General features: G+C 70.2%; 54 protein-coding genes and 1 pseudogene (2 of these 55 cut by a window edge). 26 read left to right on the top strand and 29 right to left on the bottom strand.

Translation table 11 applies throughout. The features are described from left to right. The 5 genes from DFR74_RS29985 to DFR74_RS29965 form a co-directional block, all read right to left on the bottom strand. A protein-coding gene (locus tag DFR74_RS29985) for a RidA family protein (RefSeq protein ID WP_067513330.1) crosses the window boundary here: on the bottom strand, positions 1-161 show its beginning. Its footprint begins 238 nt before the window's first position; 161 of the gene's 399 nt are visible here — the first part of the coding sequence; it begins with the start codon at positions 159-161; its stop codon lies off the left edge, out of view. Positions 162-296: 135 nt separating this feature from the next. Then, positions 297-2,297, bottom strand: coding sequence for a 5-oxoprolinase/urea amidolyase family protein (locus DFR74_RS29980; RefSeq protein ID WP_084538090.1), 2,001 nt, complete (start codon positions 2,295-2,297; stop codon positions 297-299). After that, positions 2,294-2,914, bottom strand: coding sequence for an urea amidolyase associated protein UAAP2 (locus DFR74_RS29975; protein ID WP_067513332.1), 621 nt, complete (start codon positions 2,912-2,914; stop codon positions 2,294-2,296). The genes DFR74_RS29980 and DFR74_RS29975 overlap by 4 nt, the downstream gene beginning before the upstream one ends. Next, the gene (locus DFR74_RS29970; protein WP_067513334.1) at positions 2,911-3,666 is read right to left on the bottom strand and encodes a DUF1989 domain-containing protein; all 756 of its coding nucleotides are present in this window, start codon (positions 3,664-3,666) and stop codon (positions 2,911-2,913) included. The genes DFR74_RS29975 and DFR74_RS29970 overlap by 4 nt, the downstream gene beginning before the upstream one ends. A 70-nt stretch (positions 3,667-3,736) precedes the next feature. Further along, positions 3,737-5,260, bottom strand: coding sequence for an amino acid permease (locus DFR74_RS29965; protein ID WP_067513336.1), 1,524 nt, complete (start codon positions 5,258-5,260; stop codon positions 3,737-3,739). Between the two features lie 210 nt (positions 5,261-5,470). Between DFR74_RS29965 and DFR74_RS29960 the strand changes: the two genes are divergently transcribed. After that, positions 5,471-6,136: a TetR/AcrR family transcriptional regulator gene (locus tag DFR74_RS29960; protein ID WP_067513381.1), complete on the top strand. Its 666-nt coding sequence runs from the start codon at positions 5,471-5,473 to the stop codon at positions 6,134-6,136. 130 nt (positions 6,137-6,266) lie between these two features. On the opposite strand, the gene DFR74_RS29955 is transcribed toward DFR74_RS29960, so the two are convergent. The 4 genes from DFR74_RS29955 to DFR74_RS29940 all read right to left on the bottom strand — a co-directional run bounded on the left by DFR74_RS29955 (position 6,267) and on the right by DFR74_RS29940 (position 10,182). Further along, the gene (locus DFR74_RS29955) at positions 6,267-7,715 is read right to left on the bottom strand and encodes a TerD family protein (RefSeq protein ID WP_170160824.1); all 1,449 of its coding nucleotides are present in this window, start codon (positions 7,713-7,715) and stop codon (positions 6,267-6,269) included. 53 nt (positions 7,716-7,768) lie between these two features. After that, on the bottom strand, positions 7,769-8,299 hold the full coding sequence (locus tag DFR74_RS29950; RefSeq protein WP_067513383.1) for a hypothetical protein: 531 nt from the start codon (positions 8,297-8,299) through the stop codon (positions 7,769-7,771). A gap of 75 nt (positions 8,300-8,374) precedes the next feature. Further along, positions 8,375-9,175 carry a family 1 encapsulin nanocompartment shell protein gene (locus DFR74_RS29945; RefSeq protein WP_067513338.1) on the bottom strand — a complete coding sequence of 267 codons (801 nt, stop codon included), beginning with the start codon at positions 9,173-9,175 and terminating at the stop codon, positions 8,375-8,377. Then, positions 9,172-10,182, bottom strand: a complete 1,011-nt coding sequence (locus tag DFR74_RS29940) for a Dyp-type peroxidase (RefSeq protein WP_067513340.1) — start codon at positions 10,180-10,182, stop codon at positions 9,172-9,174. The genes DFR74_RS29945 and DFR74_RS29940 overlap by 4 nt, the downstream gene beginning before the upstream one ends. A 156-nt stretch (positions 10,183-10,338) precedes the next feature. Here DFR74_RS29940 and DFR74_RS29935 point away from each other — a divergent pair, with 156 nt between their 5' ends. The 3 genes from DFR74_RS29935 to DFR74_RS29925 are packed head-to-tail and all read left to right on the top strand — an operon-like array spanning position 10,339 to position 13,527. After that, positions 10,339-10,584 carry a DUF2630 family protein gene (locus DFR74_RS29935; RefSeq protein ID WP_067513384.1) on the top strand — a complete coding sequence of 82 codons (246 nt, stop codon included), beginning with the start codon at positions 10,339-10,341 and terminating at the stop codon, positions 10,582-10,584. Beyond that, complete coding sequence (locus DFR74_RS29930; protein WP_067513342.1) at positions 10,581-12,002, top strand: dihydrolipoyl dehydrogenase family protein; 1,422 nt, start codon at positions 10,581-10,583, stop codon at positions 12,000-12,002. The genes DFR74_RS29935 and DFR74_RS29930 overlap by 4 nt, the downstream gene beginning before the upstream one ends. Before the next feature lie 13 nt (positions 12,003-12,015). After that, complete coding sequence (locus DFR74_RS29925) at positions 12,016-13,527, top strand: carboxylesterase/lipase family protein (RefSeq protein ID WP_067513344.1); 1,512 nt, start codon at positions 12,016-12,018, stop codon at positions 13,525-13,527. A gap of 36 nt (positions 13,528-13,563) precedes the next feature. Here DFR74_RS29925 and DFR74_RS29920 read toward each other — a convergent pair whose 3' ends face one another. Beyond that, the gene (locus tag DFR74_RS29920) at positions 13,564-14,031 is read right to left on the bottom strand and encodes a nuclear transport factor 2 family protein (RefSeq protein ID WP_170160822.1); all 468 of its coding nucleotides are present in this window, start codon (positions 14,029-14,031) and stop codon (positions 13,564-13,566) included. Positions 14,032-14,187: 156 nt separating this feature from the next. Between DFR74_RS29920 and DFR74_RS29915 the strand changes: the two genes are divergently transcribed. Further along, the gene (locus tag DFR74_RS29915) at positions 14,188-14,778 is read left to right on the top strand and encodes a TetR family transcriptional regulator (RefSeq protein ID WP_067513348.1); all 591 of its coding nucleotides are present in this window, start codon (positions 14,188-14,190) and stop codon (positions 14,776-14,778) included. Between the two features lie 31 nt (positions 14,779-14,809). Here DFR74_RS29915 and DFR74_RS29910 read toward each other — a convergent pair whose 3' ends face one another. Further along, the gene (locus DFR74_RS29910; RefSeq protein ID WP_067513386.1) at positions 14,810-15,679 is read right to left on the bottom strand and encodes an Fpg/Nei family DNA glycosylase; all 870 of its coding nucleotides are present in this window, start codon (positions 15,677-15,679) and stop codon (positions 14,810-14,812) included. Between the two features lie 10 nt (positions 15,680-15,689). Beyond that, positions 15,690-16,442 carry a precorrin-6A synthase (deacetylating) gene (gene cobF / locus DFR74_RS29905; RefSeq protein ID WP_067513388.1) on the bottom strand — a complete coding sequence of 251 codons (753 nt, stop codon included), beginning with the start codon at positions 16,440-16,442 and terminating at the stop codon, positions 15,690-15,692. 192 nt (positions 16,443-16,634) lie between these two features. Between cobF and DFR74_RS29900 the strand changes: the two genes are divergently transcribed. From DFR74_RS29900 to DFR74_RS29890, 3 genes are all read left to right on the top strand, one after another. After that, complete coding sequence (locus DFR74_RS29900; RefSeq protein WP_067513349.1) at positions 16,635-17,438, top strand: thymidylate synthase; 804 nt, start codon at positions 16,635-16,637, stop codon at positions 17,436-17,438. Then, positions 17,435-17,950, top strand: coding sequence for a dihydrofolate reductase (locus DFR74_RS29895; protein WP_067513351.1), 516 nt, complete (start codon positions 17,435-17,437; stop codon positions 17,948-17,950). Before DFR74_RS29900 ends, DFR74_RS29895 begins: the two co-directional genes overlap by 4 nt. Positions 17,951-18,098: 148 nt before the next feature. Continuing rightward, positions 18,099-18,425, top strand: coding sequence for a cupin domain-containing protein (locus DFR74_RS29890; RefSeq protein ID WP_067513353.1), 327 nt, complete (start codon positions 18,099-18,101; stop codon positions 18,423-18,425). A 24-nt stretch (positions 18,426-18,449) separates the two neighbouring features. Here DFR74_RS29890 and pdxR read toward each other — a convergent pair whose 3' ends face one another. Next, positions 18,450-19,832, bottom strand: coding sequence for a MocR-like pyridoxine biosynthesis transcription factor PdxR (gene pdxR, locus DFR74_RS29885; RefSeq protein WP_067513354.1), 1,383 nt, complete (start codon positions 19,830-19,832; stop codon positions 18,450-18,452). Between the two features lie 81 nt (positions 19,833-19,913). Between pdxR and DFR74_RS29880 the strand changes: the two genes are divergently transcribed. Continuing rightward, positions 19,914-20,597 (top strand): pyridoxamine 5'-phosphate oxidase family protein, encoded by a 684-nt coding sequence (locus DFR74_RS29880; protein ID WP_067513356.1) that lies wholly within the window; start codon positions 19,914-19,916, stop codon positions 20,595-20,597. Between the two features lie 153 nt (positions 20,598-20,750). Here the strand turns inward: DFR74_RS29880 and DFR74_RS37425 are convergent, their stop codons facing one another. Further along, the gene (locus tag DFR74_RS37425; protein ID WP_232331886.1) at positions 20,751-22,109 is read right to left on the bottom strand and encodes a hypothetical protein; all 1,359 of its coding nucleotides are present in this window, start codon (positions 22,107-22,109) and stop codon (positions 20,751-20,753) included. Between the two features lie 424 nt (positions 22,110-22,533). Between DFR74_RS37425 and DFR74_RS29865 the strand changes: the two genes are divergently transcribed. From DFR74_RS29865 to DFR74_RS29850, 4 genes are all read left to right on the top strand, one after another. Continuing rightward, positions 22,534-23,166 carry a TetR/AcrR family transcriptional regulator gene (locus tag DFR74_RS29865; RefSeq protein WP_067513358.1) on the top strand — a complete coding sequence of 211 codons (633 nt, stop codon included), beginning with the start codon at positions 22,534-22,536 and terminating at the stop codon, positions 23,164-23,166. Next, positions 23,153-24,775, top strand: coding sequence for an acyl-CoA dehydrogenase family protein (locus tag DFR74_RS29860; protein WP_067513360.1), 1,623 nt, complete (start codon positions 23,153-23,155; stop codon positions 24,773-24,775). The genes DFR74_RS29865 and DFR74_RS29860 overlap by 14 nt, the downstream gene beginning before the upstream one ends. 174 nt (positions 24,776-24,949) lie before the next feature. Beyond that, positions 24,950-25,609, top strand: a complete 660-nt coding sequence (locus tag DFR74_RS29855; RefSeq protein WP_324192245.1) for a nucleoside/nucleotide kinase family protein — start codon at positions 24,950-24,952, stop codon at positions 25,607-25,609. Positions 25,610-26,154: 545 nt separating this feature from the next. Beyond that, positions 26,155-26,727, top strand: a complete 573-nt coding sequence (locus DFR74_RS29850) for a potassium channel family protein (RefSeq protein WP_084538093.1) — start codon at positions 26,155-26,157, stop codon at positions 26,725-26,727. A gap of 348 nt (positions 26,728-27,075) precedes the next feature. On the opposite strand, the gene pgi is transcribed toward DFR74_RS29850, so the two are convergent. Next, a complete protein-coding gene (gene pgi / locus DFR74_RS29845) occupies positions 27,076-28,713 on the bottom strand; it encodes a glucose-6-phosphate isomerase (protein ID WP_067513365.1) in 1,638 nt (545 codons plus the stop codon). Between the two features lie 108 nt (positions 28,714-28,821). On the opposite strand from pgi, the gene DFR74_RS29840 reads away from it, so the two are divergent. Further along, positions 28,822-30,276 (top strand): NAD-dependent succinate-semialdehyde dehydrogenase, encoded by a 1,455-nt coding sequence (locus DFR74_RS29840; protein ID WP_195124691.1) that lies wholly within the window; start codon positions 28,822-28,824, stop codon positions 30,274-30,276. 123 nt (positions 30,277-30,399) lie between these two features. Here the strand turns inward: DFR74_RS29840 and DFR74_RS29835 are convergent, their stop codons facing one another. Further along, positions 30,400-30,699, bottom strand: a complete 300-nt coding sequence (locus DFR74_RS29835; RefSeq protein ID WP_067513367.1) for a chorismate mutase — start codon at positions 30,697-30,699, stop codon at positions 30,400-30,402. Between the two features lie 366 nt (positions 30,700-31,065). On the opposite strand from DFR74_RS29835, the gene pcrA reads away from it, so the two are divergent. Both pcrA and DFR74_RS29825 read left to right on the top strand, forming a co-directional pair. Further along, positions 31,066-33,639, top strand: coding sequence for a DNA helicase PcrA (gene pcrA, locus DFR74_RS29830; RefSeq protein WP_067513369.1), 2,574 nt, complete (start codon positions 31,066-31,068; stop codon positions 33,637-33,639). Between the two features lie 55 nt (positions 33,640-33,694). Continuing rightward, complete coding sequence (locus DFR74_RS29825) at positions 33,695-34,120, top strand: hypothetical protein (protein ID WP_195124693.1); 426 nt, start codon at positions 33,695-33,697, stop codon at positions 34,118-34,120. A gap of 484 nt (positions 34,121-34,604) precedes the next feature. On the opposite strand, the gene DFR74_RS29820 is transcribed toward DFR74_RS29825, so the two are convergent. Both DFR74_RS29820 and DFR74_RS38230 read right to left on the bottom strand, forming a co-directional pair. Further along, on the bottom strand, positions 34,605-35,987 hold the full coding sequence (locus DFR74_RS29820) for a DUF1731 domain-containing protein (RefSeq protein ID WP_084538094.1): 1,383 nt from the start codon (positions 35,985-35,987) through the stop codon (positions 34,605-34,607). A gap of 667 nt (positions 35,988-36,654) precedes the next feature. Continuing rightward, positions 36,655-37,446: pseudogene (locus DFR74_RS38230) on the bottom strand (M23 family metallopeptidase); the annotation flags it as partial. A 1,104-nt stretch (positions 37,447-38,550) separates the two neighbouring features. Between DFR74_RS38230 and sucC the strand changes: the two are divergent. From sucC to DFR74_RS29780, 7 genes are all read left to right on the top strand, one after another. Next, positions 38,551-39,717, top strand: a complete 1,167-nt coding sequence (gene sucC, locus DFR74_RS29810; protein WP_067510708.1) for an ADP-forming succinate--CoA ligase subunit beta — start codon at positions 38,551-38,553, stop codon at positions 39,715-39,717. 25 nt (positions 39,718-39,742) lie between these two features. After that, entirely contained in the window at positions 39,743-40,657 is a 915-nt protein-coding gene (gene sucD / locus DFR74_RS29805) for a succinate--CoA ligase subunit alpha (protein WP_067510709.1), read from the top strand. A gap of 185 nt (positions 40,658-40,842) precedes the next feature. Then, positions 40,843-41,892, top strand: a complete 1,050-nt coding sequence (locus DFR74_RS29800; RefSeq protein WP_067510710.1) for a DUF5336 domain-containing protein — start codon at positions 40,843-40,845, stop codon at positions 41,890-41,892. A gap of 98 nt (positions 41,893-41,990) precedes the next feature. Then, positions 41,991-43,559 carry a cell division protein PerM gene (locus DFR74_RS36790; protein WP_067510711.1) on the top strand — a complete coding sequence of 523 codons (1,569 nt, stop codon included), beginning with the start codon at positions 41,991-41,993 and terminating at the stop codon, positions 43,557-43,559. A gap of 132 nt (positions 43,560-43,691) precedes the next feature. Further along, entirely contained in the window at positions 43,692-44,324 is a 633-nt protein-coding gene (gene purN / locus DFR74_RS29790) for a phosphoribosylglycinamide formyltransferase (protein ID WP_067510712.1), read from the top strand. Next, positions 44,321-45,904, top strand: a complete 1,584-nt coding sequence (gene purH, locus DFR74_RS29785; RefSeq protein ID WP_067510713.1) for a bifunctional phosphoribosylaminoimidazolecarboxamide formyltransferase/IMP cyclohydrolase — start codon at positions 44,321-44,323, stop codon at positions 45,902-45,904. The genes purN and purH overlap by 4 nt, the downstream gene beginning before the upstream one ends. A 199-nt stretch (positions 45,905-46,103) precedes the next feature. Beyond that, positions 46,104-46,991 carry a TIGR01777 family oxidoreductase gene (locus tag DFR74_RS29780; protein WP_067510714.1) on the top strand — a complete coding sequence of 296 codons (888 nt, stop codon included), beginning with the start codon at positions 46,104-46,106 and terminating at the stop codon, positions 46,989-46,991. On the opposite strand, the gene DFR74_RS29775 is transcribed toward DFR74_RS29780, so the two are convergent. Beyond that, the gene (locus tag DFR74_RS29775; protein ID WP_228815559.1) at positions 46,988-47,458 is read right to left on the bottom strand and encodes a hypothetical protein; all 471 of its coding nucleotides are present in this window, start codon (positions 47,456-47,458) and stop codon (positions 46,988-46,990) included. The two genes, DFR74_RS29780 and DFR74_RS29775, sit on opposite strands and share 4 nt — an antisense overlap. Before the next feature lie 226 nt (positions 47,459-47,684). On the opposite strand from DFR74_RS29775, the gene DFR74_RS29770 reads away from it, so the two are divergent. Then, a complete protein-coding gene (locus tag DFR74_RS29770) occupies positions 47,685-48,251 on the top strand; it encodes a LysM peptidoglycan-binding domain-containing protein (RefSeq protein ID WP_067510715.1) in 567 nt (188 codons plus the stop codon). Positions 48,252-48,338: 87 nt separating this feature from the next. Here the strand turns inward: DFR74_RS29770 and DFR74_RS29765 are convergent, their stop codons facing one another. The 4 genes from DFR74_RS29765 to DFR74_RS29750 are packed head-to-tail and all read right to left on the bottom strand — an operon-like array spanning position 48,339 to position 52,090. Next, complete coding sequence (locus DFR74_RS29765; RefSeq protein WP_067510716.1) at positions 48,339-49,127, bottom strand: AAA family ATPase; 789 nt, start codon at positions 49,125-49,127, stop codon at positions 48,339-48,341. 15 nt (positions 49,128-49,142) lie between these two features. After that, complete coding sequence (locus DFR74_RS29760) at positions 49,143-49,814, bottom strand: HAD family hydrolase (protein WP_170160821.1); 672 nt, start codon at positions 49,812-49,814, stop codon at positions 49,143-49,145. 2 nt (positions 49,815-49,816) lie between these two features. Next, entirely contained in the window at positions 49,817-51,427 is a 1,611-nt protein-coding gene (locus tag DFR74_RS29755) for an MFS transporter (protein WP_084537804.1), read from the bottom strand. A gap of 36 nt (positions 51,428-51,463) precedes the next feature. Next, positions 51,464-52,090 carry an AAA family ATPase gene (locus tag DFR74_RS29750; RefSeq protein WP_228789019.1) on the bottom strand — a complete coding sequence of 209 codons (627 nt, stop codon included), beginning with the start codon at positions 52,088-52,090 and terminating at the stop codon, positions 51,464-51,466. 129 nt (positions 52,091-52,219) lie between these two features. On the opposite strand from DFR74_RS29750, the gene DFR74_RS29745 reads away from it, so the two are divergent. After that, on the top strand, positions 52,220-52,819 hold the full coding sequence (locus DFR74_RS29745) for a TetR/AcrR family transcriptional regulator (protein WP_067510719.1): 600 nt from the start codon (positions 52,220-52,222) through the stop codon (positions 52,817-52,819). A gap of 9 nt (positions 52,820-52,828) precedes the next feature. Here DFR74_RS29745 and DFR74_RS29740 read toward each other — a convergent pair whose 3' ends face one another. The 6 genes from DFR74_RS29740 to rpmB form a co-directional block, all read right to left on the bottom strand. Beyond that, positions 52,829-53,821: an AvrD family protein gene (locus tag DFR74_RS29740; RefSeq protein ID WP_067510720.1), complete on the bottom strand. Its 993-nt coding sequence runs from the start codon at positions 53,819-53,821 to the stop codon at positions 52,829-52,831. A gap of 38 nt (positions 53,822-53,859) precedes the next feature. After that, a complete protein-coding gene (locus DFR74_RS29735) occupies positions 53,860-54,849 on the bottom strand; it encodes a beta-ketoacyl-ACP synthase 3 (protein ID WP_067510721.1) in 990 nt (329 codons plus the stop codon). A 372-nt stretch (positions 54,850-55,221) separates the two neighbouring features. Continuing rightward, a complete protein-coding gene (rpsR, locus tag DFR74_RS29730; protein WP_040695439.1) occupies positions 55,222-55,476 on the bottom strand; it encodes a 30S ribosomal protein S18 in 255 nt (84 codons plus the stop codon). Between the two features lie 33 nt (positions 55,477-55,509). Further along, positions 55,510-55,815 carry a 30S ribosomal protein S14 gene (rpsN, locus tag DFR74_RS29725; RefSeq protein WP_067510722.1) on the bottom strand — a complete coding sequence of 102 codons (306 nt, stop codon included), beginning with the start codon at positions 55,813-55,815 and terminating at the stop codon, positions 55,510-55,512. Position 55,816: 1 nt separating this feature from the next. Next, positions 55,817-55,987, bottom strand: coding sequence for a 50S ribosomal protein L33 (rpmG, locus tag DFR74_RS29720; protein ID WP_067510723.1), 171 nt, complete (start codon positions 55,985-55,987; stop codon positions 55,817-55,819). Between the two features lie 8 nt (positions 55,988-55,995). Continuing rightward, positions 55,996-56,232, bottom strand: coding sequence for a 50S ribosomal protein L28 (gene rpmB, locus DFR74_RS29715; RefSeq protein WP_067510724.1), 237 nt, complete (start codon positions 56,230-56,232; stop codon positions 55,996-55,998). Positions 56,233-56,351: 119 nt separating this feature from the next. Here rpmB and mrf point away from each other — a divergent pair, with 119 nt between their 5' ends. Beyond that, a protein-coding gene (gene mrf / locus DFR74_RS29710) for a ribosome hibernation factor-recruiting GTPase MRF (RefSeq protein ID WP_411720311.1) crosses the window boundary here: on the top strand, positions 56,352-56,429 show its start. It continues 1,242 nt past the right edge of the window; only the first 78 of its 1,320 coding nucleotides appear in the window; its start codon is at positions 56,352-56,354; its stop codon lies beyond the right edge, outside the window.

Raw genomic sequence — 56,429 nt, 5'->3', positions numbered from 1 at the left:
TGCGTGAGGAAATCGTCGGAGACGGTGCGGCCGTGCTCGTCGATGCCCGCCTGACCGGACACGTGCAGCAGTCCGTAGGCCCGGATCGCCTGCGAGATCTTGTACGGCGCGTACCAGTCGGGGGTGGTGGCGATCTTCTCGAGGCGCTGGGTGGTCGTCATTGTCCCGCTCTTTCTTGTATGTACTTGCAATCAATGTATGTGCATACAGATACTGACACGGCGGAGAGGCCGGTGTCAACACGGAGGGGTGCGCCCGGCGAGCGAGCCGAGCCGAGCGCCCCGGCCGGTATCGGCTCAGCCGAGTTCGCCTGCCAAACGCCATGATTCGCGCTCGGCGCCGAATGCCTCGGACTGCGCAGCGCGGAACTCGGCGATGGCGGTGGCGTTCTCGTCCAGGAACGCCCGGTAGTCGGCGAGGCGGAACTCACCGTCCTCGGCGCGGACGTCCACCTTGCCCGCCGCGAAATCGGCGCGCAGGTCGAGCAATTCCTCCGCGCTCACCGGGTACCAGCTGATGCGGTCGAAATAGCGCAGCAGCCACGGTGTTTCGGTGGCGCGGTGGTTCCACACCTGGGTGGTGCGGCCGACGAACTGGTAGCCGCCCGGACCTTCCATCCCGTAGATGCACAGGTACGCGCCGCCGATGCCGACGGCGTTCTCGGGCGTCCAGGTGCGCGCCGGGTTGTACTTCGTGGTGACGAGCCGGTGGCGCGGATCGATCGGAGTGGCGACGGGCGCGCCGAGGTAGACATCGCCCAGGCCGAGCACCAGGTACTGCGCGCCGAACACGGTGTCGTACACCTCCTCCACGCTCGCCAATCCGTTGACGCGGCGGATGAATTCGATGTTCCACGGGCACCAGGGCGCGTCGGCCCGCACCCCGTGCATGTACCGGGTGATGGCCTCCCTGGTGGACGGGTCGTCCCAGGAGAGCGGCAGGTGCACGGTGCGGCTCGGCACGACCAGGCGGTCGGCGCCGGGCAGTTCGCCCTCGGCTTCGGCGAGGAGCGCGAGCAGGCGGGGCACGGGGAGCACGTGCGGGTCGACCCGGATCTGCAACGAGCGCACACCCGGCGTCAGCTCCACGACGCCGCGCGGGGCGGCGGCCAGCAGATGCTGATGCAGGGCGTGCACGCGGGCGCGCAGGCCCAGATCCAGGGTCATCGTGCCGTATTCGACCAGGATGCCGTCGTCGCCCTGGCGGCGATAGGTCACGCCGACTTCGTCGTCCACGTCCGCCCGGCGCAGGACGCCGTCGTCACCGTCGCCGCCGGGTGACAGCACGGTGGACCACGCCGCGCGCCGGCCCGAGCCGAGTTCCCTGGGGGAGGCGGCGTGTTCGCGGCGCACCGGCACGAACCGCACGGCGTCGCCCGGCGCGAGCTGGCCGAGTTTCCACCGGTCGGCGGAGACCACGGTGACCGGGCAGACGAATCCGCCCAGACTCGGCCCGTCGGGGCCGAGCAGGATCGGGGTGTCGCCGGTGAAATCCAGCGCGCCAACGGAATACGGGGTGTCGTGGATGTTCGACGGGTGCAGCCCCGCTTCGCCGCCGTCGGTGCGCGCCCACTCGGGTTTCGGCCCGATCAACCGCACGCCCGTGCGGTCGGAGTTGAAATGCACCTCGTAGTCGGTGCCGACGATGGTGTCGAAGTCCTTGCGGGTGAAGAACTCCGGCGCGCCGTGCGGACCTTCGGTGACCGCCACCTCCCAGCGCCGGGCCAGCACGGGTTGATCGCCCATCGGCACGGCGGCCGCGATAGGTGTGCGAGCCAAGCCCAGAGGTAGCTCCATCCCGGCACGCAACGGTCCGCCGTCGACGCCGCCGAAGCGGCCGAGCGTGAAAGTGGCGGCGCTGCCCAAGTATTCAGGGAGAGTGAAGCCGCCCGAGACGAGAACGTAAGTGCGCATGCCGGGCCCGCGGATCGCGCCGACCTCGAGCAGGCCGCCCGCTGGAACGCGCACGGTCCGCCACTGTTCGACGGGCTGGCCGTCCACGGTGACCGGCGCGGGCGCACCCGTCACGCAGACCCAGGTCTCGGTGGTGAACCGCAGCGCCGGTCCGGCCAGCGTGCACTCCAATCCCGGTGCGCCCTCGTCGTTTCCGAGGACGCGGTTGCCGAGCCGGAACGACAGATCGTCCATCGGGCCCGACGGCGGCACCCCCACGTGCCAGTACCCGACCCGCCCCGGCCAGTCCTGCACCGTGACGAGCGTGCCCGGCCGGACAACCTCGGCGCACGCGACGACCGGCGCGAGTTCTGGTGCGGCGACGTATTCCTCGACCGTGGTCATCGCGTGACCACCATGCGCACGGGCGTCGGATCGAAACCGTTGCAGGGGTTATTGATCTGCGGGCAGTTCGACACCAGTACGAGCGTGTCGATCTCGGCGCGCAGCGTCACCGTCTTGCCCGGCGCGGAGAGTCCGTCCACGATGCCGAGCGTGCCGTCGCGCTCCACGGGAACGTTCATGAACCAGTTGATATTCGACACCAGATCCCGTTTGCCCAGCCCCCATTTCCGGGCCTCGGTGAGGAAGTTCTCCACGCAGGCGTGCTGGTGGCGGGTGTGGTGGCCGTAGCGCAGGGTGTTCGACTCCTGCGAGCACGCGCCGGCGATCGTGTCGTGGTTGCCGACCTCGTCGGCGACGACCGTCATCAGCGGCGCGCCGGAATCGGTGCGCAGCACGCTGCCGGTGGTCAGGAAGATGTTGCGCTGCGCGACGATCGTGGCCTGCGCGCTGTAGCGCTGGGTGTGGTCGGCGGCGGAGTAGAGCAGGCAGTCCACGGCTTGGTTGCCGTGCAGATCGATGATCGTGAGCTGCTCGCCCGCCCGCACGATCGCCGACCACGGCGCGCGGGCGGGGACGGTCTCGTCGAGCACGGTGGTGAGGGTCGATGCCGAGGTCATGCCGTCGCCTCCACGGTCAGGGCGGTCCAGGCCGCCTCGGTGTTCTCCACGGCCCGTAGGTATTCCGGGTCGGCGCCGGGGCTGGTCGTCAGGTCGGCGGGCGCCGCCCAGGCGACCACGTCCAGGTCGGTGGTGGGGCGCTCGTCCAGCGGATGCGGGGCGTTGGCCACCAGCAGGATCGCGGGCAGGTGCAGCAGCAGGTCGATCGACGCGCTCGCCTCGGCGCTGCCCGTGGCGGTGAGCGCGCCGTCGGATTCCACGCGGACGCCGCGGAAGAACGACACCGTCGGTGCGATGTCACGCGGCGCCAGCCCCTGTTTCGCGCCGGCCGAATGCAGGAGGTCGCGCGCCACGGCGGAGGGGCCGCACAGCGTGTCGTGCCGGCCGGAGGTGTCGGCCACCACCGTGGCGAGCACGCGTCCCTGATCGGTGAGCAACGGGTGGCCCGGCGAAAGGTAAGCCTGCCAAGGAACTTTCACCGTGTCTGCGACATTCAGCCGCTCCCACGGCGCGTCGGCGCGCAGCAGCAGCACGTGCGCGCAGGCCGCCGCGGCGGGATCGGCGAACCGCACCCGCGTGCCGCGCCCGAGGACGACGTTGGCGTAGCCGGCCGGCGGAATCCGCTGGGACCACGTGATTCTCGCCGGATCGACGCCCGAGGGCAGATCGGGTGTCGCGAGGAGCGCGGCGGCGGCCTGAGCCCTGGCATGCTCCCGGGCGCCCCCGGTCGACGCGGTGCTGGTTTCAGTCATCGGTTCCCTTTCGAGAGGGGCCGTGCGCGGCGGCGGTGACCACCGCGCACGGCCGCGTGGAACGGATCGGTCAGACGGTGGCGGGAGCGGTGTCCGCGGCGGGACGCGACACCACGAACCAGCGCACGAGCGCGCCGATCGACACCACGGTGAGCACGAAAAGCGGTGCGGCCCAGAGCACCCACCCGCCGCCGCCGTCGGGCGCGTACACCTCGGGGCGCGGCCAGGCCAGGTTGATCACCATCGCGATGCCCCACACCACGGCGACGGCGTTCACCGGGATGCCGAAGCGGCCGAGCGCGAACAGCGACGGATCGGTCACGTCGTCGCCGCGGCCCCAGCCCTTCAGGCGCTGCCGCAGCAGCGGGACCGTCACCAGCAGGTACGCCAGGTACAGCGAGACGATGCACACGCTGGCCAGGGTGGCGAAGATGGCGGCGTTGCCCAGGTTCACCACGAGCAGCACGATGCCGAGCGCGCCGATCACGATCGCGGGCAGCACGGGGGTGCCGAAGCGCGGATGCACGGCGGCCAGTTGCCGCGCGAACGGCAGCTTGCCGTCGCGGGCCATCGAGAACAGCAGGCGCGAGCCGGCGGTCTGGATGGCCAGCGTGCAGACGAACACCGCCACCGCGACGCAGCCGAGCAGCACCGTGCCCGCCGGGCTGTTCAGCTTCGCGGTGATCACGTAGGCCAGGCCGTCGGTGGCCAGCGCGCCGTCGGACAGGCTCGGCGCGGCCATGAGCGCGCCCAGCATCATCAGGCCGCCGCCCAGCGCGGAGACCGACAGCGCCGACAGGATGGTGCGCGGCGCGACCCGGCGCGGGTTCTTCGTCTCCTCGGAAAGCTCACCGGCGGAATCGAATCCGACCATCACGTAGGCCGCCATCAGGCCCGAGACCAGGAACGCCGCCCAGTACGGGCCGGGCACGGCGTGCTCGGTGCTGAGCACCACGTCGGGGCCGCGCTCGGCGTCGACGAAGAACAGGCCGATGACGGCGGCCACGCCCACGATCTCGATGGTGACGCCGATGGAGTTGATCCGCGCCATCAGGTCGATGCCGATGACATTGATCGTGGTGGTGATCACCAGCAGGATGCTGCCCAGCAGCACCGCGTTGGTCGCGCCCGACGGCGAGGTGAGCGCGGTGTCCTCGCCGATGAGCTGGAAACCGCTCCAGATCGAGGGCAGCACCACTTGCAGCGCGATGGCGGCCGCGGCGGCGGTGACGATCTGGGCGATGATCATCATCCAGCCCGCGAACCAGCCGACGATCTCGCCGCCGAGGCGGCGCGACCACTGGTAGATGCAGCCCGAGATCGGGTAGCGCGCGGCGAGCTCGGCGAAGTTCAGCGCCACCAGAAACTGGCCGGCGAACACGATCGGCCAGGTCCAGAAGAACGCGGCGCCGCCGAACGAATAGCCGAAGCCGAAGAACTGGAAGATGGTGGTGAGGATGGAGACGAACGAGAAACCCGCCGCGAACGAGGCGTAGCGGCCCAGTTTGCGGTGCAGGACGGGTCGGTAGCCGAAGCGGGCCAGATCGGCGCTGTCGGTCTCGGCGGTGGGTGGTGATGCGACTGTCGTGGCCATGATGATCCTTCGGCGTGCGGCCAAATACCTATCGCATGACAGTTTTGCCGCCGCGATCGCGATTCCGGTGTCGCCCGTGTATCGCTTCCGGGAACGTGGGTAACTTCTGCGTTGCCCAGGTTTCTGTCGAGTGACAGAAACCTCTCCGCGCGGTGGCGGTGTCCGGCCGGGCGAGCCGCGGGCGACTTGGGCGATGCCAGAATGGATGATGTGGCAAACCCCGGTCCCGGTCGTCCCCGGCTAGAGCAGCAGCGACCCCGGCGCGGTCGCACACCGCGCGACGAGATCCTCGACGCGGCGGGCGAACTGTTCACCACCAAGGGGTACGCCAACACCTCCACGCGGGCGGTCGCCGACGCGGTCGGCATCCGGCAGGCCTCGCTCTACCATCATTTCGCCGCCAAGGACGACATCCTCGACGCCCTGCTGGCCGAAACCGTCGCCAGCCCTCTGGAACTCGCGCACACACTGCGCTCTGCGCCGGAACCCGCCCCCGTTCGCCTCTACGCCCTGGCCCGGTTCGACGTGCGCCAGCTCTGCGCCGCCCGCTGGAATCTGGGCGCGCTGTACCTGCTGCCCGAGCTGCGTACCGAACGGTTCGCCACCTTCCGCCTGCGCCGCGACGAATTGCGCGTCCACTACGAGACTTTCGCCGCCGCGGTACTGGAAGGCGCCGGGCACGACGCGATCCCGGGCGCGGAAGTGCTGCCGTTCCGCCTGGTGGAAACGGTCATCAACATTCGCTCCGACGAGGGCACGGCCCCCGCGTACGCCGAACGCACCATCCCCGACGCCGCCCTGCGCCTCCTCGGCTGGTCCGGCGACCTGAGCGACACCCGCACCGCCGCCGACGCCCTGCTGGCCCGCTCGCACTGACTCGGAGCGTCGAGCCCCACGCGCTCGCCGACTATTTCGCCCCGCATCCACGGCAGGTCGCGGCGGGCGCGCGACGGTGCGGACACCGCCGCGCGCACCCGGGTCGCGGACCGCGCTCTGGAGCCGTAGCTCAGTCCTTGCCGCGCCCAGCCTTGAAACCGAAGTCCCAGTTGTAGATTCGCGCGATCTCCATGACACCGGCGCCCGGGCGGCCCGCGGGCGGGCGGATGAAGGTGCCCTCGCGGCGGACCACCATTTCGCCGTTGATGTTTTCGATGTGGGCGAGCACGGCGTCGCGGGAGTCGTCCTGGCAGCCGTCGAGGGTCATCTCGATCGGCGGGCTGCCCACCGGGTACAGGGTGACGGTGGCGTGCACGCCGCGGAAGTCGTTGGCACCCTCGTAGATCGAGGTGAAGACCAAGATGCGGCGCAGCTGGCCGGCGAAATCGAGGTTGATGTCGATGTTCTCGCCGGTGGTGCTGGCGCCGGTGCGGTCGTCCTGATCCAGGCGGATGTAGGGCGGCTGGTTCAGCGCGCCGAAGGAGCGGTCCAGCGCGCGCACCGAGCCGATGCGGCCGTCGGCCAGCTCGAAGAAGCAGCACAGGTCCAGGTCGAGGCCGCTGCGGCGCCGGCCGAACAGGCCGCCGCCCTTGGTGGCGCCGCCGGTCCAGTTCAGGTTGACGCGCATGGTGCCGCCCGTCGCGCCCGACTTGGTGAGCGAGACCGACGGGGATTCCTTGGTCAGCGAGATCTTGCCGAGGTTCACCGGCGCGCCACCCGCGGCGGGCGGCGGGGGCGCGTACCCCTGCTGCTGCGGCGGCGCGAACTGCTGCTGCGGCGGCGGCGCGAACTGCTGCTGCGGCGGGGGCGGAGGCGGCGCGTACTGCGGTGCGGGCGGCGGCGCGTACCCCTGCTGCGGCGGGGGCGCGTACTGCGGGGGCGGCGGAGGAGCGTAGCCCTGCTGTGGAGGAGGCGGCGGGGCGTACTGCTGCGGCGGCGGAGGCGGCGCGTACTGCGGCTGGGGCGGCGGCGGTGTGTGCTGCTGCGCGGGCGGCGGGGTGGGCGCGTCGTCCACCGAGATGCCGAAATCGGTGGCCAGCCCGGCCAAGCCGGAGTCGTAGCCCTGGCCGACCGCGCGGAACTTCCACGCGCCCTGGCGGCGGTACAGCTCACCGAGGACGAACGCGGTCTCGGTGGTGGCGCCGGTGCTGTCGAAACGGGCCACCTCGGCGCCGTTGCTCGCGTCCAGCACCCGCACGTACAGGCCGTGGAACTGGCCGAAGGTGCCGCCGTCGGTCGACGCCGCGATGACGACGGTCTCGACCTGCGGCTCGACTTGCGCGAGGTTGACCGACAGCACGTCGAGCACCGTGGGACCCTGCTGCTTGCCCTCGTGACGCACCGCGCCCGACGGGTGCGCGGGCTGGTTGTAGAAGACGAAGTCGTTGTCGGAGCGGACTTTGCCGCCGACCAGGAGCAGAGCGGAGGCGTCCGCGTCCGGCACACCCGGACCCGATTGCCACCCCAATTCGATGCGGACCGCGGACATCGGCACCGGTACGTTGGCGCCCTTCATCATCGACACAGCTGCCAACGTATACGACTGCGGCCGTACTCGTCACCCGTGGGCGGTCAGCGGGTGGGCGGCGCGATTTTCCAGTGCTCGCTCAGGGCGGCCGCGATCTCGGGCAGCACGGTCACCGGAACGCGCTTGGCGCGCAACATCTCCCGGATCTGCTGCACCTGATCGCGTTTGCGCAGGTCGTAAGCGCCCGACACGGGGCCGTGCACCGGCGGGATGGCCAGCAGCACCAGCTCGCCGTGAGGTTCGTCGCCGCCGGCCAGATCCAGTGCCAGCGACCAGCGCGATTTCTCGTCCAGGGTGAAGCGCGCGGCCACCACGCGGTCCCAGTCGACCAGCGTCTCCGACCACGGCACGCGCAGGTGGATCGCGTCGTCGGCCAGCACGATCGAATCCCGCGAGAACAGCGCGACCAGCAGCGCGACGCCCACCGCCAGCCCGATCAGCACACCGGTGAACACCCGGTTCACCCCGAATACGGCGACGGTCGCGGCGGTCACCGCGGCGACCGCGCACAGGGCGAGCACGCCGTAGCCGACCGACCGCCCGACCGGGACCGCGCCCGCGCGCACCTTCGCCATCTCCACTCGCTTCCCGCGTACTCCGGGATCACCGTACCCACCCGCGTCGCGGGCGGATACGGGTGCCCGGGGTCGTCAGGCGCGCAGGGCGACCGCGGCCTCGGCGGTGTTCACCTGGAACTGCAAGCTCTGCTGGAAGTACAGCTCGACGGTCTCGGCGCCGTGCGACAGGTAGCCGATGGACAGGTCCTGGCCGATGCTCAGATCGAAATCGCCGCCGCGCGTGGTGACCACGAACGCGCCGTCGATGGCCGGGGCCCAGATGATCTCGCCCTCCGGGATCAGCCGCTCGATATGGGTGCGGATCGGGTGGCCGTGATCGGAGGTCTCGCTGACGGCCGTGTACAGATCGGCGCTCAGCAGCACCGAGTACGGTCCGTCCACACCGGCCAGCCGCAGCGCGCTCAGCGCCTGCGCCACCGCCTCCGGCGCGCCCCGCGGGTCCTCGGGCAGCTGGATCACGGCGTTGGACGAGCTCGCCCGGATACCGGTGATGCCCGCGGCCGGGTACCCCTCGAAGATCGCGCGGTCCTCCGCGTACGCCATGCGGCGGGCGGCTTCCTTCACGGCGTCGAGGTCGGCGTCCTGCGCGCCGCGCTCCACATCGTCGAGTTCCTCGCGCAGCAGCGTGAACGGCACCCGCAGTTCCACCAGCGGCGCCACGATCCGCTGACGGGACTCCACGCCGTCACCGGGCGAGTCGATCTTGGTGGTGCGGCCCAGGCCCACGGCGGAGTAGTCGGTGCCGTGCGGACCCGACAGGTCCACCACCCGGCGGCCCGCGATATTGCGCTTGAAGGTGCGGGAGGCCTCTTCCTCGATCGCCGACCAAGCCTCGGCGGTGATCGGCGCGAGTTCGCGATGGAGGTTGTTCACAGCGTGCTCCTTTTCAACGTGCCGATACCGAGTGAACCGTCGCCCACCGTGACCTCGGGAGCGGCGGGCGCCTGCGCCGCGGGCGGCGGCGGAAGCTCGTCGAAGAAGTCCAGCGGCGGGGCGAAGAACAGTGTGCCGGTGACGGCGATGGAGAAGTCGAGAATGCGGTCGTAGGCCGCCTCCTCGGTGCCCTCGAACATGCGCGAGAGCATGGTCTCGGTGACCGACGGGGTCGCCGCGTAGGCGATGTAGTAGGTGCCGAACTCGCCGTCGCGCACACTGCCGAACGGCATGTTGGCGCGCAGGATCTGGCGTTCGGTGCCGTCCGCGTCCACCAGCGTGTTCACGGCGACATGGGAATCGGCGGGCTTGTCCTCGTCGGAGAGTTCGAAATCGTCCAGTTTGGTCCGGCCGATCACCTTCTCCTGTTCCTCGACCGAGAGCGCGCGCCACTCGTCGAGCGGGTGCAGGTACTTCTGCACGATCACGTAACTGCCACCGGCGAATTCGGGATCCTCGTCGCCGACCAGCGCCGCGCTCACCGCCGCGCCGCCTTCCGGATTCTCGGTGCCGTCGACGAATCCGAGCAGATCGCGCTGTTCGAAGTAGCGGAATCCGACCGTCTCGTCCACGAAAGTGGCCGCGCCGGAAAGGCGGTCGCCGATCGCCATCGCGAGTTCGAAGCACGCGTCCTGCACTTCCGAGCGGATGTGGAAGAGCAGATCGCCCGGCGTGGAGGGCGCGCGATGCGTGTCGCCCACGAACTCGGGCAGCACGTGCAGTTCGGCCGGGCGCGGGCCGGCGAACAACCGGTCCCACGCCTGTGACCCGATGGAGGCCACACAGCTGAGCCCCGCCCCCGGAAGCCGGAACCCCACCGAACGCCGCAAACCGGGCAGATCGGCGAGCAGGTCCCGCACCGCCGCCTCGCCCCCCTCGTCGATGGTGGCGACGAGGAAGATCGCGGCGGGCGTGAGCGGTTCGAGGATCGGCTGCGGCTCACCCATGGGGGCGAGTCTATGTGGGACGTCGATCGGGGCGGGTGTTGCCGGGGTTGTCGGCGCGTTCTGGGGTGGTGGGAGGCGAGCCCAGTTCGCGAGGAATGTCCGGTCATCCGCAAATCTTTCGCAATCGGGTGGGAGTTCGGCCGTAGCATGGTCGGCATGACCGAACAGGACATCCTGGGGCGCATCAAGCAACTGGTCGACGACGAGCATTCGCTGCGGGCGAAGGTCACCGCCGGGGAGGTGGACCCGGTGACCGAGCGCAAGCGGCTGGCCGAGCTGGAGGTCATGCTCGATCAGTGCTGGGATCTGCTGCGGCAGCGGCGGGCTCGGATCGACGCGGGCGGCTCACCCGACGACGCGCAGGTCAACTCGCCGCGCCAGGTCGAGGGCTACCTCCAGTGACGGATACCGCCGAGTACGACGTGATCGTTCTCGGCGGTGGGCCCGCCGGGGAGAACGCCGCCGCGTACGCGATCGCGGGCAGCGGGCGCACGGCCGCGATCGTGGAGCGGGAACTGGTCGGCGGGGAATGCTCCTACTGGGCGTGTATGCCCAGTAAGGCGCTGTTGCGTCCCGGGCAGGTGGTCGCGGCGGTGCGCGGACTGCCCGGAGTCTCCGCGGGCGCGGTCGACGTCGCCGAAGTCCTGGCGCGCCGCGACCGGATCGTGCACGACCACGACGACTCCGGCCAGGTCGACTGGGCCGCATCGACCGGGATCGACATCGTGCGCGGCACCGGGCGCCTCGCGGGCGAACGGCTCGTCGAGGTCGGCGACCGCACGCTGCGGGCCCGCCACGCGGTGGTGCTGGCCACCGGGACACGGGCCGCGGTGCCCGACGTGCCGGGCCTGCGCGCGGCACTGCCGTGGATCTCGCGCGACGCCACCAACCTGCACGAAGTGCCCGCGCGCGTGGTGATCGTCGGCGGCGGGGTCGTGGCGTGCGAGGCGGCGACGTGGTTGTCGGCGCTGGGGGCCGCGGTGACCATGCTGGTCCGGGGCAAGGCGTTGCTCGGCGGGGCGGAGGCGTTCGCCGGCGAGCGGGTAGCCGTCGCGCTCGGGGACGCGGGTGTGCGGGTGCTGTTCGGGACGGAACCCGAGCGGGTGTCCCGGATCGCGCCCGCCGACACCGGAGAGGGTCGGATTCACGGCGGGGCGGTGACCGTCGAGACGCGCCACGGGCCGATCGAGGCCGACGAGATCCTGGTGGCGGCCGGCCGCGCGCCCGCGACCGAGGGGCTCGGGTTGTCCACGGTCGGGCTGCCCGACGGATACGTGGAGGTGGACGATCACCTGACCGTCCGCGGCGTCGACGGGGACTGGCTCTACGCCGTGGGAGACGTGAATCACCGTGCGGCGCTGACGCATATGGGCAAGTACCAGGCGCGGGTGTGTGGCGACGTGATCGCCGCGCGCGCCGAGGGGCGGCCGCTCAGCGGGTCGCGATATGTGGCGAGCGCCGACAACGGGCAGGTGCCGCAGGTCGTGTTCACCGCGCCGGAAGTCGCCTGGGTCGGCCGCACCGAGGCGGCCGCGCGGCGCGAGGGGCTCGCCGTGCGCACCGTCGAGCTCGATATCGCCGTGGCCGGTTCGACGCTGCTGTGCGACGACTACGCGGGCCGGGCGAAACTCGTGCTGGACGAGCACGCCGGGACGCTGCTCGGCGCCACGTTCGTGGGGCCCGGCGTCGGCGAACTGCTGCACGCGGCGACCGTCGCGGTGGTCGGGCGGGTGCCCGTGGACGCGCTGTGGCACGCGGTGCCCGCGTACCCGACGGTGAGCGAGATCTGGCTACGCCTGTTGGAAGCGCTGCGTTCCTAGCTACCATCGGGACATGTCGGGCACGGTCGAGGTCACGACCGCGGACGGTGCCGTCCGCGGTGTTCGCGGACGGCGCGTGCTGCGCTGGCGCTCCATCCCCTACGCGGCGCCACCCGTGGGCGACTTGCGTTTTCGCGCACCGCACCCGCCGTGCCCGTGGGACGGGGTGCGTGACGCGACCGAATTCGGTTTCGCCGCCATGCAACACAAGGACGGCCCGCGCCTCGGCGTGCGCCGCTACCAACCCACCGATGAAGACGCGCTGACACTCAATGTCACGGCCCCCGTCGCGGAGTCGCCGTCGCCGCGCCCGGTGATGGTGTTCATCCACGGCGGCGGGTACCTCACCGGGTCGTCGGCCGTGCCGCTGTACTCGGGGGCGCGGCTCGCGGTGCGCGGCGACGTGGTCGTGGTGTCGATGAACTACCGGCTCGGCGCGTTCGGGTACGTGGACTTCGGTGAATTCGGCAGTCCGGAAAGGGCTTTCGAGAGCAACCTCGGGCTGCGCGATCAGATCGCGGCGCTGCGGTGGGTGCGGGCCAATATCGCCGCGTTCGGCGGAGATCCGGGGAACGTCACCGTGTTCGGCGAGTCGGCGGGCGCGAACGCGGTGCTCGCGCTGCTCGCCAGCCCGGCGGCCGAAGGGCTGTTCCATCGCGCGATCGCCCAGAGTCCGCCCGCCGGTTGGGCTTTGACGCCCGAGGAGGCGCGCGCGTTCGCCCGCCGCTGCGTGGACGCGCTGGGCGTCGCGCCGTCGGAGGCCACCGATGCGCTGATCAAGTTGCCCGCCAACGAGATTCGGCGCACCGTGGCGCGGGTGTTCGACGCCGGCGCCGACGAGTGGCCGGGGGTGTTCCCGATCTGTCCGGTGGTGGACGGCGAACTGCTGCCGCTCGCACCGGTCGACGCCATGGCGGCCGGGGTCGCGCACCCGTTACCGCTCATCATCGGCACCAACCGCGACGAGGGCACCCTGTTCGACGGCGCGGCGGGCAAGTTGCCCACCAACGAGCCGCGGTTGCGCAAGATCCTCGGCGAAGTGAGTGCGGACGCGCGATCCCGGGTGCTGGCCGCCTATCCCGGGTTCCCCGATCCGAAGGTGGCGGTGCGGATGGGCGGTGACTACGTCTTCTGGCGGCCCACCGTCGCCGCGATGGAGGGCCACAGCCGGCACGCGCCCACCTACGCCTACCGCTACGACTTCGCGCCCCGCCTGCTGCACCTCACCGGCTACGGCGCCACCCACGCCAGCGAACTCGTCCCGGTCTTCGGCTACGTCGACGGGCCCATCGGCCGCACCCTCACCGCCCTCGGTGGCGGCGCGGCGCTGCGCGCCGTCTCCCACCAGTTCCAGGACAACTGGCTCTCCTTCGCCCGCACCGGCACCCCCCTCCCCACCTGGCCCGCCTACACCGAGGACTCCCGCACCACGCTCATCATCGACGCCCACACCCACCTCGAATCCGACCCCGACCACCCCCAACGTCTCGCCTGGTCCGGCTTCCGCACCCCCACCCTCACCTGAGGGCGCGGGCGGGCCGCTGGGGATTGATCAGCGGCGTCAGCAGTCCAGATTGTCGAATGTCTGGCAGAGCGTGATGGGATTCGCGTATTCGTCGGCGTGCAGCATCCGGCCGTCCTTCCAGTCGAATCGGTAGATGTAGACGTTCCGATACGGGCGGCCGTCGGCGGTGACGAAGTCCCCGTTCGCCTGCGCGAAGGTCGTTTCCCCGTCACCGGCCACGCTGATTCTCAGGTCGATGAATCGGAGCGTCCGGAAGTTCGTCGTCACTTGGCCGACGTAGCCGAGAACTTCGTCTTTGCCTGCGAAATGACCGGCGGGTTCCTGCGCGCCGGAAAACGACAGCGGGATGGTGATCGAGGCGTTCTCGTCGAGCAGAGCGGCAATGGCGTTCAAGTCCTTGCGTTCGAACGCGTCGAGGATCCGGCGGGTCAGTTCCTCGGCGCGGCCGGCGGGCTGTGCGTCGGCCGATGCCCAGGGTGTGGTGCCGATCGCGATGCCGGCCACCAGTGCCAGGACTCCGACGATCGCGGTGGTGAGTACGCGTACTCGCATGATTCCTCCTATGATATCTCGTCTCATGTGAGACTGAGTATCAGAATATCCGAGGAAGTTCGCCCTGGCTAGAGTGGAGCGGTGAGCAGAGGGTCGGAGCAGCCGGGGATGTCGCTGCGCGAGCGCAAGCAACTGCGTGCGCGCGAGGCGATCGTCGAGGCGGCGCACGAACTTTTCGCCGAGCGGGGGTTCGATCACGTCACCGTCGCGGATATCGCCGCGCGGGCCGAAGTCGGTCGCGCAACGTTTTTCCGCTACTTCGGTGACAAGCAGGAAGTGGTATTCGCCGACAGTGGTCGCGATCTGGAGGCGGCCCTCGCCGCGGTCGAGTCGAAGCCCGGCACCGAGTCTCTCGGCCGCTCACTGCCCGAGGTACTGGTGTTCATGCGTACCCTCGTGCTCGCATTCGTCGCCCAGCTGGTCCAGCGGCCCGTGGAGTATCGCGAGTACGAGCGGTTGATCGCCGAACAGCCCGAATTGCACGCGCGCAGTCTGGTCAAGCAGCGGGGTTACATAGACCGGATGGTCGAGGAGCTGTCGGCGAAAGGGGTCGAGCGAGAAGTCGCCACGCTGGCCGCCGAGATCGGGATGGCCTGCTACTTCGCGGGCCGCGCGATGGCCGACAACGATCCGCGCCGCTTGCCCGACGCGATCAGGAACGCTTTCGACCAGCTGGGTGTAGGCCCCGACCTCGCATAGGACCGCTCCTGCCGTGTCGAATCCGGCGCCGCTACTTCAACAGCCGGGACATGCGCCGGTCGGCGAGGGGCTTGCCGTTGGTCTGGCAGGTGGGGCAGTACTGGAACGAGCGGTCGGTGTAGGAGACCTCGTGGATGGTGTCGCCGCAGACGGGGCAGGGGAGGCCGGTGCGGGCGTGCACGCGCATGCCGGAACGTTTTTCGCCCTTGAGGCGGGCGGCGTCTTGGCCGACGGAGCGGGTGACGGCGTCGGTGAGAACGGTGCGCATCGCCTCGTAGAGGGCCGTGACCTTTTCCGGCGGAAGGGTTTTCGCGGTGGCGAAGGGGGAGAGTTTCGCGGTGTGCAGGATCTCGTCGGAGTAGGCGTTGCCGATGCCGGCGAGCAGGGTCTGGTCGACCAGCACGGTTTTGAGGCGCCCCGCGGTGCCGCGCAGGAGTTCGGCGAACTCCGGTTCGGTGAGCTCGAGCGCGTCGGGCCCGAGCCGGGCGATGCCGGGAACCAGCTTCGGATCGTCAACGACATAGACGGACAGGCGCTTCTTGGTGCCCGCCTCGGTGAGGTCGAACGCCGGCGTGGCGCCCTCGGGCGTGAAGAAGTGCACGCGCAGCGCGAGCGGACTCTTACCGCCGGGTTTGGGCGGTGTGGGACTCGGCTCGTCGATCCAGCGCAACCACCCACCCCGCGATAGGTGCGTGATCAGCCACAGCCCCGAACAGTCCATCCCCAGGAACTTCCCCCAGCGCGCGGCCCCGCTCACATCCCGCCCGGACAGCGCCGTGACCGGCGGGTCGAACGTCTTGACCGCGCTCAGCGCCGCCACGTCGACGCGCCCCACCACCGCGCCGACCGCGTGCTCTCGCAGGAACTGCGCCAGCGCCTCCACCTCGGGTAGTTCGGGCACGCGTCCCAGGCTACCCGCGAGGTCCGACACCTTCGCGGCGCAACAAGTAGATGTCCATGATCCAGCCCTTCGCGGCGCGCAGGGCGGCGCGGCGCTCGCGGATATCCGCGGCGACCTCGCCCAACGGCCCCGCGATCAGCGTCTCGTCGGGCATGCCGAGGTAGGCGCCCCACCAGATGCGCACACCGTCGGCGGGAATCTCGGTGAACGAGCAGTCACCGTCGAGCATGACCACCGTCGGATCCGGGCCGAGCCCGTCCTCGCGCAGGCGCCGCCCGGTGGTGATGTGCACCGGTTCGCCGATGCCGTGCAGCACCACGCGATGCCGCGCGGCCAGCGCCTGCGCGCTGGTGATGCCCGGAATCACCTGGTAGTCGAAGGTCAGCCGGGTCCGCACGCGCTCGACCATGCGCAGGGTGCTGTCGTAGAGCGCCGGATCGCCCCACACCAGGATCGCGCCCACGCCGTCCTCGGCCGCGAACGCGTCGGCGAGCAGCTCGGCGCGACGGGCGTGCCAGTCCTCGACCACGCCGCGATAGTCCGCGGGCGCGCGGTCGCGCGGCGGATCGGGAATCTCCACTACCCGATACCCCGGCCCCACGTGCTCGGCGAGGATCGCCGCCCGCACCTCCACCAGCTCCCGCTTGGTCTCGCCCTTGCCGATCACGAAGAACGTGTCGGCGCGGCGCATGGCCTCGATGGCCTGCATCGTCACCTGACCGGGGTCACCGGCGCCGATGCCGATCACGTAGAGCTCACGCATGAGCGTGAGCATGCCAGGGTGCCGCCGGTCGTGGCGTCGGTGGTACGCGGCGAGCCCCGACCGGCGTCCTCCACCGACAGCCGGAGACCGTCGCGCACGCGGCTCGGTCGGCCGGCGCGCCGCCTGGTCGAGCAACCCGAGCGCCGGACCGGCAGGGGCGCGCGCACCCGCACCGCAGTAGGCTGGGACACTGTGGCGACCACGGATACGCAGTACGAGGATCTGCTCCGGCTGGTGCTGGAGACCGGAACGGCGAAGACCGATCGGACCGGAACCGGTACCCGCAGCGTGTTCGGACATCAGCTGCGCTACGACTTGTCCGCCGGATTCCCGCTGATCACCACGAAGAAGGTGCACCTCAAGTCCATCGTCTACGAACTGCTGTGGTTCCTGCGCGGCGATTCGAACGTCAAGTGGCTGCGCGACAACGGCGTCACCATCTGGGACGAATGGGCCGACGCCGACGGCGAGCTGGGCCCGGTTTACGGCGTGCAGTGGCGCTCGTGGCCCACGCCCGACGGCACCCACATCGACCAGATCGCCGAGGTGCTGCACACCCTGCGCACCAGTCCGGACTCGCGCCGCATGATCGTGTCCGCATGGAATGTCGCCGACCTGGACCGGATGGCGCTGGCCCCGTGCCACACGCTGTTCCAGTTCTACGTCGCCGACGGCAAACTCTCCTGCCAGCTCTACCAGCGCAGCGCCGACCTGTTCCTCGGCGTGCCGTTCAATATCGCCAGCTACGCACTGCTCACCCACATGGTGGCGCAGCAGACCGAACTCGAGCCCGGCGAGTTCATCTGGACCGGCGGGGACTGCCACATCTATGACAACCACGTCGACCAGGTCCGCGAGCAGCTCGGCCGCGAGCCCTACCCGTTCCCGACGCTGAGCCTGCGGCCCGCCACCAGCCTGTTCGACTACGTCTACGAGGATGTGGCGGTGCACGACTACCGGCACCATCCCGCGATCAAGGCTCCGGTGGCGGTGTGAGCACGGCCGTGCGCACCCGCAGCATCGGCCTGATCTGGGCGCAGACCCCCGACGGTGTGATCGGATTCGAGAACACCATCCCCTGGCGCGTGCCCGAGGACATGGCCAACTTCCGGACCGTCACCTGGGGGCACCCGGTGATCATGGGCCGTCGCACGTGGGATTCGCTGCCGCCGAAGTTCCGGCCGCTGGCCGGGCGCCGCAATATCGTCGTCACCCGGCAGGCGGACTGGGCGGTGCCCGGCGCCGAGCGCGCGGGCTCGCTGGACGAGGCGCTGGCGCTGAGCGCGCCCGATGCGGTGTGGATCGCCGGCGGCGGTGAGATCTACCGCGCCGCCATGGATTTCGCGACCGAACTGGTGGTCACCGAAGTCGAGATCAGCGTGCAGGGCGACGCGTACGCCCCCGAGATCGGCCCCGACTGGCACGCCGACGACCCCGAACCGTGGCGCACCTCCACCACCGGACTGCGCTTCCGCGTGCGCCGCTACCTGCGCCGCCCCGGCGACTGACCCCGGACACGCCCGCGACCCTGCGCGGGCGGGCAAACCGGGCACGCGGGCCGGGCACGTCGGGCATACTCCATGAACATGCGGCGGGGCGGACCAACACCCGCCCCGGACGCCGGTGCACCAGCCCAGCACCTTGCGAAAGGCAGCCATGGACAAGAAATCCCTGACCGCAGTCGCCCGCCAGCAGCTCAAATTGGCCGCGACCGCCACCAGCGGTCGCAGTTCCCAGACGATCTTCGGCGGACACGCCCACGCGCTGCGCCAGACCGTCGTCGGTCTGGCCGCGGGCCAGAGCCTGGCCGAGCACGACAACGCCGGCGACGCGACCCTGTACGTGTTGAGCGGGACGCTCACCCTCATCAGCGGTACGAACGAATGGAAGGGATCGGCGGGCGATCTGCTGGTCGTTCCGCGCGCGCGGCACAGCGTGAAGGCCGAGGACGATGTGGCGTTTCTGTTGACGGTGGCGAAATAGCGCGAGTCCCGCGCGGTGGTCCTGTCAGTGGGCCGATGCTTCGGCGAGGCAGGCGGCGGCCACGGGGAGGGCCGCGGTGAGGTCTGGGGTCGAGAGAGCTGTGTAGCCGAGCGGGACGCCGAAGGTGCGGGGTGGGGTGCCGGGAAGGTGGTGGCGGGACAGGCCGTCGAGAAGAAGGCCGCGGGTGCGGGCCTTCTCGACGGCGCGCTGTTCGGCGTCGGCGGTGGGGAGCGGGACGACGAGGTGGGAGCCCGCGTCGTCGCCCAGCACCGACAGGCCGCGTCCGCGTAGTGCGGTGACGACCATTTCGCGCCGGGGCGGCAGCGCGCGGCGCAGTCGGCGCAGGTGGCGGGCGAGGTCGCCGCGGGCGGCGAACTCGGCGAGCACGCGCTGGCCGGCCGGACTCGGTGTGGTGCCGGTGCGTTCGCGGTGGGCGAGCACCGACGCGGCGATCTCCGGGGACGTCACCAGCCAGCCGACGCCCAGGGCGGGCGAGAGGATCTTGCTCGCGGTGCCGAGGTGCACCACCACATCGGGTGCCATGGCGGCCAGCAGCGGCAACGGGGCGGAGTCGTAGCGCAATTCGCCGTCGTAGTCGTCCTCGATCACGAAAATTCCCGCCCGCCTGGCGAATTCGACCAGCTGAACGCGGCGGGCGGCGGGCAGGCGCGCACCGAGCGGGAACTGGTGTGCGGGTGTGCAATATACGGCGTCCACGTCGGGCGGGATGAGGTCGACGCGCAGGCCCCCGTCGTCGACGGGAACCGGGACCAGCCGGACGCCCGCCGCGGTGAACGCGCCCGCCGCGCGCTGGTAGCCGGGGTCTTCCATCGCGACCGAGGCGCCGGGCCGGAGCAGCGCGGCCGCGAGTTCGCCCACGGCGGAGCTGGTTCCGGCCGTCGCGAGGACCACGGTGTCGCTGCCCGCGCCGAGGCCGCGGTGGCGGAGCAGGTGTTCGGCGACCGCGGCGTGGAACTCGGGTTCGCCCGCGCGTTCCTTGCGGACGGTAGGGGGCAGGTCGGCGGCGGCCCGCCAGGCGCGTCGCCACGCCGCCCGGTCGATGACCTCCACACAGGGCGCTCCGGGGGCGAGATCGTAGGCGGGGGAATTGTTTTCGGTTGGCTTTGTGGGGGTGTGGGGTTCGGGTGCGGCAGCGGGCGCTGTCGTGAGGTAGGTGCCGGAACCGTGCCTGCCCGCGATCCAGCCCTCCGCGTGCAGTTGCTCGTAGGCGGCGGCGACCACGGTGCGGCTGACGCCCAGCCGCTGGGCGAGGGCGCGGGAGGAGGGCAGGCGGTCCTCGGCGCGCAGCAGTCCGCCGGTGGCCGCGGCGCGCAGGGCGTCGGCGACCTGCACCGACAGCGGTTCGGGGGCGGCGCGGTCGAGGGGGAGCGGGAGATCGTCCAGCACGGTGCACCTCGGAAGTGGACTGTCGAGATTTCAGGGAATTGGCACTTCGATAATGCCACTTCCGGCCGCAGGATAGATGACATGAGTGAGACCAGGCTCCCCCTCTCCCCGACCCCGCGCACCACCCTCACCCGGTCCAAGGAGCGCGCCCGCACCGAGCGGGCGCACCTGGACGCTGTGCTCGACGCCGGGATGGTGTGCCACCTCGGGGTGCTCCTCGGTGGCGGCCCCGTCGTGCTGCCCACCGCCTACGGCCGCGACGGCGACACCCTCTACCTGCACGGATCCACCGGCTCCGGCAATATGCGCGCCGCTCTGCTGGGTGATGTGTCCGTGGCGGTCACCAACGTCGACGGCGTGGTCTACGCCCGCTCGGCCATGCACTTCTCCATGAACTACCGCTCCGCCGTCGTCCGCGGGCGCGCCGTGGAGGTCACCGACCCCGCCGAACGCCTGCACAGCCTGCGCGTGGTGGTCGAACACGTCGCCCCCGGCGCCTGGGCCCGCGTCCGCCCACCCTCCAAGAAGGAACTCGCCGCGACCATGGTCCTGTCCCTCGACCTCACCGAAGCCTCCGTGAAAGTCCGCGAGGGCGGCCCGAAGGACGACCCCTCCGACATCGCCACCGGGGGCGTGTGGGCGGGCGTGCTCCCCGTCCGGCAGGTCTTCGGCCCGCCGGAGACGGGGGACGACGTGGAGGCCGGCGTCGCCGTACCGCCGGACGTTCTGAACCTCGTCCGGTCCGGCCTGGTTTCGGTGCAGTGAAAATGGCTCCGTGAGAACGGGTTTCGCCTAGCCGTACTCGTATACATCGGCGGCGTTCACCGCGACGAGCAACCTGAGCATGTGCCGCTCGAGCGCGCGTCCTCACTGCTGGACCGTATGCGGACCTGGTGTACTGCGGCCGGGAGTTTCGCGTCACCAGGGGGTCAGGGGGAGGGGGTGGGCGGTGGAGAGGGTGTGGGTGAGGAGGGTGGTGGGGGTGGGGAAGAGGGTTGGGTCGAGGGTGGTGAGGGTGAGGGTGCGGGTGCCCGCAATCTCGCAGAGGTAGGCCGAAAGGCGGGTGCGGGGGAGGTGATTCGGGTCGAGGCCGGGGTGGATGGCTCGGGCGGCGACGTCGGTGCAGGGGTGGGGGCCGAGGGTGCGTAGGGAGTCGGGGAGGGTTCCGATGTTGGAGCACAGGATGTCTCGCTCGCCCGCGCCCTTCGCCAAGGCGTGCGCCCAGCGGTCGGGGATCACTTGGAGCAGTTCCTCCGGCATGCCGTCGGGGCTGGACATGCGGTGCTCGTAGGCGGCACGTGCCTTGGCGCGCACCGTCGCCGGGGTGTCGGCGCGGGTCACGGTGATCTCGGTGACGGCGAGGTCGTTGTCGACGCGCGGTTCGTGGCGGGTGTCGACGGGGAGGCTGGCGTCGATGGTGTCGCGGTCGAATCCGCTGTCCCACAGGATGTTCGCGACGAGGTGGATGAACAGGCTGTTGGGGGTGCCGCCGTGTTCCGCGGCGACGCGGTCCCACTCGGCGCTCGGGCAGCGGACGACGATGCTGTGGGATTCGGCGGGTCCAGTGCGCGCGGGCGGTGCGGACGGGCGGGGTGGGATGCCGCGACGCAGGGCGCGGGCCGTGCCGCGCAGGACCGTGGACCATTGGCGGGCAGCGTCCGACCAGTCCGAATCGTCGTGTTGTGCGGGGCGTTCGGCCCGTGCGGGCGCGGGGGTCGGCAGCTGTCGGGCGAGGCGAGGTTCCCCAGCGGCCTGTAGCTGATGTGCGCTGTCGGGTTCGAGGCGGGAAGCGGCTGCGTCCGGCCCACTGGTGGAGAGTGGTTGGTTGGTCACCCGTGCGGTGCCGCGCAGGGCGAGGTCCACCGCGATGATCAATCCGCGCGCATCCGCCAGCGCATGCGAACAGGTAAGGGCGACAACGGTTCCACCGTCGGCGAGCGACGCCGCCGCCAACCGCCAGCCGGGCGCGAACTCGGGGTCCAAGTCGGCGCCGAGCGAATCCGCCCACGGGAGCACCGCATTCCCCGTGAGCGGTTGGGGATGAATCGCGAGGGGGTGCGCGCGGGTGTTCGGCCGCCAACCGCGGCGCGCCCCGAGGATGCGGGGACGCACGACACGGCGGCCGAGCGGCCCCTCGCGCAGAACATCGTGGATCTCGCGCAGGAGCTCCGCCTCGACTCGATCACCCGTGCGCCACAACCCCTGCAACGCGATCGGCGTTCCCATCCCTCGATGCGTGCGGAGGAAGATCTCGTCGACGACCGTGAGCCTGCTCATCGCGGGGTCCTCCGGTGTCGGAGGCGCCCCACGTGGGCCATCGCTCCGCCGGGCCGGTATCCAGCGCGCGCTGGTCCGGCCGCGTGGGCTGTGCGGTTCGCGTGTGCCGTGATGGTGTTGTGGGTTCGCCGTGCGGTGCTGGTGATGGAGGTCGTCTGCGCCGCGCTGCTCCTGTGGGGCGCGTGCGCTGACCCGATATCGCTGGCTACTTGTGGTGCGAGGCTCCGGTGGTTCGCGTGCGCCGTACCCGCCCAGCGAGCCGCTTGCGCCACCCCTCGCCCGTGGTGTCGCGCTGTGTCCGCCCCGCGCCGGGCGAGCCCCGGTCCTCGGGTCACGGGCGGTCGGCGATCGTGGGCGCTCACGTCCCTCACGATACGAGCACCCACCCTTGCGGCAAGAAGTGAATCTATGATTCACTTCTTGGGTGGCGTACCGCAGAACCCCCGCCGTCCAGGCTCGGCTGGACGCGCAGGAGCAGGTGATCGTGCAGGCCGCGACGCGCGTCCTCGCCGAGGACGGTTTCGCGGGCCTGTCGATGGCGGCCGTCGCCAAACGGGCCGGCATCGCCACCGGCACCGTGTACAAGCACTTCGACGGCAAGTCGGCGCTGGTCACCGCGGTCTTCCGCAAGGTGGTCGCGCGCGAGGTCGCCGCCGTCACGGCCGCCGCCGAACGCGGCGAGGCCGTCGAGCGGGTCACGGCCGCCGTGGAGACCTTCGCCGGGCGCGCATTGAAGAATCCGAAGCTGGCGTACGTGCTGCTGGTCGAACCGGTGGACACCGTGGTCGACGCCGAGCGCCTGCACTTCCGCCGCGCCTTCGCCGCCGCCTTCGAATCGGCGGTCGCGGCGGGCGTCGCCGCGGGCACACTGCCGCCGCAGGACCCGCGCGTCACCGCCGCCGCCCTGGTCGGCGCGATCGGCGAGGTGCTGGTCGGCCCGCTGGCCGCCGCGCCGCACGCCGAATCCGTGGTCCCCGACCTCGTCACCTTCGCCACGCGCGCACTCGGCGTGGCCGCGAACCCCACCCGGACAGGAGAGCCCGATGCCGACGCATGAGGTGTTCAACCAGGTACCGACCATCGTCCCGTTCGACGCGGCGCGCAACCCCGCGCTGCTCGAGGGACTGCACCGCGAGGGCGCCGGCTGGGCCGAGGCCGAAGTGCGCGAACTCGGCGCGCTCGCAGGCGGTTTCGCCGCGCAGGAGTGGGGCAGGCTCGCCAACGAGTACCCGCCCGTGCTGCGCACCCACGACCGGTACGGGCACCGCATCGACGAGGTCGAGTTCCATCCGCACTGGCACGATCTGATGAATGTCGCTGTCGCGCACGGTCTGCACGGCTCGCCGTGGAGCGACGAGCGGCGCGGCGCGCACACCGCCCGCGCCGCGAAGTTCTTCACCTGGGGCACCGCCGAGGCCGGGCACATGTGCCCGATCTCCATGACCTACGCGATCGTGCCCGCGCTGCGGCACAACCCGGAACTCGCCGCGCGCTTCGAGCCGCTGTTGTCCTCGCGCACTTACGATTTCGGACTGCGCGAACCCACGACCAAGGCGGGCCTGATCGCGGGCATGTCGATGACGGAGAAGCAGGGCGGCTCCGACGTGCGCGCCAACACCACCACGGCCACACCGCAACCCGATGGCAGCTACCGCATCGTCGGGCACAAGTGGTTCACCTCGGCGCCCATGTCGGACATGTTCCTCACGCTGGCGCAGGCGCCCGGCGGCCTGTCCTGCTTCCTGCTGCCGCGCGTGCTGCCCGACGGCACCCGCAACCCGATCCGCATCCAGCGGCTGAAAGACAAGCTGGGCAACAAGTCCAACGCCTCCTCCGAGATCGAGTACGAGAACGCGCTCGGCTGGCTGGTCGGCGCGGAAGGTGCGGGCGTGAAGACCATCATCGAGATGGTCAACATGACGCGCCTGGACTGCGTGATCGGCTCGGCCACCAACATGCGCGCGAGCACGGTGTACGCCGTGCATCACGCGCGGCACCGGGAAGCGTTCGGCGCCAAGCTGATCGACCAGCCCGCCATGCGAAACGTGCTGGCGGACCTGGTGATCGAATCCGACGCCGCCACCACCGTGATGATGCGGCTCGCGGGCGCCACCGATCGTGCCGGTACCGATCCGGCCGAGGCGGCGCTGCGGCGGATCGCGCTCGCGGTCACCAAGTACTGGGTGTGCAAGCGCGCCCCCGCGCACAGTGCCGAGGCGCTGGAATGCCTGGGCGGCAACGGATATGCCGAGGAATCGGGGATGCCGCGCCTGTACCGGGAGGCGCCGCTGATGTCGATCTGGGAAGGGTCCGGAAATGTGGCGGCGCTGGATGCGTTGCGCGCCATGGGCCGTCAGCCCGAGACCGTGGAGGCGTACTTCGAGGAAGTGTCGCTGGCCCGCGGCGAGAACCCGCGCCTGGACGACGCCATCACCCGCGTCGGCAAGGAACTCGCCGACCTCTCCGACATCGAATACCGCGCCCGTCGCGTGGTCGAACTGATGGCGCTCGTCCTCCAAGGCGCGCAACTGGTCCGGCACGGCCACGCCGCCATCGCCGACGCCTTCTGCGCCACCCGCCTCGGCGAGGACTGGGGCATCGCCTTCGGCACCCTTCCCACGGGCGTCGACACCGCCGCGATCATCGAACGCGCCTTCGTGAGCTGACCCGGAGCCTGCCCGGTCGTTCTCCGATCAGCGCGGCCCGCTGGGTCGTGGGCGTGAGCAATCCAAGCTGCTTGGTGGTGGTTGTTCGGTGGAGTGGTTGGCAGGGGAGCCATTCGTTGAGGTAGGTGTTCGCCGGAAGGTCGGTGAACGTGGACCGTCGGGTAGATTCGCCGGGTGGTGGAGGGTGTGTCGATCGGGGTGCTGGTTCGGCGGGTGGTGGAGCGCGCGGATGCGGTGCTCGGGCGTCGGTATGTGCTGGGGATCGCGGGGCCGCCGGGGGCGGGGAAATCGACGTTGGCGCAGAGGTTGTGCGCGGGGCTGGGTGGGTCGGTGGCGGGGATCGCGCCGATGGATGGGTATCACCTGTCGAATGCGGTGTTGCGGGCCGCGGGCATGGTGGAGCGCAAGGGGGAGCCCGACACGTTCGATGCCGGCGGGTTCGTCGTGAACCTGCGGCGGTTGCGCGGGACGCCGCTCGGTGAGCCCGTGCCCTGGCCGACGTTCGATCGCGCGCTGGACGAGCCGACCCCGGGCGGGGTTGTCTTCCGCGCTGAGCGCGTCGCCGTTGTCGAGGGCAACTATCTGCTGCTCGAGGACGGTCCGTGGGCGGCGGTGCGCGCGGAGCTCGATGAGTGCTGGTATCTGGACGCCGACCGTGATCACTTGGAACGTCGTCTGCTCGACCGCCACCTCCTCGGCGGCCGCACCCCCGACGCGGCGCGCGCCAAAGTGGCCGACAGCGACCTCCGCAACGCGGACCTGGTCGCGCTGACCCGGTCCCGGGCCGACCTGATCCTGCGCGCGGACGACGGTGGGTATGTGGTGGGCGGCTGACGTCGCGGCCCACGCCATTGCCCAGCGCGCCGGCCGAGTGAATGGCGTGGTGGCCGCGCCGGGGCCGAGTCCCTCGGGCTCTCCGCGCGGGACCCACCGGATCTGCTCCCATGCGCGCAACCGCGACCATGTTTCAGCTAGCCGGCACAGCTCAGCGCCCAGCCGATCGACCAAATGCGCCCGGCAGCGGCATGATCGCGGTCCGCACCCCAGGGTTCGTCGAGTCGATTGGCAGGATGCCCCGGGGCCACCGTGCAGGGGTTTCTCCATCTGGTGAGCGCGGCCCCGTCAGATCAGCAGCTGTCCTCCGCATCGGACCCGCGCGGGGCGACTCATACGGGCGCACCGTGTGCGGTGCGCTCACCGGGCGCGTGCGCAGGCGCGATCGACATCGAATGAGATCGCGGCGGAGTCCGAGACCGCCGGGTGCGCTCGCGGGTCTCCGCGCCCGATCCAGCGGCGGTGACGTGGGGCCGTCCGGTACCCCCGATCTTTCACCCGGTTCGGGTGAGTTGTGTACGGCCTCCCCGGGCGATCATGGGCCGATGGCGGGACGGCGGGTGTCCGGGCGTGTGTACGCGGTGCGCACCGCGTCGGCGCTGGTCTGCGCGATTCTGGTGTTCTACGGCATCCCGCTGGAGTGGGATCCCGCCAACTGGGCGGGGCAACTGCTGTGGTTGCTGGGATTCCTGGCGGGAGCGGTGGGCCTGCTGTGGATGGCGTTCCGGCGCATCGGGCGCTACCTGCACGACCCGGGCGCCACCGGGCAGCGGATCGACGCCGTGCTGCTGCTGCTGTGCGCGGTGGTGGTGGTGTTCGCCCTGTTCTACTACCGCCTGGCCACCGAGTACCCCGGCCAGTTCGAGGGCCTGCAGACCCGTACCGACGCGCTGTACTACACGATCGTCACGCTCGGCACCGTCGGCTACGGCGACGTCAAAGCCATCGGCCAGGTCGCCCGCATCGCCACCATGATCCAGATCGTGTTCGACCTCGTCGTGATCGGCACTCTCCTGGCGATCATCGCCACCAGCATCACCCACCGCGTCGACAACGCCACCGAGGAGATCACCGCGCAGATTCCCGACGACGGGGGCACGGAGAAGACCGAGGACTGACCGCGCGGCTTCTCGCGGCGATGTGCGAATTCGATGGGTTGTGCGGGCTCACGGCACGACTCCGACTCGCCACCGGGCCAAGCCCCCGCCTCGAACACGCTCAGCGTGATCGCCCAGCGGATCGGATCGTGCTCCGCCTGCTGCCTGCCCTTCGCTGCCTGCTGCCTGCTGCCTGCAGTTCGCAGTTCGCCGAGAATTATCTGCGGGCGTGCGCGAGCCCCCGCAACACGATCCCCCTCCTACGGACCCCCACGCGCTACAGGCTCGCGAACCGCGTCGACGTGACCGGGCGGACATTCGCCGGCCCGCCGTCACGCAACCCACGGACCGGCCCACCGACACGAACCCTCAGCGATTCTCCCGATACCATCGAATCAACGCATCCGTCGACGAATCCCCCTGCGGCTCAGGATCTTCGGCCGACGTCAACAACGGCTCCAACGTAAGCGCCTGCTGCTTACCCAACTCCACCCCCCACTGGTCGAAGCTGTCGATCCCCCAGACGCTGCCCTCCACGAAGACCTGGTGTTCGTAGAGGGCGATGAGCTGGCCGACCACCGACGGGGTGAGCTGGGGCGCGAGGATGGTGGTGGTGGGGCGGTTGCCGGGCATGACCTTGTGCGGCACCAGGTGCGGGGGCGTGCCCTCGGCGGCGATCTCCTCGGCGGTCTTGCCGAACGCGAGCACCTTGGTCTGCGCGAACAGGTTGCTCATCAGGATGTCGTGCATGCTGCCGGTGCCGTCGCGGGTGGGCAGATCGTCGGTGGGGCGGGCGAATCCGAGGAAGTCGGCCGGGATGAGGCGGGTGCCCTGGTGCAGCAACTGGTAGAAGGCGTGCTGGCCGTTGGTGCCCGGCTCACCCCAGAAGATCTCCCCGGTCGAGGTGGGGACCGGCGTGCCGTCGGCGCGCACCGACTTGCCGTTGGACTCCATGGTGAGCTGCTGCAGGTAGGCGGGGAAGCGCGCCAGATCGTTCGAGTACGGCAGCACCGCCCGCGACTGCGCGCCGAAGAAGTTCGAGTACCACACGCCGAGCATGCCGAGCAGCACCGGCGCGTTCTCCTCGAACGGCGCGGTCCTGAAATGCGTGTCCACGGCGTGCATTCCGGCCAGGAACTCCGCGAAACGCTCCTTGCCGACGGTCGCCATCACCGACAGCCCGATGGCCGAATCCACCGAGTAGCGGCCGCCGACCCAGTCCCAGAATCCGAACATGTTGGCGGTGTCGATCCCGAATGCCGAGACCCGCTCGGCGTTGGTGGACACCGCGACGAAATGCTTGGCCACGGCGTCCTCGCCCAGCGCCGCGACCAGCCAGCGCCGTGCGGCGGTGGCGTTGGTGAGCGTCTCGAGCGTCGAAAACGTCTTGGACGCAACGATGAACAGCGTCGTCGCCGGGTCCAGGCCCGCCAGTTTCGCGACCAGATCGGCCGGGTCGACGTTCGAGACGAACCGGGCGTCGATGCCGGCGTCGGCGTAGTGGCGCAGCGCGCCGTGCACCATCACCGGCCCCAGATCCGAGCCGCCGATGCCGATGTTCACCACTGTCGAGATGCGCGCACCGGTGGCGCCGCGCCACCGGCCCGATCGCAGCGAATCGGTGAATTCGCCCATCCTGCGCAGGACTTCGTGCACTTCGGCGCCCGCGTCGGCGCCGTCGATGGTCATCGACTCGCCCGCGGGCAGCCGCAGCGCGACGTGCCCGACCGCACGGTCCTCGGAGGTGTTGATGTGGGCGCCCGCGAACATCGCGTCGCGGTGCTCGGCGACCCCGGCCTCGCGCGCCAATTCGACCAGCAGGTGCAGGGTTTCCCTGGTGACACGGTGCTTGCTGTAGTCGATGAGCAGATCGCCCACCCGGACGGTCAGCGCACGGCCGCGCTCCGGGTCCTCGGCGAAGATCTCGCGTAGGTGCCGCCCGGATACGGCGCCGAAGTGATCGTGCAGTTTCCGCCAGGCCGCCGATGCGGTGATGTCGCTGCTCACGTCCGCCGAGGGTACTCACCCCGGCGGCCGCGCGCACGGTGCGGGCGCGCATTCGGGTGTCCGGATTTCCCGGCCGCGCGCGAGCCCGCGCGGCCTAGGCTGGCGGACATGGTGTCGATGAGTGAACTACTCGAATCCGTGCCGACGCAGCTGTGGATCGGTGGACCCGTCGAGGCGGACGGGGGCGCCACCTTCCCGGTGCGCAATCCCGCCGACGGCGAGGTGCTGGTCCACGTCGCCGACGCCGCTCCGGGCGACGCGGTGCGCGCGCTCGACGCGGCGGTCGCCGTGCAGGAGCAGTGGGCCGCCACGCCCGCGCGCGAACGCGGCGAGATCCTGCGCACCGTCTACGAGCGCATCACCGCGCGCGCCGAGGAGTTCGCGCTGCTGATGACCCTCGAGATGGGCAAGGCGCTGCCGGAGAGCCGCAACGAGGTGCGCTACGGCGCCGAGTTCTTCCGCTGGTTCAGCGAGGAGGCGGTGCGGGTACACGGGCGCTACCTGCACGCGCCCTCGGGGACCGGGCGGATCATGGTGCACAAGCAGCCGGTCGGTCCCTGTCTGGCCATCACGCCGTGGAACTTCCCGCTCGCCATGGGGACGCGCAAGATCGGTCCCGCGCTGGCGGCGGGCTGCACCATGATCGTGAAACCGGCCTCGGAAACGCCGCTCACGATGTTGCTGCTGGCGAAGCTGTGCTCGGAGGCCGGACTGCCCGACGGCGTGCTCTCCGTGATCACCACCAAACGGTCCAGTGCCGTCACCGCGCCGCTGCTCACCGATCCGCGTCTGCGCAAGCTCACCTTCACCGGCTCCACGGAGGTCGGCCGCAAGCTCGTGGAGCAGTCCGCCCACGGTTTGCTGCGCACCTCCATGGAGCTCGGCGGCAACGCGCCGTTCGTGGTGTTCGACGACGCCGACGTGGACGCGGCCGTGCAGGGCGCGATGCTGGCCAAGCTGCGCAACGGCGGCGAGGCGTGCACCGCGGCCAACCGTTTCCACGTGCAGAACGGCGTGCGGGAGGAGTTCACCGCGAAACTGGCCGAGGCCATGGCGGATTCGGTGGTGCTCGGCCCCGGCGCCGACCCGTCCACCACCCTCGGGCCGCTCATCAACGAGGACCAGCTCACCACCGTGAGCGAACTCGTCGACGACGCCGTGGCGGCGGGCGCGCAGGTGCGCCTCGGCGGCAAGGCACCCGGCGGACCGGGCTGGTTCTACCCGGCGACCCTGCTCACCGACGTGCCGCCGCAGGCCAGGATCCTGCGCGAGGAGGTATTCGGCCCGGTCGCGCCGATCGTCGGATTCGACACCGAGGAGCAGGGGCTGGCCGCCGCCAACGACACCGAATTCGGCCTGGTCGCCTACGTTTACACGCGCGATCTGGACCGGGCGCTGCGGGTGGCCGAGGGACTGGAGACGGGCATGGTCGGCGTGAATCGCGGGGTGATCTCCGACCCGGCCGCGCCGTTCGGCGGGGTCAAGGCCTCGGGCTTCGGCCGCGAGGGCGGCATCGAGGGCATCGAGGAATACCTCTCGACCAAGTACATCGCGCTGACCTGAGCGGGGCGCGCGCGAAATGGAAGGACCGCCCCGGGGGACTTCACCCGGGGCGGCCTGTGGGAGGCGGTGGACTCTCGGCCACCGCGAGGTTCGTTCAGCCGTGCGCCGGCTGGGAACACGAGGTCAGTGGCCGAGGCGACCGCGCCCCAAGCGCAACAGCAGCATGGCGAGGGTGTGACCCTCCTGGCCGAGCTCGCTGAAGCGCTCCAGCACCTTCATCTCGCGGCTGTGCACCAGCCGCGGCCCGCCCGACGCCATCCGGGTCCGGCCGATCAACCGGGAGATCTCGGTCCGGCGCTTGATGGCGGCCAGGATCTCGGCATCGAGCCGATCGATCTCCTTGCGGAGCTTGTCGATCTCCGCTTCGGTCTGCGGCAATGCCGCGTCGGACCCGGTAGTCGTGGCAGGGGTGCTCATATTCATCTCCTCGTGTCAGAACGTGGATCGGTTGTCACGCGTCACGCGTTACCGTCCGGTTCTTTCACCGTGAAACAGACCTGGTGGGCAATCCATAGTCCCCCCAGCAGCGTGCGGTCAGCTACGGAATCCGCGATACCGATATCCGGTTGGTAACCGGAGCGATCGTGTCGCGGCAACGCTGATCATGTGGCCAGTCTGCCACGCGTGCCAACCGAAGCAAAACACGAGTTTTTGTGAATCTGCTGAGAACGGGTCGGGCGGATTCGCGGCGCCGAACCGCTTCCGGGTGTTCACTGGAAGGTAGCCGGCGGGCCGCACCTGACCGGGGGCTTCAGGTGTGTCGGTGCCCGCCGGTAGCGTGGATGGGCAATGGACATCACGGTGGCTCCCCAGACGCAATCCCTGGCCGCGCGCGCTCAGCGCCGCGCCGACGAGGCCGCGCGCCGCGCCGAGCGGGACCGCGAGCAGACCGGCGAGGCCGAGCGCCTGCTCGACGGGCTCAACCCCCAGCAGCGGGCCGCGGTGATCCACACCGGCTCGCCGCTGTTGATCGTCGCGGGCGCGGGCTCGGGCAAGACCGCCGTGCTCACCCGCCGCATCGCCTACCTGCTGGCCGCCCGCGGCGTCACGCCCGGTCAGATCCTGGCCATCACGTTCACCAACAAGGCCGCCGCCGAGATGCGCGAACGCGTCATCGGCCTGGTCGGGCCACGCGCGAACACCATGTGGGTGTCCACGTTCCATTCCAGCTGCGTGCGCATCCTGCGCATGCAGGCGGCGCTGCTGCCGGGAATGAATTCCAATTTCTCCATCTACGACGCCGACGATTCGCGCAGGCTGCTCACCATGATCAGCCGCGACTTCGACATCGACACCAAGAAATACTCGGCGCGGCTGCTGGCGACGGCCCTCTCGAATCTGAAGAACGAACTGATCGGTCCGGAACAGGCGGCCGCCGACGCGGAATCCGACGAATCCGAACTGCCCGCCCTGGTGGCCCGGGTCTACGCCGAATATCAGCGCCGGTTGCGCGCCGCGAACGCGCTCGATTTCGACGACCTGATCGGCGAGACCGTCGCGCTGCTGCAGAACCACCCGCAGGTCGCCGAGTACTACCGGCGCCGGTTCCGGCACGTGCTGGTCGACGAGTACCAGGACACCAACCACGCGCAGTACGTCCTGGTGCGCGAACTGGTCGGCCATCACACCGCCCGTCCCGACGCCGACGCCTCCGGTGCCGACGACGCCGACGCGGGCGCGGCCGCCGCCCTGGGCGAGGATGAAGACGCCCCCGCCGACGCGCCCCGCGTGCCGCCGAGCGAACTGTGCGTGGTGGGCGACGCCGACCAGTCCATCTACGCCTTCCGCGGCGCGACCATCCGCAATATCGAGGAGTTCGAGCGCGATTTCCCCGACGCGGAGACCATCCTGCTCGAACAGAACTACCGCTCCACCCAGCACATCCTCTCCGCCGCCAACGCGGTCATCTCCCGCAACGAGGGCAGGCGCGAGAAGCGGCTGTGGACCGACTCCGGCGACGGCGATCTGATCGTCGGGTACGTGGCCGACAACGAGCACGACGAGGCCTCGTTCGTGGCGCGCGAGATCGACCGGCTGGTCGACACCGGCGACGCCAACTACGGCGATGTCGCGGTGTTCTACCGGACGAACAACAACTCCCGCGCGCTGGAGGAGATCTTCATCCGCATGGGGCTGCCCTACAAGGTGGTCGGCGGCGTGCGGTTCTACGAGCGCAAGGAGGTGCGCGACATCGTCGCCTACCTGCGCGTGCTGGAGAACCCCGACGACGCGGTGAGCCTGCGCCGCATCCTCAACACCCCGCGCCGCGGTATCGGCGACCGCGCCGAGGCGTGCGTCGCGGTGCACGCCGAACAGCGCGAGATCGGGTTCGCCGCCGCGCTGCGCGACGCCGCCGACGGGAAGGTGGCGCTGCTCAACACCCGCGCGCAGCGGGCCATCGCCGGCTTCCTCGACCTGCTGGAGGAGATCAGGGCGGCGGGCGAGCGCGCCGACACCGACTTCCCCGATGTGGGCAACGTGGTGGAGGCCGTGCTCGACCGCACCGGCTACCGCGCCGAACTGGAGGGCTCCGACGACCCTCAAGACGGCGCGCGGCTCGACAACCTCAACGAATTGGTCAGCGTCGCACGGGAATTCAGCTCCGAGGCGTACAACAACGCGGTCGCCGCGCGGGAGGAGGGCATCCTGCCCGAACTCGCCGACGGCGAGCCGGAGCCCGGTTCGCTGGCCGCGTTCCTGGAGCGGGTGTCGCTGGTGGCCGACACCGACCAGATCCCGGACGAGGGGTCGGGCGTGGTCACGATGATGACGCTGCACACCGCGAAGGGCCTCGAATTCCCCGTGGTGTTCGTGACCGGCTGGGAGGACGGGCAGTTCCCGCACATGCGGGCGCTGGGCGACCCCACCGAACTGGCGGAGGAGCGGCGCCTGGCCTACGTGGGCATCACCCGGGCCAGGCAGCGGCTCTACCTGACGCGCGCGGTGGTGCGGTCCGGGTGGGGGCAGCCGGTGTCGAATCCCGAATCCCGGTTCCTGCAGGAGATTCCCGGGCACCTGATGGACTGGCGCAGGCTGGAACCCTCGCCCGCCACGCGCGGCATCCGCCGCCGCGGCGAGGACGACGGGCTGGAGCGCGACTGGACGCGCGGCGACGGCTGGGCCGAGCAGCGGCCCGGTGTGCGCGATCGCGGCCCGCGCCGCCCCGCGCCGGGCGGGGCCAAGCGCAATAACACCGATCTGGTGCTGGCAGTGGGCGACAGGGTGAGCGACGACAAGTACGGCCTGGGCCGGGTGATCTCCGCCGACGGGTTCGGCCCGCTGGCCACGGTCACCATCGACTTCGGCACGGCGGGCAAGATCCGGCTGATTCCGCAGTACAGCCGGACCTTGGTCAAGCTCTGACGCAAGGGCCGTAGGTCCCTGCCGCACACCGTGGGCAGGCGGTAGCGTCCAGCGCGTGGACAGGCTCGCTCAGCATCTCGTGTGGTTCCTCCCCATGGTGTGGCTCGGCATGGTCCTGGCCATCTCGTTCCTGGAGGCGCCGCTGAAGTTCCGCGCGCCGGGAATCACCCTGCCGCTCGGCCTCGGCATCGGCCGCCTGGTGTTCCGCGCGCTGAACACCGTCGAGGTCGTGCTCGCCGTGGTGCTCGTCGCCGCCGGCCTGATCCTCGGCCTCCCCGCTGCCACCTGGGTGTGGTTGCTGGTGGCCGTGGGCCTCCTCGCCGCCCAGATCCTGCTCGTCCGCCCGGTCCTCACCCGCCGCTCCGACCGCGTCCTGGCCGGCGAAGACCTACCCCGCTCCCACGCCCACTTCTGGTACATCGGGTTGGAAGTGGGGAAAGTGGTGGCGCTGATCGGGCTGGCGGTCGCCGCCGCGCCGTGAGGGGTGGGGCTGTCGCTGGCCGAGCCATAGTGGCGCGCTGCTGTGCATTGATGTCGCGGGCGCGGCCTGGCGCCGTCGTGCGCTGAGGTCCGCGGTGAGCCGAACTTCGCCGCGCTGGATCGCCGCGAGGAGGCCCGGGTATCTCGGCGCACTGCCCGGCCCGGAGTCCGGACCGCTGCTGGCGCGCTACGACTCGCTGCCACCGATCCCGAGGCCCGGTTCGCCTCGCTACGGTGCTCGGTCCAGCTACGTGGGTCGGTTCGGGCAAGGTCTCGATGGCCGGCCGCGATTGGGGACGGCTGCGAACTGTAGTTCTGTTCTCGCTTCGCTCGGAAGATGTTGTCGGGCGGGGTGAATGGAGTGGTTGCGTTGGGGCCGCGCGTTGGCGCGTCTCCGTGCGCCGGAGAGCGATCGGCGGCGCTGTCCGTGTCTCCGCTCGGAATCGTCCGGGGTCTGCGGCCGAGCTTGTTGTGCCGTGGCGCCGTCAGCGGTGGGGGAGTAGGTCGGTGAGGGCCGAATCCAAATCTGGGTAGCGGAATTCGAAGCCGGCTTCGCGCAGGACCGTGGAGGTGGCGTGGCGGCCGGTGAGGCCGAGGGCCGGGTCGCTGCGGAGGAGGACGGCGCCGAGGGCCAGGAGGAGTGCGGGGGTCGGGGGTGCCGGTGGGCGGTGGAGGTGGCGGCGCAGGGCGGCCATCAGGTCGCGGTTGCGGACCGGGAAATCGGTGGCGGCCACCAGGATTCCGCTCGGGAGGGTCAGCGCCGGGTCCAGGCCGAGGGCGGCGCGGACGACGGCGAGCCAGTCCTCGACGTGAATCCAGCTGAACCACTGGTCGCCGGGCCCCACGCGGCCGCCCAGCCCGGCCTTGGTGAGCTGGCACAGCCGCCGCAGCGCGGGCGCGTGCGGGTCCAGCACGATGGACGTGCGCAGGATCGTGAGGTGATCGGTGTTCGCGCCCTCGACGGCGCGCTCCCACGGCTCGGCCACACCGGTCATCTGCGGCAGCCCGGTGGGCAGCGGAGTCGTTTCGGTGCACCGGGTTTCGCCCGCGTCCGACCAGATCGCGGTGGTGCTCGCCTGGATCCACCGGTCCACCGGCGCGGGCAGCGACGCGGCGGCCGCGACCAGGGCACGTGTGGGATCCACACGGCTGCGGCGCAATTCGGCGATATTGCGCTCGGTCGGGCGGCAGTCCACCAGCTTGCCCGCCAGATTCACGATCGCGGTGGGGCCCGGATTCTCCAGGGCGGCAACCCATTTCCCGACGGTGAGGCCGTCCCATTCGGCCTGGTCGAACGGCAGGCCCGGATCGCGCCGACGGGTCAGGATCACCACCCGCTGCCCACGGCAGACCAGGTCGGCGGCGAGTTGGCGGCCCAGCGCACCGCTGCCGCCCGCTATGACGGTGGTGAGCGCTCCCGCGGCGGGCGCGATGCCGGCGAGCAGCGCCAAGCGGGCGAAGCAGACGCGGGGTTCGTGTTCGAGCAGCCGCGCCACGATGGCGCGGGCGGCGGGCGCGGACGGCCCGGTGAAGCTCAGCTCCTGGGTGAGCTGGGTGCCGCCGTCGACGGGCTCGATCCGCCAGGTGAGGCGCATGCGACCGGCGGGTTCGGGCTGTTCGAGGGTGAGTTCGCGCTCGGGGGTGAGGGCGGCGATCGTGAAGGGCGGCGCGGTGCGCCCGTGCAGCGCGCCGACGAACCGCCCGCGCGGCAGATAGTCGCCTTCCGCGCCGACCGCGAGCGGGCCGCGCAGGCGCACGGAAGCGACGGCGGGATTCCATTCCGGCCATCGCGCGGGATCGCCCACCACCCGCCAGACGATTTCCGGTGGCAGCGCGAGGAATTGGGTGTACGTCGTTGTACCGGCCATATCGGCGACGCTAATGCGCGAATCCGAGCACGGGAAGCGTGCCGTTCCTCACGCGGGTGCGCGTGGTCACACCGGGGACCAGGCGCACGTGCCGGGCGCAGATCAGCACACCGGATCGAGCGTGCGGGCGATCCGACGCGGGGGCCGACCACGTTCACGTGCTGCGCGCGTGGTGGCCTCTTCTCTGGCCGAACATCGCAACGCGCAAGGCTGTCCACCGCGTCGATCAGCACCCGCACGGGTACCGACCACGATGCCGCATCGTCGGTCCGATGGTGCCACCGATGGCCACGACGTAGCGCGGAAAGGGTCCACGGCTACTGGTCGGCTGGTGCGACGTCGTAATCGTCACCAGCGGCGAAACGCCTCTCGTCGCGACGGGCGGCCGCTTCCCGCTGTGCCGACCTGACGCTGTGCGCTATGCACGTTGTTGATCACGGCCGCCTGTGCCGAACAGGGGACTCCGCGACGGGGTGGGAGCCGATGAGCTGTACACCGGACCGGTCGGCAGTCCGCGACCGCGGTGGGCGGATTCCAGGGCGCGACATTCGGCGAGGATGCGCGGCCGCCCACCCGGTGGATCGAGCCGGGCACGGCCGTCCGCACCCCGGTGCATAACCGAACACGGCGCCCGACCGGTGACCTGAGGCCGAGTGATCGCGTGGATTCAGTCGCGCATCTGGCCGAGGCTGATGCCGCGGGTGGCCAGCCACGGCACCGGGTCGACCTTGTCGACGCCGTTGAGCCAGACCTCGAAGTGCACGTGCGGGCCGGTGGAGAAGCCGCGGTTGCCCATGGTGGCGATCTGGTCGCCGGCCAGCACCCGCTCGCCCTGCGACACCGTGGCGGTGTCGATGTGGCCGTAGATGGTGACGGTGCCGTCGTCGTGCAGGATCCGCACCCACATTCCGAAGCCGGCCGCCGGGCCCGCCTCGATGACGGTGCCGTCGGCGACGGCGTAGATCGGGGTGCCGATGGGGCCCGCGACGTCGATGCCGAGGTGCTGCACACCCCAGCGCGCGCCGAAACCGGAGGTGAAGTTGCCCGCGGCGAACCTGGCGAACAGCGGGCGCAGCTTGGCGGCCTCGGCGGCGGCCAGCTCCTCGGCGTACTTGCGGCCCTTCTCCAGGATCTCGTTGAACTCACCGAGATTGGACGGGGCCGTGACGTTGAGCATCTGCGGCGAGTCGGGGGAGGCGGCGGCGGCCGGGTCGGCCAGGCTGATCGACTGCGCGGCGATCTCGTGGACCTGCCCCGCGGCCTCGTAGTCGATGGTGTGCGACGGCTCGTCGGTGGAGGCGCTGGCGGCTTGTCCGGCGGCGACCACCGCGCCCGCGGCGACGGCGACGACCGCGGCGCGGCCCTTCAGCGCGGTCGGCGGAGCGGGCACCCGGTGCGCGCCACCGCGGCGGCGCGAGGTGCGTGCGGGAATGACGGTGGGGGTCGGGCGCTCGTCGCCGGCCTCGGTCCACGCGCTGTCGGAGTCCCATTCGCGCTCGGCCTCGGGGGCCCATTCGCCCTGCGCGTCCGGGGCCCATTCGCCCTGGGACTCGGGGGCCCAGCTGCCCTGAGATTCGGGAGTCCATTCGCCCTGTGGCGCGGACCAGTCGCGGCCGGATTCGTCACGGCCGTGCTGCCAGGCGTCGTCCTCGGCGGGCGTCCACGCGTTGTCGGCGTCGGGGGACCAGCGTCCCTCGGACGCGGGGGCGGGCGTCCACGCCTCGTCGGCGTCGGGGGTCCAGGAGTTCCGCGCGGTGTTCCAGGCGCCGCCGTCGGACCACGAGTCCTGGCGGTTCCATTCGGCGTCGGCCTGCCAGGCGGCGGCCGGGGCCTCGGCGTCGCGGTGCGTGCCCGCGTATCCGGCGGGCGCGGCAGTGCCGTAGCGATGGTTGGACGACGGGAACGAGCGTCTGTTCGGCTCGGCGTGGGCGAACGGCTCGTCGTCGTCGCGGTAGCGATGTCCGGAGCGCGCGCGGCCACCGGCGGCCAGGGTGGAGCGAGGATTCATCGGCGGAGCCACATCGTGAAACGGGTGGAGGCGCCGAGAGCTCGGCAGGGCGGCGATATCGGCGAGGTCACGGGCATGATTCGAGATCGGCTCACCAACTGCGGTGCGCTGTGGTGCGTCAAGGTTTGCCGTCCTCCTCAGCATTGGAACAACGGAGTCGTGACCTAGTTGTGACATCGACCGCAATGACGGTAACGAAACGATTGCAGGGTCCGCAAGCGCTGCGGCCGATCTGTCCAAACATGTGAGATTCATCACGGTAACGCCACGGAATAACTCACTGTTTTCGGGGCACGCGAGTGAGGTCTCGCGACGACGGAATGTAGTAGATCGCCCCTTCTCGGGTTCTACCTGGCACGGCGTCCGTGCCTACTCATCAGTAGCCTTGGCCAGCGGTTTTTCGGGACCTCGGTAACTGGTCGTGACCTGCGCCACTTACGATGAACGTGGCCGTTTGGCCCTCCATGTGACTGGTTAGAGTCCGACCCGACCCGCTCCGACGTCGGGCCGCCAACAAAGACGTTGTCATCACAACGCAGACGAGACGGTGAGTACATGGATCTCTTCGAATATCAGGCGAAGGAGCTCTTCGTTAAGCACGGAGTGCCTTCGTCCGAGGGTCGAGTCACGGACACGGCCGACGACGCCCGCGCCATCGCCGAGGAAATCGGCAAGCCGGTGATGATCAAGTCCCAGGTGAAGGTCGGCGGCCGCGGCAAGGCCGGTGGCGTGAAGTACGCCGCCACCCCGGAGGACGCGTTCACGCACGCGTCGAACATTCTCGGCCTGGACATCAAGGGCCACATCACCAAGAAGATCCTGGTCGCCGAGGCCAAGGACATCGCCGAGGAGTACTACATCTCCTTCCTGCTCGATCGCGCCAACCGCACCTACCTGGCCATGTGCTCGGTCGAGGGCGGCATGGAGATCGAGGAAGTGGCCGCGACCAAGCCGGACCGGCTGGCCAAGGTCCCCGTCGACGCCGTCAAAGGCGTCGACCTCGCCTTCGCCCGCTCCATCGCCGAGCAGGGCCACCTGCCCGCCGAGGTGCTCGACGCCGCGGCCGTGACCATCCAGAAGCTGTGGGAGGTCTTCGTCGCCGAGGACGCCACCCTGGTCGAGGTCAACCCGCTGGTGCGCACCCCCTCCGACGAGATCCTGGCCCTCGACGGCAAGGTCACCCTGGACGAGAACGCCGACTTCCGCCACCCGGACCACGCGGAGTTCGCCGACAAGGACGCGACCGACCCGCTGGAGCTCAAGGCCAAGGAGAACGACCTCAACTACGTCAAGCTCGACGGCGAGGTCGGCATCATCGGCAACGGCGCCGGTCTGGTCATGTCGACCCTGGACGTGGTCGCCTACGCCGGGGAGAACCACGGCGGCGTCAAGCCCGCCAACTTCCTCGACATCGGTGGCGGCGCCTCGGCCGAGGTGATGGCGGCCGGGCTCGACGTCATCCTGAACGACGCGCAGGTCAAGAGCGTCTTCGTGAACGTCTTCGGTGGCATCACCGCGTGCGACGCCGTGGCCAACGGCATCGTGAAGGCGCTGGAGATCCTCGGTTCCGAGGCCAACAAGCCGCTGGTCGTCCGCCTGGACGGCAACAAGGTCGAAGAGGGTCGCCAGATCCTCGTCGATGCCGCGCACCCGCTGGTGACGCTGGCGCAGACAATGGACGAAGGCGCCGACAAGGCCGCCGAACTGGCTGCCGCCCGCTGACGACGGCCGAGTAAGGACAAAGAGAATGTCTATCTTCCTGAACAAGGACTCCAAGGTCATCGTCCAGGGCATCACCGGCGGCGAGGGCACCAAGCACACCGCGCTGATGCTGAAGGCGGGCACCCAGATCGTCGGCGGTGTGAACGCGCGCAAGGCGGGCACCACCGTCGCGCACACCGACAAGGCGGGCAACGCCGTCGAGCTGCCGGTGTACGGCACCGTCGCCGAGGCCATCAAGGAGACCGGCGCGGACGTGTCCATCGCGTTCGTCCCGCCGAAGTTCGCCAAGGACGCCATCATCGAGGCCATCGACGCGGAGATCCCGCTGCTGGTGGTCATCACCGAGGGCATCCCGGTGCAGGACACCGCCTACGCGTGGGCCTACAACCTGGAGAAGGGCAGCAAGACCCGCATCATCGGCCCGAACTGCCCCGGCATCATCACCCCGGGCGAGTCGCTGGTGGGCATCACCCCGGCCAACATCACCGGCAAGGGCCCGATCGGCCTGGTGTCCAAGTCCGGCACGCTGACCTACCAGATGATGTACGAGCTGCGTGATTTCGGCTTCTCGACCTCCATCGGCATCGGCGGCGACCCGGTCATCGGCACCACCCACATCGACGCCATCGAGGCGTTCGAGAAGGACCCCGAGACCCAGCTCATCGTCATGATCGGCGAGATCGGCGGCGACGCCGAGGAGCGGGCCGCGGCCTACATCAAGGCCAACGTCACCAAGCCGGTGGTCGGCTACGTCGCGGGCTTCACCGCCCCCGAGGGCAAGACCATGGGCCACGCGGGCGCCATCGTCTCCGGTTCGTCGGGCACCGCCCAGGCGAAGAAGGACGCGCTCGAGGCCGCGGGCGTCAAGGTCGGCAAGACGCCGTCCGAGACCGCCGCGCTGGCCCGCGAGATCCTGGAGAAGGCGAGCGTCAGCGCCTGACCCGCACGCTGCGCACCGGTGGCCGTCTTCCGCTCGCATCGCGGAAGGCGGCCACCGGTTTTCGCGGCCCGCGCGCGACTCGTGGCCGTACGCCCAGTTCGTTGAGGGTGACCTCGGCGGGCTCGTGCAGTAGCGTCAGGAGCGATCCAGCCGAAGTACAACGACTCGACGTAGGAGACGACGACATGTCATACCCGACCGGGGGCTCCGGGTACAACACACCCGCGACGCCCTCCACACCGGCCAGCCCCGCTTCGACGGCCGGCGGTGGTACCGGCGCGAGCGCTTCCGGTTCCGATGCCAAGGGCCTGCCGTTCTTGCTGGTGGTCGGTGTCGCCGCGCTCGGCGCGATCAATTTCCTGCTCGGTTTCCTGCCGTTCGCGGTGATGGAGGCGTCGAGCGGGGGCATCACCGTCACCGGTGACAGCAATAACGGCTTCGTGGTGATCCCGCCCGCGCTGGCGCTGCTGCTGCTCGGCGGTCTGCTCGCGGGCCTGTCCGTGCTGCCCAAGCAGGAGTGGAAGGGCGCCGCCGCCGCGGCTTCGGTGGCCGGCTTCCTCACCCTGCTCTTCCAGACCTTCACGCTGCCCGAGGGTTACAAGACCGAGTTCGGCGCGTGGGTGCTGATCGTGCTCGCACTCGTGCAGGCCGCGGTCGCGGTGGTCGCGGTGCTGTTCGACGCGGGCATCATCTCCGCGCCCGCCCCGAAGCCGGCCGGCGCGCCGCAGCAGCAGGGCGGCTACCCGGGCCAGCAGGGCCAGGGCTTCGGCCAGCAGGGTTACGGCCAGGGCGGCTACGGCCAGCAGAGCCAGCCGGGTCAGTCCTTCGGTCAGCAGCCGGGCCAGTCCTTCGGGCAGCAGAGCTACGGCCAGCAGAGCCAGCCCAGCCAGCCGACCTACGGTCAGCCGGGCCAGTCCTACGGCCAGCAGAGCCAGCCGAGTCAGCCCACCTACGGCCAGCAGGCCGGCCAGTCCTACGGGCAGCAGTCCTACGGCCAGCAGCCCGCGGGTTACGGTGCGCCGCAGCAGGCTTCGCCCTACGGCGCGGCCCCGGCGCAGCAGCCCGACGCCGCCACCCAGCACTTCGGCGGCGCGCAGGCCGGTCAGCAGCAGTCCTACGGCCAGCAGGGCTACGGCCAGCAGGCCCAGCCGAACCAGCCGTTCGGCGGCGAGAAGCCGGCCGACCCGGCCTCGGACGCGACGCAGGCGTTCCGCCCGTCGGAGGACAACAAGTAAGTCCATGCGGGTCCCACGCGAGCACCTACCCGGCCAGGGTGGGTGCTCGCGGCGCGCCTGCCCCTCGTCACTCGGGAAGGGTGCCACGCTGAGTTGCCATGAACCCACCCCGGAACACTCTCGTCCGCTGGACCGGGAATCGCACCGGATCGGTGCCCGCCGTGCGTAGCGAACCGCGGGCCGAGGCGGGCGAACCGGGATTCGGCGCGCTCACCCCGGAGCGCGCGCGGGTGCTGCTGCTGGTCGCGGCGCGGCCCGCGACGTTCGCGCTGACGCTGATCATCGCGCTGGTGCTGATCACCTTGCTCGCCTCGGGCAGCGGGATGGCGGGCGCGTCGGGGGCGATGGCCGCGAGCTGGCTGGCCGCGCACCAGGTTCCGCTGGTGATCGGCAAGACCACGCTGGGCCTGTTGCCGTTGCTGCCCACCGCGCTGCTGCTGTGGCTCGCGTTCCGCGAATGCGCCCACGCGGTTCGGGCGGACAGTACGCGCGCCGACATCGGCTGGGTCGTCGGCGCGGCGGTCGGCGGCCCGCTGGTGGTGACGGCGGTGTGCTCGGCCGTGGCCGAGGACGCCTCGGCGGTGGTGGCGCTGCAACCGCCGAACACCCTGGTGGCCTTCGCCTGGGTCGGCGGTCTGCATCTGCTCGCGGCCGGCGCCGGGATCGCGACCACCATGCGCGGGCGGCTGCTCGCGCTCGCGCCGGTGCCCGACTGGGCACTCGCGGGCGCGGTGGGCGCGTGGCGCACGATGCTGCGGCTGCTCGCGTGCGCGGCGGCCGTGACGGTGGTGTCGCTGCTCGCGCACTGGTCGGTGATCGGCGAGACCTACGACGGCGCGGGGAACGCGTGGGGCGTCATCGGATTGACGCTGTTGTCGCTGGCGTACCTGCCGAACGTGGTGGTGGGCTCGCTCGGCGTGCTGATGGGCGCGACGGTCGGGTTCGGTGACGCGTCGGTGGGCCTGTTCTCCGTTGTCGGGGGCCCGGTGCCCGCGCTGCCGGTGGTCGCCGCGGTGCCGACCGGGCCCGCCGCCGTCTGGTGGGCCGCGCTGCTGGTGATTCCCGCGGCGGTGGGCGTGCTCGGCGGTGTGGACGCCGCCCGCACCTCCGACGACCGCATCACCGCGCCGTGGGCGACGCTGACCTCGGCCGGGATCGCGACCGTGGTGCTGGTGCTGCTCGCCGCACTGGCCGGTGGCGAGCTGGGTGAGTTCGGCCGGGTGGGCGTGCACCTGCCGATCTTCGCGGTGGCGTGCGTCGGCTGGCTGGCCGTCGCGGGGTACGTGGGCCTGGTCTGTGCCCGGTGGTTCCTCGTCCCGGCCGGGACGGCGTATATGGGCGCGGGCGACTACGACGACGATCGCTACGCCGGAGACCGGTACGACGACGAGCACTACGGCTACGACGACTACGACGATCACTACGCGGACGACGATTACGACGACGTCCGCGCGCACGATGACCACTACGACGACGACCTCCGCGCGGACGACGACCACCACAACTACGACGACCGCTACGACGAGGACGACGCCCTCGACGCCGAACTGGTCGACGATGAACCCGCCGTCACCGCGTCACCACCCCGCGCGCAGGAAGCCGACATCGTCGACGCCGAGGTGGTCGAATCCGATCAGGAGCCCGACCCCGCCCCCGGCCGTCGCTGACGCCGCCGCCACCACCGGCCGGAAGTGCCCGCACCCCCACCGACTAGGCTTTGACGTCGGCGGCCTTCGTTTCCGCCACCCGCCACCCGATACGCAGGGAGTAGAGCGCTGACGTCTCCGCACGCCCAGTGGGTGCCCGCCGCGGCGCCCGCCACCGTCGTCGTCCTCGCCTCGGGCACCGGGTCGCTGTTGCGCGCCCTGCTGGAGGCGGCGAGCGCGCCCGGCTATCCCGCGAAGATCGTCGCCGTCGGCGTCGACCGCACCTGCGCGGCCATCGAGCACGCCGAGGCGGCGGGGGTCCCGCACTTCCTGGTGCGGCTGAAGGACTTCCCCGACCGCGCGGCCTGGGATGTCGCGCTCGCCGACGCGGTCGCCGCGCACGAGCCCGACCTGGTGGTCTCGGCGGGGTTCATGAAACTGCTCGGCCCGGTCTTCCTGGAGCGCTTCGGCGGCCGGATCATCAACACCCACCCCGCGCTGCTGCCGTCCTTCCCCGGCGCGCACGGCGTGCGCGACGCGCTCGCCTACGGGGTGCGAGTCACCGGCTCGACGGTGCATCTGGTGGACGCGGGCATCGACACCGGGCCGATCCTGGCGCAGGAGCCGGTCGCGGTGCTGCCCGGCGACGACGAGGCCACCCTGCACGAGCGCATCAAGGTTGTCGAGCGACGGTTGCTGGCGGAGGTCGTCGCCGCCGTCGCGACGCGAGGCATTGTCTCCGACGGACGAAAGGCAGTAATTCCAGATGAGCGGGTACGCCAGTGAGTGAGCGCAGCCAAGATCGCAAGGCGATCCGCAGGGCGCTGGTGAGCGTGTACGACAAGACCGGGCTCGTGGAGCTCGCGACCGGGCTGCACGCGGCGGGCGTCGAACTGGTGTCGACCGGTTCCACCGCGGGCCGCATCGCCGACGCGGGCATCCCGGTGACCAAGGTCGAGGATCTGACCGGTTTCCCGGAGACCCTGGACGGCCGGGTCAAGACCCTGCACCCCCGCGTGCACGCGGGCATCCTGGCCGACACCCGCAAGCAGGAGCATCTCGACCAGCTGACCGAGCTGGGCGTGGAGGCGTTCCAGCTGGTGGTCGTGAACCTGTACCCGTTCACCCAGACGGTCGCCAGTGGCGCGACCCCCGACGAGTGCGTCGAGCAGATCGATATCGGCGGCCCGTCGATGGTGCGCGCGGCCGCGAAGAACCATCCGTCGGTCGCGGTGGTCGTGGACAGCGGCGACTACGAATCGGTGCTGGCCGCGGTGACCGCGGGCGGCTTCACCCTTGCCGAGCGGACGGCGTTGGCGGCCAAGGCTTTCCAGCACACCGCGAGCTACGACGTCGCGGTGGCGAGCTGGATGACGAGTGTGCTCGCGCCCGGTGTGGCCGACGAGCCCGCCGAGACCCCGTTCCCGGCGTGGGTGGGCGGCGCCTGGGAGCGCGCCGCGGTGCTGCGCTACGGCGAGAACCCGCACCAGGCGGCGGCGCTCTACACCGCCGACGAGGGCGGCGCGGGCCTGGCGCAGGCGCGGCAACTGCACGGCAAAGAGATGTCGTACAACAACTACACCGACGCCGACGCCGCCTGGCGCGCCGCCTTCGACCACGACGCGCCCGCGGTCGCGATCATCAAGCACGCCAACCCGTGCGGTATCGCGATCGGCGCCGATATCGCCGAGGCGCACCGCAAGGCGCACGCCTGCGATCCGGTGAGCGCGTTCGGCGGCGTGATCGCGGCCAACCGCGAGGTGACCCTCGCGATGGCCGAGCAGGTCGCCGAGATCTTCACCGAGGTGATCGTCGCGCCGTCCTACGCCGACGGCGCGGTGGAGGTGTTGCAGCGCAAGAAGAACGTGCGCATCCTCGTCGCCGAGCCGCCGCGGCGGGCCGGGGTGGAGCTGCGCCCGATCAGCGGTGGCGTGCTGTTGCAGCAGCGCGACATCCTCGACGCCGAGGGTGACGATCCGGCGAACTGGACGCTGGTGGCGGGCGAGCCCGCCGATGCGGCGACGCTGGCCGATCTCGGCTTCGCGTGGCGCGCCTGCCGCGCCGTGAAGTCCAACGCCATCCTGCTGGCCACCGACGGCGCGTCGGTCGGCGTCGGCATGGGCCAGGTGAACCGGGTGGACGCGGTGCAGCTGGCCGTGCGGCGCGCGGGTGACCGGGCCAAGGGGTCGGTCGCGGCCTCCGACGCGTTCTTCCCGTTCCCGGACGGTCCGCAGCAGTTGATCCAGGCCGGTGTGCGCGCCATCGTGCAGCCGGGTGGTTCGGTGCGCGACCAGGAGACCATCGACCTGGCCAAGGAGGCCGGGGTCACGCTGTACCTCACGGGGTCGCGGCACTTCGCGCACTGAGCGAGGTTTCTGCGGCGAGGGCGGACGCGATAGGCGTTCGCCCTCGCTGTCTTTGGTCACATGTCCGAGAGAACTTCCCGATCGGCATCCGCTATATCGCGCGGTAGCAATGCATTTCGAGGATTCGCTCTGCTATCACCGATCCGGACATACGTGACGCAACGCCCATTCGGATACTTCCATAGGGCAGAATGTACGCATGCGTATCGTAGTCGCCGGATCATCGGGACATCTGGGTCAGCATCTCGTCTCCACCCTGCGGGCCGACGGTCACGAGGTGGTCCGCCTGGTACGCCGCGCGGCCGCCGCGCCCGACGAGATCACCTGGGACCCTTACGGTTCGGAGTTCGACAGTGCGATCGTCGCCGGTGCGGGCGCGGTGATCAACCTGTGCGGCGCGCCGGTCGCGGGCAAGCGGTGGACCCCCGAGTACAAGCAGGAGATCCGCGACAGCCGCATCAAGCCCACCGAGGTGCTGGCCCGCGCGGTGGCCGACGCCAAAGTGCCGGTGCTGCTGAACGCCTCGGCGGCGGGCTGGTACGGCGATACCGGTGATGCCGACGTCGACGAGTTCGCCCCGCACGGCCCCGATTTCCTCGCCACCATGTGCCGGGACGCGGAGGCCGCGACGGCCGCCGCGTCCGCCGGTGGGGTGCGCGTGGTGCTGCTGCGTACGTCCAATGTGCTGGCCTGGGATTCGATGATCGTGACGGGTCTGCGTCCGCTGTTCAAGCTCGGGCTCGGCGGCAAGTTCGGCCACGGCCGCCAGTACGTGCCGTGGATCTCGCTGCGGGACTGGCTGTCGGCCGTGCGCTGGCTGCTCACCTTCTCGGTGTCGGGCCCGGTCAACCTGGTGGCGCCGCAGGCGGTGACCAACAAGGAGTTCACCTCGGCCTTCGCCCGCGCGCTGCGCCGCCCAGCCCTGCTCACCCTGCCCGGCGGCGTGCTGAAGCTGGTCGGCGGCGAGGCGGGCGCCGAACTGCTGCACGGCCACAAGATGGTGCCGAAGGTACTGGTGAGCAACGGTTTCGAGTTCGCCGACCCCACCCTGGAACAGGCGATGGCCTACACCGTCGGCCGCGGTTAGCCCTCGGTCGCGCTGAGTACGGCCCGGTCGCCGAGCGGCCTGTCCAGCGGGATCTCCAGCGTGGCGAACACGGCGATCATCACGCACATCTTGCCGACGGCGTCGGCGCGGGTGCCCGAGCGCAGCGCCACCGTGACCGCCTCGTCGGTCTCGGTGGTGGTCGCATCGATGCCGAAACACTCCGGCGCCCCCATCTGGAAGTTGACGGCGATCCGGTCGTCGGCCACGCGCGCCCACGTGGTGAACGGAATCGGGCGCGGATCGACGATCGTGGGGTCGGGGGTGACCGGGTCGCCGAGCGGTGCCTGCACCTCGCTCGGCGCGGCGGGCGAGGTGGACTCCGCGCTCGTCGCCGGATCCGGTTGCGCGGCATCGTCATCGGTGCCGCCGCCGCACCCCGAGGCGGCGAGGCCGAGCAACAGCGCGGTGAGAGCGGTGGCGAGACGGCGACGCGGCATCGGGTTCATAGGGACCACCCTAGCCTCGCGGGCGCACGCGTATTCTGCCCGCTCCCAAGGCCCGATGGGGCTCGCGGGTGTTTGACATTGCCCACACAGTGAACTTTCCGCGAACCGTGCGCGTAATCCTCCCCAACCCGGCGTCCGGACTGTAGATTCGCCCTCGATGCGCGCCGGTGGGACATGGGCGAGCATCGGATTCGAATGCTGTGCAGGAAACTTCGAAAGGAACAACGTGGGCGACACGCTGCGCGTAGGCGAAGAACTCGGTCTCGGCCAGTCCCTGACCGGCGGTGCGTACACCCTGACCCTGCAGCCGGACGGCAACCTCGTGTTGTCGGAGCCGGACGGCACGGTCGTCTGGGCCACCCAGACCCACGATCAGGGTGTCGAGCGCGCCGCCCTGCAGTCGGACGGCAACTTCGTCCTCTACAAGGGCGAGGGCGCCGCCTGGTCCACCGAGACCAACGGCAAGAGCGTGGACCGCCTGGTCGTGCAGGCGGACCGCAACGTGGTGCTGTACGGCACCGACGGCAGCGCGGCGTGGTCCTCGGGGACCCACACCGACAACCCGCTGCCCGCGCCGGAGCCGGTCGCGGCCGCCCCGGTCGCCGAGGAGGTGCCCCCGCCTCCGCCGCCGGCGCCCGAGGTGCGCACCTACACCGTCGAGCCGGGTGACACCCTGTGGGCCATCGCCGAGCGCTTCTACGGCGACGGCAACCGCTACCAGGAGATCGCGAACGCCTCCGGCATCGCGAACCCCGATCTGATCAACCCCGGTCAGGTACTGACCATCCCGTAAGTCGCGTCGCGCACGCCTACGGAAATGACGTGGGACCCCGGATCTTTCGCTCGGGGTCCCACGTCCGCGTAATACAACTGGTTCGTGTCAGTAGCGCATGGCATAGGAAAGCTTGCGCCACAACGATTTCTTGCGCTGGGCGGCCTTGAACCGATCGTCGTCCTCCAGCACCGCCGTGGCCTGCGTGACGCGGCGCTTGGCCTCCGCGATGGCCTCGTCGACCGGCATCACGGTCTCCAGGTCGAACAGTTCGATGATCCGCGAAACCCGTTCGTGCACGGTGCCGCCCACCACCTCGTAGGGCAGGCCGATGTCCTTGACCACCTCCAGCAGGGTGTCGTCGGACAGCATGCGGAACGGTTCGGACACCGGCCGGTGCCCGTCCTGCTTCATCTCGAACTCGACCGGCAGGTGCACGTAGGCGTCGTAGAGCCGCGCGGCGCGCTCCTTGACGATGTCGCCGATGATGTCGGTGTACTCCATCAGCGGTTTCTTGCGGCCGATGCCCGCCGCCTTCTTCACGGTGCGCAGCAGCAGGCCCGCGCCGGGGTTGATGCCCACCGCCATCCGGGCCGTGCCGTACACCCACTCGTGCACCACCGAACCGTCGGAAATGAAGGAGTCGTCGCGGGATTCGTTGTGCACCCGCTCCTCGAAGCGGCGCAGGCCCAGCTGCAGCAGCTCGATCGAGTTCAGCTCCATCACGGTCTTGCCCGGCGCCAGGTCGATGAGCAGTTCGCGGGAGGTGAGCGCGTGGGTGCGCGGGATGCCGGTGGCGATCGACAAGGTCTCGGTCGTCGTGCTCTTGCCGACGCCGTAGGTGCCCGAGATGGCCAGTTTGAGGCTGTCGCGCCGCTGTCCGCCGACTAGGTACACGGTCGTTCTCCGATCTCAGGGTTTCTCGTCACGCAGCACTTCCCAGCCGCGTTCGCGCGCAAGGGTTTCCAGCGCGGGATCGACGGGGACGACGACCGGGTGCCCGACCGCCGCCAGCACGGGCGCATCGCTGATGTGGTCGCCGAAGGCGTGGTCGCCGGCGAAGTCGTGCCCGCCGGAACCGGCCGCGAACGCCTCCACCTCGGCGCGCTTGGCGGCGCCGATGAGGGACTTGACGACCACACCGGTGTAGACGCCGTCGCGTTCCTCCAGTTCGGTGCACAGCGTTGCCGCGCACCGTAATTCGCGCTCGATGGGGCGCAGGCAGGCGCGGAACGATCCGGACACGAGCACCGTCTCCACGCCCTCGGCGCGCAGCGCGCGCAGACGCCGCACGACGGGCTCGCGATAGAGGTGGTGCGCGCGGATGCCCTCGTGCCAGTCCTCGGCGGCCTCGGCCACCTCGCGGACCGGAACACCCGCCCAGAGCAGGTAATAGCTCTTGTTCAGGGTCTCCCGGTCCGCGCCGGAGGCGGCCAGGCCCTGCATGCGTTCGGCGTGTTCGGCCAGCACGTCCTCGCGCCCGGCCGCGGTGAAGAAGTGCCGGGCGAAGTGGTGCAGCGTGCTGACGCGCAGCAGCGTGTGGTCCACGTCGGTGAACGCGAAGCGGGGCCCGGTCGCCGCCACGTTCAGCTCACCTTCGCCGGTTCGGCGTCGTCGGTGGGCACGCCGGGCGTGGCCAGGGCGGCCTCGTCGAGATCGCCCTTGCGCATGGTGACGAAGGCGATCACGCCCGAGATCGCGGCCAGCACGCCGACCAGGACCATGGCGCTCTCCAGTCCGCTGACGAACGCGGATTCCGCGGCGGCGCGGACCTGTTCGGCCACGCCCTCGGGCACCGCGCCCGCGGCCACGCCGGGACCGCCCGCCGAGACGGCGGCGCCGACCTCACCCGCGCTGTCACCGAGCTGAGCGGCGATCTCGGAGTCGGCGAAGTTGTCCTCCACCCGGCCCTGGAAGAACGCGCCCACCGCGGCGATGCCGATGGCCAGGCCGGCCTGCTGGAACGTCTCGTTCACGCCCGAGGCCATGCCCGCCTTGTCGGGGGTGGTGACCGCGATGGAGAACGCGGCGCGCGGCGGATTGAACACGCCCATGCCGAGGCCGATGAGGATCATCGCCGGAATCAGCGCGGTCCAGGCCGAATCCACCTCGATGAACAGCACCGCGAACAGGCCCGCCGCGATGAGCAGCTGCGAGGCGCCGACCAGGATGGAGGGCGCCAGCTTGGCGACCATGCTGCCCGCGATGGCGGCGGCCACGAACAGCAGCAGCGTCAGCGGCAGGAAGCGCACGCCGGTGGCGAACGCCTCGAAGCCGAGCATGTTCTGCATGTAGGCGATGAGCAGGAACAGCGCGGGCATCACCGACAGCGCGCACAGCGCCGTCACCACGGACAGGCCGTTGAAGGTGCGGTTGCGGAACAGCGTCAGGTCGAACATGGCCCGGCCGGGACGCGAGATCTGCAACCAGGCGAACACCGCGAGCAGCACCACCGAGAGCACGAAGCTGCCGACGATCTGCGCGCTGCCCCAGCCCTCGCTGTGCCCGCCCATGAATCCGTACACCAGGAAGAACAGGGCCAGCGAGAACGTGACCATGCCCGACCAGTCCACCGGAGGCGGTGTGTCCGCGCGGGATTCGCGCATCTTCAGGAAGCCGATGACGATGGCCGCGATGGTGACCGGGACGTTGATCAGGAAGATCCAGCGCCAGCCGAGGGTTTCGGTGAGGCCGCCGCCGATCAGCGGGCCGAACGCGATGGCCAGGCCGACCACGGCGCCGAACACGCCGAACGCCACACCGCGGTCCTTGCCGCGGAATTCGTGGCCGAGCAGCGCGGGGCCGACGGCGAACAGGATCGCTCCGCCCAGGCCCTGCACCAGGCGCGCGATGATCAGCACCGTGTCGTTCGGCGCGATACCGCAGGCCAGCGAGGCCAGGACGAAGACGACCAAGCCCACGTCGAAGACCCGCTTGCGGCCGAGGCGGTCGGCCAGCGAGCCCGCGGCCAGCAGCACGGCGGCCAGGCCGAGGGCGTAGGCGTCCAGGATCCATTGGAGCGCCGAGAAACTCGAATCGAAGTCGGCGCGGATATCGGGTAGCGCGACGTTGACCACGGTCAGGTCGAGCATCAGCATGAAGGTCGCGAGCGCGACCACGACCAGCGTCCAGATCGCGCTGTCGGATCGCGTGGCGTCGGATGGCTTGTCGAGCGAGGTCGGGCCTGGTGTGCCCATGGGATTCCCCTCAGAGTCCGTATGCGGCGGCGGTTTTCAAGCGGCTCGCAGCGCTGCGGAGACCGCGTCGGGCACCGGCATCAGCTGCGGTAGCTGATACATCCCGGCCACCCGGGTGACGATTTCTTCGATCGACCCCCCGATCACTAGATACGGAACCGTCCCTTCGTGCAGGGTGTCGAGCAGCATTCGGTCGATGGTCTTGCGGAACCGGTCATCCCCGTCGATGGCCGATCCGGAGTCCATCCGCAGATGGACGAACCCGTCGTAGGTCACGTCGGCCCGCCGCTTCACGATCCCGGCATGGGCCATCAGATACCGCTTCTCGAAGATCCGGTACGGCAGATCGCGCGGATCCAGCAGCCAGTGCCGCATCCGGCGCGTGCGCCGCAGCGCCTCGGCCGCCACCCACTCCTCGAGCACCGAACCGTCGGAGACGAAGCCGGCGGTCAGCCTGGCCTCGGAATCGACGCGCTGCTCGAAGCCGCGCACCGCGGCGTCCACCGTCGGGGTCAGCCGCCGGTCGGTCGTCGGGGTGATCAGGGGGGCGGAGACCGCCGCGTAGTCCAGGCCGGTGGCCAGCGCGAGCGCGGTGCAGACGGTGGTCTTTCCCGTACGAGGCGCGCCGGTCACGGCCAGTCGTAGCGCGGGTACATCCTTCATCGGGGCGTCCTTGTATCGCGGGTGTCGCATTCGCCGTGTATCCCCTTGCGAGCGTGGGGGATACACATTCGAGAATGCGGTATCACCGGGTTCATCGAAAATCTAGTAATCAGGTGATAACTTGTCAATATGACGGCGACCAGGTTGAGTGCGGCGCAGCGTCGCGAGCTGATTCTCCAGGCGGCGGGCCGCGCGTTCTCGCGCGGTGGATACGCGGGCACCAGCACCGATGTCGTCGCGCACGAAGCCGGGGTCTCGCAGCCGTATGTGGTGCGCATGTTCGGCACCAAAGCCGATCTGTTCCAAGAGGTTTTCGATCGCGCCGCCTGCGCGTTGCTCACCGCCTTCGCCGAGGAACTCGCCGATCCCGCGGTGGCCGCGTCGCCGGAGGTCTGGGAACGGCTCGGCGCGGTGTACAACGATCTGGTGGAGGACCGCGACGTCCTCGTCGTGCTGCTCCAGGGCTTCAGCGCGGCGGCCGGGCATCCGCAGATCGCCGCCGCCGCACGGACCTTCGTGTCGTCGCTGTTCACGTTGGTGGTCGAGCGCACCGGCTGCACCCCGCAGCGAGCCAGGGAGTTCATCGCCAACGGCATGCTGCTCAACGCACTGCTGGCCATGAACGCCACCGGCCACGCCGACGGCGACCCGGCGCTGGCCGCGCTCGCCGCCTGCGCGCTGGGCCAGGACTGCGAGTTCGACGCGGGCACCGGGTCGCCGTCGCGGTGAGGCCGGTGCTCAGTCCGGCAGCTGGTGCGCCAGCAGGGTGGTGCCGGTGACGCCGCGGAACTCCTTGATCAGCAGATCGGCGCTGCGCCAGCGCTGGCCGCCGCGGTCGATCGTGGAGGCGCGGCGCACCTCCACCACACCGTCGAACGGCTCGTCGGAGGAGCGCAGGCGCGGGTCCTCGGCGAAGAATTCCAGCTTGCGCATCCACAGGGTGTTGCTGTCGCGCCTGGTCATCGAATCCAGCTGGTAGAGCAGGATCTGGGACAGCTGCGCCACGCCCACGATGGCGTCCACCGGCGACACCGCGCTCCACCACGCCGACTCGGCGCCGACATAGCCGCCCTCGACGCCGCTGTGCACGTGCTGCCTGCTGACGATGCGGCCCGCGTCGGGGTCGACGATCAGGTCGGTGGCGGTGAGCGTGTGGTCCTTGACGCCGTTGAGGTAGTAGTGCGGCGCGGGCCCGAAGATGTCGCTCAGGCCCGCGACGTGATCGACGCCGGGCAGATCCAGCGAGCCCGAGCCCACGGGGTGCACGATCGTCAGGTTGCCGGTCAGGTTGCCGACGCGGAACTTGAAGCCGGTGGCCACCTCGCCGCCGTCGGCCACCGATTCGGAGACGACCTCGGCGTGCACCGGGATGTGGTCCAGATCCTCGTGCGGCGCGGCGCCCGCGCGCACCGACGCCTGCCGCACCCACATGCGCGCGGACTCGGCCGGGCCGAGATCGCGGGCGTGGGTGATCGCGGCGTCGCACAGCGAGGTGGCGAGCATGACGGTGTCGACGCTGCTGACGTGCGGCACCAGTTCACCGCCCGATTTGGTGGACCAGGAGCCGGGGTAGCTGAGCCGGGCCACCGCGGTGTGCATGGCGCCCACGCCGGTGGAGCGGGCGATCCGCAGATCGATCAGTTCGGGGCCGACCTTTTTGTAGCCCTCACCGAAATAGCGGCCCGCCCGGGGTCCGAGGGGCTCGTCGTAACTGGAGAAAGAAACAGTCATGGCAGAACAACTTTCGAACAAATATCGATATCAGGTTTTCAAGCGACCTTGGGCAGGTCGAAAACCTGTCCGGCGTAGGAGAGACCGGCGCCGAAGGAAACCTGCAGCGCGAGTTGTCCCGGCTTCGCCCGTTCGGAGGACACCAGGTCCTCGATCGCCAGCGGCAGCGCCGCCGCCGACGTATTTCCGGTCCGGCGGATGTCGTCGGCGACGACGACGGATTCTTCCTGCCAGCCGAGTTTTCGTGCGACCGCGTCGATGATGCGCAGATTCGCCTGATGCGGAATGAACACCTCGATATCGCCGAGCGCGATTTCTCCGGCCGCGGCGATATCGGCGATGATTGCCGGTACCGCGGTGGTCGCCCAACGGAACACCTCGGTGCCCTCCATGATCAGCGTCGGCGATTTCGCCGTGCGGTCGTCGCGCAGGACGTCCCAGCTCGGCTCCTGGCGGATCAGGTGCGCCCGGTTGCCGTCGCTGCCCCACACCGTGCGGCGGATGTGCCCGGTCTCGGTGGGCCCCACGAGGGCCGCGCCGGCGCCGTCGCCGAAGATGGGGGCGACCGTACGGTCCCGCTGATCGATAGCGGTGCTGAACTTCTCGGCCCCGATGACCAGGATGTTCTCCGCTTGGCCCGCATTGATCAGGGCGGCGGCCTGGCCGATGCCGTGCGCGTAGCCCGAGCAGCCCGCCGACAGGTCGAAGGCCGCGCCGGTGCAGCCGAGTTCGGCCGCGACGAGCGCGGCGCCTGCCGGGGTATTGCTCAGATAGGTGGAGGTCGCGAGCATGACGACGTCGACGTCGCGCGCGCTGGTCCCGGTGGCCTCGAGCGTTTTCCGGGCGGCCGCCGCCGACATGGAAATTACCGTTTCATGATCCCCCGCAAATCTGCGCTCGGTAATTCCCGTGCGCGTGATGATCCATTCTTCGTCGACCCCCAGATTCGGGGCCAGTTCGGAATTGGAAACGATGCGATCGGGCCGGTAGACTCCGATCATCTGAAGACCGGCGCGTGATGCCGTCATATTCTCCCACCCCCGAGAGGTGATTCAACAATTATGTATGAATCAATGTATCACCCGTCCAGAATTGCGGAGTCAGATCACATTGCTATAACGCCTGTATAACGGCACCTTGTGATCAAGGTCACGTTTCTTCATGCGCTATTGACATTGCTCGCCCACCGGGCGTCAACCGGGCGGTCGCCGAGCGGTTGCGTGGAGTTCGCCCGGATGTAGTAATCCGATGATTCCCCAGGTCTATCGATAGCCGTGCAATGGCCGGACTTTTCCGGTGTCCGAGACAGGTGGCCCCTGACCTGCGGCGGAAACGACGAAGGCGGGGGTCCGGGTACGTTATGTACCCGGACCCCCGCCTGCGCGGAAGGAGAGGTCTCGCTACCGGCTGGTGAACGGCAGCAGCGCCATCTCGCGGGCGTTCTTGACCGCGACGGCCACCTGCCGCTGCTGCTGCGGGGTGAGCCCGGTGACGCGACGGCTGCGGATCTTGCCGCGATCGGAGATGAACGTGCGCAGCAGGTTCACATCCTTGTAGTCCACCGTCTCCACGCCCGCCGCGATCAGCGGGTTCTTCTTGGGGCGGCGGGCCTGCTCGGCGCGGACCTTCTTCGACGGTGCTCGCTTGACTGCCATGATCAGGGATTCCTTCTGCGGGATCGGTGGTTCTTACCAGCTCGATTTGTGCACACCGGGCAGTTCTCCGCGGTGGGCCATCTCGCGCACACGCACACGGGAGAGGCCGAACTTCCGGAGGTGACCGCGCGGACGACCGTCCGCGGCGTCCCGATTGCGCAATCGTACCGGACTGGCATCGCGGGGCAGCCGCTGCAGGGCCGCCTGCGCGGCAGCGCGCTCGGCGTCGGCGGTCGCGGGGTTGCGGATGAGTTCCTTGAGCTCGGCGCGCCGCGCGGCGTAGCGGGCGACGATCTCCTTGCGCTGCTCGTTGCGGGCGATCTTGGACTTCTTGGCCATCTCAGCGCTCCTCGCGGAACTCGACGTGCTTGCGCACCACGGGGTCGTACTTCTTGAGCACCATGCGATCCGGATCGTTGCGCCGGTTCTTGCGGGTGACGTAGGTGTAGCCGGTGCCCGCGGTGGACTTCAGCTTGATGACCGGCCTGATGTCGGTGGACTTGGATGCCATGGGGACTCCTAGATCTTCTCGCCGCGGGCGCGCAGGCGGGCCACGACCGCCTCGATCCCGTCGCGGTCGATGGTCTTGATGCCCTTGGCGGAGACGGTCAGCGTGATGCGGCGGCCTTCGCTGGGCAGGTAGTAGGTCTTGCGCTGGATGTTCGGGTCCCAGCGGCGATTGGTCCGCTTGTGCGAGTGCGACACGGACTTGCCGAAGCCGGGTTTGCGCCCGGTGACCTGGCAGTGGGCCGACATGCGGGCTCCCTCCGGTGGTGATCACCCCGATGGATGATGACAATCGTTTTCGACAATGACTGTCGGACACTGTACCGTTGCTCGACGGCAAATGAAAATCGTTATCGAAAGGGGTTCCGGTGGTGGTAGTGCCCGATCCCGTCCCGCCCGTGACCGACCGGCGGACGCCCGTGGTGCTGGTCGCCGGCCTGCCCGGA

This window comes from Nocardia puris, assembly GCF_003315035.1.
GTDB classification, from domain to species: domain Bacteria; phylum Actinomycetota; class Actinomycetes; order Mycobacteriales; family Mycobacteriaceae; genus Nocardia; species Nocardia puris.
Note: the sequence above shows the minus strand (reverse complement) of the source record. Positions and strands in the feature narration are given on the sequence as shown.

Coding starts and splice junctions, on each gene's coding strand:
- DFR74_RS29980 (WP_084538090.1), bottom strand. CDS start 2,297: ATGACCACGGTCGAGGAATACGTCGCCGCACCAGAACTCGCGCCGGTC.
- DFR74_RS29975 (WP_067513332.1), bottom strand. CDS start 2,914: ATGACCTCGGCATCGACCCTCACCACCGTGCTCGACGAGACCGTCCCC.
- DFR74_RS29970 (WP_067513334.1), bottom strand. CDS start 3,666: ATGACTGAAACCAGCACCGCGTCGACCGGGGGCGCCCGGGAGCATGCC.
- DFR74_RS29965 (WP_067513336.1), bottom strand. CDS start 5,260: ATGGCCACGACAGTCGCATCACCACCCACCGCCGAGACCGACAGCGCC.
- DFR74_RS29955 (WP_170160824.1), bottom strand. CDS start 7,715: ATGATGAAGGGCGCCAACGTACCGGTGCCGATGTCCGCGGTCCGCATC.
- DFR74_RS29950 (WP_067513383.1), bottom strand. CDS start 8,299: ATGGCGAAGGTGCGCGCGGGCGCGGTCCCGGTCGGGCGGTCGGTCGGC.
- DFR74_RS29940 (WP_067513340.1), bottom strand. CDS start 10,182: ATGGGTGAGCCGCAGCCGATCCTCGAACCGCTCACGCCCGCCGCGATC.
- DFR74_RS29935 (WP_067513384.1), top strand. CDS start 10,339: ATGACCGAACAGGACATCCTGGGGCGCATCAAGCAACTGGTCGACGAC.
- DFR74_RS29925 (WP_067513344.1), top strand. CDS start 12,016: ATGTCGGGCACGGTCGAGGTCACGACCGCGGACGGTGCCGTCCGCGGT.
- DFR74_RS29915 (WP_067513348.1), top strand. CDS start 14,188: ATGTCGCTGCGCGAGCGCAAGCAACTGCGTGCGCGCGAGGCGATCGTC.
- cobF (WP_067513388.1), bottom strand. CDS start 16,442: ATGCGTGAGCTCTACGTGATCGGCATCGGCGCCGGTGACCCCGGTCAG.
- DFR74_RS29890 (WP_067513353.1), top strand. CDS start 18,099: ATGGACAAGAAATCCCTGACCGCAGTCGCCCGCCAGCAGCTCAAATTG.
- DFR74_RS29880 (WP_067513356.1), top strand. CDS start 19,914: ATGAGTGAGACCAGGCTCCCCCTCTCCCCGACCCCGCGCACCACCCTC.
- DFR74_RS37425 (WP_232331886.1), bottom strand. CDS start 22,109: ATGAGCAGGCTCACGGTCGTCGACGAGATCTTCCTCCGCACGCATCGA.
- DFR74_RS29860 (WP_067513360.1), top strand. CDS start 23,153: ATGCCGACGCATGAGGTGTTCAACCAGGTACCGACCATCGTCCCGTTC.
- DFR74_RS29850 (WP_084538093.1), top strand. CDS start 26,155: ATGGCGGGACGGCGGGTGTCCGGGCGTGTGTACGCGGTGCGCACCGCG.
- DFR74_RS29840 (WP_195124691.1), top strand. CDS start 28,822: ATGGTGTCGATGAGTGAACTACTCGAATCCGTGCCGACGCAGCTGTGG.
- DFR74_RS29835 (WP_067513367.1), bottom strand. CDS start 30,699: ATGAATATGAGCACCCCTGCCACGACTACCGGGTCCGACGCGGCATTG.
- pcrA (WP_067513369.1), top strand. CDS start 31,066: ATGGACATCACGGTGGCTCCCCAGACGCAATCCCTGGCCGCGCGCGCT.
- DFR74_RS29820 (WP_084538094.1), bottom strand. CDS start 35,987: ATGGCCGGTACAACGACGTACACCCAATTCCTCGCGCTGCCACCGGAA.
- sucC (WP_067510708.1), top strand. CDS start 38,551: ATGGATCTCTTCGAATATCAGGCGAAGGAGCTCTTCGTTAAGCACGGA.
- sucD (WP_067510709.1), top strand. CDS start 39,743: ATGTCTATCTTCCTGAACAAGGACTCCAAGGTCATCGTCCAGGGCATC.
- DFR74_RS29800 (WP_067510710.1), top strand. CDS start 40,843: ATGTCATACCCGACCGGGGGCTCCGGGTACAACACACCCGCGACGCCC.
- DFR74_RS36790 (WP_067510711.1), top strand. CDS start 41,991: ATGAACCCACCCCGGAACACTCTCGTCCGCTGGACCGGGAATCGCACC.
- DFR74_RS29780 (WP_067510714.1), top strand. CDS start 46,104: ATGCGTATCGTAGTCGCCGGATCATCGGGACATCTGGGTCAGCATCTC.
- DFR74_RS29775 (WP_228815559.1), bottom strand. CDS start 47,458: ATGAACCCGATGCCGCGTCGCCGTCTCGCCACCGCTCTCACCGCGCTG.
- DFR74_RS29755 (WP_084537804.1), bottom strand. CDS start 51,427: ATGGGCACACCAGGCCCGACCTCGCTCGACAAGCCATCCGACGCCACG.
- DFR74_RS29750 (WP_228789019.1), bottom strand. CDS start 52,090: ATGAAGGATGTACCCGCGCTACGACTGGCCGTGACCGGCGCGCCTCGT.
- DFR74_RS29745 (WP_067510719.1), top strand. CDS start 52,220: ATGACGGCGACCAGGTTGAGTGCGGCGCAGCGTCGCGAGCTGATTCTC.
- DFR74_RS29740 (WP_067510720.1), bottom strand. CDS start 53,821: ATGACTGTTTCTTTCTCCAGTTACGACGAGCCCCTCGGACCCCGGGCG.
- DFR74_RS29735 (WP_067510721.1), bottom strand. CDS start 54,849: ATGACGGCATCACGCGCCGGTCTTCAGATGATCGGAGTCTACCGGCCC.
- rpsR (WP_040695439.1), bottom strand. CDS start 55,476: ATGGCAGTCAAGCGAGCACCGTCGAAGAAGGTCCGCGCCGAGCAGGCC.
- rpsN (WP_067510722.1), bottom strand. CDS start 55,815: ATGGCCAAGAAGTCCAAGATCGCCCGCAACGAGCAGCGCAAGGAGATC.
- rpmG (WP_067510723.1), bottom strand. CDS start 55,987: ATGGCATCCAAGTCCACCGACATCAGGCCGGTCATCAAGCTGAAGTCC.
- rpmB (WP_067510724.1), bottom strand. CDS start 56,232: ATGTCGGCCCACTGCCAGGTCACCGGGCGCAAACCCGGCTTCGGCAAG.